Here is a 57,671-nt window from a genome sequence, read left to right on the forward strand (position 1 = left end):
AAATGACAAACAATCAGCTTATGTTCTTGCACAAGAAATTTTGAAGCGGAATGACAGTGTTTATGAACCGAATAATGTTATGGCTAACATTTATTCGGCTGATAATAAATACGGTAAGGCTATAAAGCAAATGGAACTTGTAATTGAAAAAGATCCACGAACTATGCAGCACTACCGTGATTACATTGATTTGCTTGTAAAAGCAAATAAATATTATGAAGAAAGGGGAGAAACAGAAAAATCTAAAAACTGCAAAAACAAAATTGCTTCAGTTGATGATATGATTATGGAGTTGAAAGAGAATACTGCAGCAAGAGGAATTTTGTACGGAAGAAAGCAGAATTTTGAGATTGGAAAAAAGTACAAAAAAATCATAAAACAACAAAGTTAAAGGAGAAAAAATTATGGAAAAATCAACAAAAAAGTTTTTGTCTGTTTTGCTTTCTATTGCAATGCTTTTGAGCTTTCCAATTGCAGTAAATGCTAATCAGGCATATGACGAAACATTCAAGGGAACTTATACAGCCCCTTCACAAGCAAAAAACACACTTATTAGCGGTGATGACGCAAGACTTACCGAATGGTATGGTGACAGAGTAAATGCAGGTTCAAAAACATATTCTGTTCGTCAAAATCAATATGGCTTAAACAAAGACGGCAATATGATTGATGCCAAAGAAGGCGTAAAATATACAGTATGGCTTGCTCAGTACGGTGTGGCTTCATTTAGATTTGAAGCACCCGAAGCCGGTGATTATATTGTCCTTACATCCAGAAACGAAAAGTATACCGATAAAGATGATTTGAGCCTTTGGGAGAATTGGGTTCATATTTTGAATTCTCGTATGAATTTAAGATCTGAACAGTATGAAGGAAGCACTCTTGATAATCTTCAATATAAGGCAAGATATTCTTACTGTGTATATCAAAATCAGTATAAGGGCGGAGTCTTCTATGTAACAGCCGGCGCTGAAACAGATAGAGACTGTGTTTATGATGTTCAAATTTTGAATGTTAATGATCTTAAACAAGATACATGCCCTCATTATATTAGTGATGAGATAGGTAGAGAAGAAAAAGGTTGCACAATTATATATACAAATAAATGTAAAATTTGTGGCAAGGAATATACTGAAGAACGAACTTATCACGATTGGGATGAAGAAGTTCAGGTTGAACCTGAAGACGATGCTGAAAACTATTGTGAGAACGAAGTCTTTTATAAGGAAAAGTGTTCAAAATGTGGTAAACTTGAATCTTATACCTATTCAAGACATGACATCACTAAAAAAACTGTTAAACTCGTAAATAAAGAGTATTTCTATTATGAAATATGTTGTACATATCATTGCGAATTATGTGATGATTATTTTGAAAAATATATTGAATCGCCATGCTACAATAGTGAAATTGATGAAATTGAGCATGATTTTGGTGATGTAGATTTGAACAAGGTTGACTGTGAACATCCGGCAATTTGTAAGAAATGTGGTTATAAAGAAGGCTACCATGATTATGGTGATGTAGATTGGAATAATGTTGACTGTAAACATCCGGCAATTTGTAAGATTTGTGGTTATAAAGAAGGCGACCACGATATGAAGCCGATTAGAGAATATCTCAACCCATCACATTCATGCTACATTGACAGAGGCGAAAAGTGTGAAGTTTGTGGAAAACAAGAGCTTGACGATAAACCAAGTGTTCATCATTCTGCATGGACATTTGTTCAGGTAACTTCTCAAACCGATAAAAAATGTGGTACATATAGAATGTATTGTGAAGATTGCGGAGAATTTATTACAAAAACTGCAACTCTTCATACCGGCGAATGGGTATTTGATGAAAACGAAGGCAAATATGTTATGACTTGCACACGCTGTGGAGATCGTGTTTCTTATGACGAGATGCGTCCTGAAGAGATAATTCCTGGTGGTTCAACAGGCGGCTCAACAGGCGGCGGAGCAATCGGTGGCGGAGGCGGCGGAGGCTTCGTTCCTGCACCGGCTCCTGAAGATACAGACAAAAAGGATGACGACAAGAAGCCTGAAACAAAGCCAAACGAAACAACTCCTGCACCAAGCACAACAAAGAAGCCTGCAACAGTTGTTGCAAGCAAACCACAATCAAAGCAAAAGGCTGTTGTTGTAACATGGAAGCCTGCAAAGAATGTAGACGGATACGAGGTTCAGGTTGCTACAGACAAGAAGTTCAAGAAGAACAAGAAGACTGTAAAGGTTAACAAGAAAAAGGCAAAGAAAAAGACTGTTAAAAATCTTAAGAAGAACAAGAAATATTATGTTCGTGTAAGATCATACAAGATTGTAAACGGAAAACAGGTTTACGGCAAATGGTCAAAGGTTAAGGCAGTTAAGACTAAGTAATTTTTAACCCCTATGATGAATTTCGGTTCACCATAGGGGTTATTTTAATCTTCAAGCATTGTTGTGTTGCGGAACAACAGACTGATGCACCACACAGCCGCAAGGCAAACGAGGGTGTAGATTATTCTCGACATAATTGCACCTTGACCGCCAAATATCCACGCAACGAGGTCAAATTTAAAAATTCCGATTAAACCCCAATTTATTCCGCCGATGATTGTCAAAATCAATGCGATTCTATCCAATATCTTCATAAAAAACAACTCCTTTTGGTTTTAGTATGACCAAAAGGAGCATTGTTATTCTATCTTGTTTTAATTAAATTGTCGTTGATAAAAATTCGATTTCACCGCTGATTTCAAACTTTTCGTGATTTGCGGGGATGAGGAAACTGTCGCCTTTTTTAGCGTTTCTGCCGTCGATTTTTCCGTTGCCCTCAATCACCAAAATGTGCATAAATGAATTGCCGTCGGTTTCAAATTCTGCTTTATTTTTTATTTCGAATCGCTCAACATTGAACAAATTGCATTTTGTGATGAGCTGTTCGTCATATCCGCATTTGTGCTCTGTTTTGCCCATAGGCTTTATATCATGGGTTGGAGGAACAGTCTTTGAAACATCAACCGCCTTTTTGATGTGCAACTCTCTTGGCTTGCCGTCAGAACCGACTCTGCCGTAATCATAAACCCTGTATGTGCAGTTTGAATTTTGCTGAATTTCCGCTATCATTGCACCTTTGCCGATTGCGTGCACAGTGCCTGCTTCGATGAAAAATGTATCGCCCTTTTTAACATTAACAACATTCAATTTGTCAAGGAGTGTGTTGTCCTCAATTGCTTTTTGAAATTCGTCTTTTGTGATTTCGTTCTTAAAGCCGTATATAAGCGTTGCTCCGTCCGTTGCGTCAAGAACATACCACATTTCTGTTTTGCCGAATTCGTTTTCAACCTCTCTTGCGTATTTGTCGTCAGGATGCACCTGAATAGAAAGATTGTCATATGCGTCAATCAACTTTATAAGAATAGGAAAATATGGATATTTTTCCGCATTTTTGCCAAGAACCTCAACAAGTCCAACCTCGTCAAGAACGCTTTGAAGTTCTTTGCCGTCATATTTTCCGCCGTCAATTGTGTTCATTCCGTCTTTGTGGCAGGCAAGCATCCAGCCCTCGGCTGTTTTGTCAAAACCTGTTTCAAATCCGTAATCATCACGCAGTCTGTTTCCGCCCCAAATATAGTCTTTGAATATCGGTTTCAGCTTTAATATTTCCATAGTGATTACCTCTTTATCATAATATAAATAAATAATATCAAAATTAGGCTTCACATTCAACCAGTTTTATTGTAAAATAGTAAATATATTTTTTATGTCGGAGTTATTATGGCAGTTTTAGATGTTCAAAATTTAACATTATCATTTGGTGAAAAAACACTTTTCAGCAATGTTTCCTTTGATATTAAGGAAAAAGAAAAAGTTGGTCTTATCGGTTGCAACGGCGCAGGCAAAACTTCTCTTTTCAAGATTATAACAGGGGAATACACTCCTGATGACGGTGCGTGCTTCATCTCAAAAAATTCACGCCTTGGCTATATGGAACAGCATACTTGCAGTGAAAACAAAACTGTTTGGGATGAACTCGTTTCTGTTTTTGATGAATTGGCTGTTATTGAGAAAAGACTTGAGGAAATTACCGTGCTTCTCACAAACGGTGAGGGTAATCAAGCCGAACTCATTGAAGAGCAGGACAGACTTAACACAATTTTCACCCGTGACGGAGGACTTACATATAAAAGTATGACTCGCTCCGCACTTATCGGTCTTGGCTTTGGCGAGGACGATTTTGCTATGCCTACCGCAAAACTTTCAGGCGGTCAACGCTCAAAACTCATTCTTGCAAAACTTCTTTTGTCAAAAGCTGATTTCCTGCTTCTTGACGAGCCGACAAACCATCTCGACATCAAGGCTGTTGAATGGCTTGAGGGATTTTTAAAGGACTTCAACGGTGCGTGCCTTATCGTGTCGCACGACAGATATTTTCTTGATAAAATCACAACCAAAACGGTTGAAATAGAAAACAAAAAATGCCGTTCGTATATCGGTAATTATTCGGAATTCCTTGTAAAAAAAGCCGCAGAGCAAAAGGCCATTGAGGAAAAGTACGAAAATGATATGAAAGAAATTGCCCGACTTGAGGGAATTATTGAGCAACAAAGACAGTGGAACAGAGAAAAGAATATCAAAACCGCTGAAAGCAAGGAAAAAGTTGTTGAACGAATCAAGGCACAGCTTGTTGTTCCTGACAGCAAAGTTGCTCGAATTCGCTTTGATTTCACGCCAAAATGTGTCAGCGGTGACGATGTCCTTTCGGTTATTAATCTCAAAAAATCGTTTGGCGACAAAACCATCTTTTCAAACACCTCTTTTGAGGTGAAAAAAGGCGAGCGAGTATTCCTCCTTGGTGATAACGGCTGCGGAAAAACAACCCTCTTAAAAGTTTTGATGAAAGATTATGCTCCCGATGACGGCACATTCAAGTTCGGTTCAAATGTCCTTACCGGTTATTTTGACCAGGTTCAGGCAAAACTTGATTTAACCAAAACCGCAATAGAAGAGGTGTGGTCGTCATTCCCGTCTATGAGCGAAACTTCCGTTAGGTCGGCACTTGCGGCTTTCTTGTTCAAAGGTGATGAGGTTTACAAAAATCTTTCCGATTGTTCGGGCGGTGAAAGAGCACGAATTGCACTTCTGAAATTAATGCTTGGCAAGTTCAATTTCTTGCTTCTTGACGAGCCGACAAATCATCTTGACGCTTTTTCAAGAGAAGAACTCGAAAATACGCTTCTTGATTATTCGGGCACTATGCTCATCGTGTCGCACGATAGATATTTCATCAACAAACTTTCTTCCCGTATTCTCGAACTCACTCCGACAGGGGTGAATGAATATCTCGGCAATTATGATGAATATATTGAACGCAAAAATAGAACTGCGTCACAAGAGGTTGTTGAGAAAAAAGAAACCGTAAAAAAGGTGAACGACTATCTTCTAAAAAAGGAGCGTCGCTCACAGATGTTAAAGATGAAAAATCGTCTTGCAAAGGTTGAAGAAGAAATTGAAAAAACCGAACTTGAAATAGACGATATAAACTCAAAACTCACCACTTCCGATTACGAGGAACTTATGGAGCTTACGGCAAAACTTGACCGCAAGACTCAATATAGGGATATTCTCTATACCGAGTGGGAGGAATTGTCTGAAAGATTGACAGAAGCAGAGGAATAATTTATAATCATTTTATGAGAAAAATTATAATTATCGGCGGTGGTGCGGCAGGCTTGATTGCCTCTGCAACAGCCGCAGGTCGTGGCGAGGATGTCACGGTTATAGAAAAGAATTCACGCCCGGCACGCAAGGTTATGATAACCGGCAAGGGCAGATGCAATGTGACAAATGCTTGCTTTGATTTGGATGACTTAATCAACAGCGTTGTCACTAACAAAAGGTTTATGTATTCGGCGTTTTCGTCATTTATGCCGTATGACACTATTGCGTTGATTGAGGAAATGGGCGTGCCTACAAAAATTGAGCGAGGCAATCGTGTCTTTCCCGAATCCGACAAGGCGGTTGATATTGTAGACGCTCTTGTAAAAAATGCAAAGCAAAACGGCGTTAAGTTTGTTGAGGGCACTGTCGCTTCATTTAACACAGAAAACAATGTTATCAAATCGGTTAATCTTGCCGACGGAACTGTTGTTGACGGTGATGCTTTTGCAATTTGTACAGGCGGATTGAGCTATCAGTCAACAGGCTCAACAGGTGACGGATACAGACTTGCCGAAAGTGTCGGACATAGCATTACAGATATTGAACCTGCACTTATATCGCTTATTGCTTCAAACGGCTTTGTTCCAAAACTTCAAGGTTTGTCACTTCGCAATATTTCAATCAAATTGCTTGACGGCGAAAAGGAAATTTATTCCGATTTCGGCGAAATGCTGTTCACTCATTATGGCGTCAGCGGTCCTGTGATTTTGTCCGCTTCGTCACATATGACTCATCCAAAAGAGCATAATTACAAAATCGTTATTGATTTGAAACCGGCACTTGACGAGCAAACGCTTGATAAACGAATTCAGCGAGATTTTGCAGAAAACACAAACAAGGATTTCATCAATTCTTTGTCAAAGCTCTTACCAAACAAGCTTATTCCTGTTATAGTAAAGCTGTCGGGTATCGAGCCGTCAGAAAAGGTAAATCAAATCACTAAAGTACAGCGTCAAAATCTTGTCAGCTTGCTGAAGAACTTTACGGTCAACATCAGCGATTTCAGACCGATTAACGAGGCAATTATCACTTCGGGCGGTGTTGATGTAAAGGAAATTAATCCAAAAACCATGGGTTCAAAAATTGTTGACAACCTTTATTTTGCAGGAGAGGTTATTGATGTTGACGCTTATACAGGCGGATTTAATTTGCAGGTCGCTTTTTCAACCGGCTATCTGTGCGGAATGAATATTTAGTATATTAATGTTTTTATATAAGAGAGGTATTGTATGATAAATGTTGCTATTGACGGACCTGCCGGAGCAGGCAAGAGCACAATTGCAAAGGCCGCAGCCAAGGAACTCGGCTTTATTTATGTAGACACGGGTGCTCTTTATCGTGCTGTTGCATACAACGCAGTTAAAAACGGTGTTATTGATGACGAACAGGGAATAATCTCTATGCTTGATGACACCAAGGTTGAACTGAAATATGTTGAAGGTGTTCAATCTGTTTATCTTAACGGAGAGGATGTGTCGGGTTTTATCCGCACACCGGAAATTTCTATGGGAGCAAGCAAGGTTTCTGCAATACCACAGGTCAGAGAATTTTTGCTTAACCTTCAACGAGAAATTGCAAAAACCAACAATGTCATTATGGATGGCAGAGATATTGCAACTGTTGTTCTTCCTGACGCAGAGGTTAAGATTTTTCTTTTTGCTTCTCCTGAATGTAGAGCAGAAAGAAGATATAAAGAACTTGTGGAAAAGGGTGAGAATGTCAGCTTTGATGATGTTCTCAAAGATGTCAATCAGCGTGACTATCAGGACTCTCACAGAGAGATTGCACCGCTTAAACCAAGCGAAGAATCAATTATGGCAGACACTTCCGAACTTACTTTGCAGGAGTCAATTGATTTAATAGTAAACACAATTAAGGAGAGAATTCAGTGAAAGAATTTGATTACTCAACCGTAAAAGACTATAAACTTTATAATTTCGTAAAAAATGTGTTTAAGCCTCTTATCAAGATGGTGTTTCACACCGAATACAAGGGACTTGAAAACATACCTCCAAAGGGCACAAAGTATATTTTGGCAATCAATCACACTCATGCACTCGACCCTGTGTTTGTTGCCGCACCAAAGGAAGTGCCGACCCTTCACTTTATGGGCAAGGCAGAACTTTTCGAAAATCCGCTTTTGGCTTGGTTTATGACTCATATGCAGACTTTTCCTGTCCACAGAGGCAAGGGCGACAATTCTGCTATTGAATACGGCGAAAAGATTATTCAAGAGGGTCATGTAATGGCTATTTGTCCGGAGGGCAAGAGAATAAGAGGTAAGGGAGGCAGACCTCAAAGAGCAAAGGCCGGCGTTGCCATTATCGCAAAGGCTACCAATGCAGGTGTTCTCCCTGTTGCAATTTGCTGTGACGGAGAAATCAAGGCAGGCAAAAAGGTTACTGTTTCTTACGGCAAACTCATCACTCCGGAAGATATGAATTTTGGCAAGGAAGATTTTGGCAGAAGCGATATTTCAAACGCAGCCAATATGATTATGGATAGAATAACAGAGCTTTGGGAGGCTGAACAAAAGTGAGTAAGCAAATAATACTTGCAAAAACAGCGGGCTTTTGTTTTGGTGTAGACAGAGCTGTTAATCTTGTTTATGAACTTGTCGGTGAGGGCAAAAAAGTTTGCACCCTCGGTCCGATTATTCACAATGCACAGCTTGTTGCAGATTTGGAGAGCAAGGGTGTAAAGATTATTGATGATATTTCACAAGCACCGCAGGGCTATACTGTTGTTGTTCGTACCCACGGTGTAGAAAAAAGTGTTCTTGACGAGCTTGAAACCAAGGGCATTGATTATGTTAATGCGACTTGTCCGTTTGTAACCAAAATTCATAACATTGTCAAAAAACAGGATGAAAATACTGTTGTTTTGATAGCAGGAGATAAGAACCATCCCGAAGTTTTGGGCATAAAATCATACTGCAAAGGTGATTCTTATGTTTTTAAAAACGAGGAAGAACTTACAGAAATTATACAAAAACATAAAATTGCACAAAAAAATGATGTAATTTGTGTCGCCCAAACAACTTTTTCGCTAAATGAACAAAAAAAATGCAAAAAAATATTCAAAAAACTATGTACAAACTGTAAAATATTTGATACAATATGTAATGCAACGTCCGATAGGCAAAATGAGGCGGAGGAACTTTCAAAAAATTCCGATGCTATGATTGTTGTCGGAGGGCGTCATTCATCAAACACTTGCAAATTGCGAGATACAGGCGAGGCTAATTGTCCCACTTTTCTTATAGAAACGGCGGACGAGCTTGCTTCACTTGATTTGAGCAAATACAATGTGATTGGTGTAACTGCGGGGGCTTCGACACCCTCGGTAATAATCAAGGAGGTACTCAAATCCATGTCCGAAGAAATTAAAGAAAAGGAAGTTGAAACAACTTCAGCCGTAACTGAAGAAGTTGTGGAGACAGCAGAAAACGCTGATAAGGCTACAAAGCCTGCTGTCAAAGCATCTGCTGATGGTGAGGCATCCTTTGAAGAATTACTTAACGAATCTTTTAAGGGAAACGAAAACAGCAAGGTAGTTACAGGTACAGTAGTAAGAATCACTCCTACTGAAGTATTTGTAGATGTTCCTGGCAGAAAGCAAACAGGCGTTGTTGCATTTGACGATTTGTCATCAGAAAATATCTCAAAGTGTGAAGATGTAGTTGCAGTTGGCGACGAAATCCAGCTTGTTATTATGAAAACAGATGACCAAGACGGTGTTCTTAAGCTCTCAAAGCGTTTGTTCGACGCTGTAAAGGGTTGGGACGAAATCGTTGCTGCAAAAGAAAACGATGAAATCCTCGAAGGTCAGGTTACCGCTGTAATCCGTGGCGGTGTTCTTGTATCAGCAAAGGGTACAAGAGTATTTGTTCCTGCATCACTCACAGGTGTTCCTCGCAATCAGGAACTCTCTGTTCTCAAAGATGCAACAGTTAAGTTCAAGATTATCGATATTAACCCGGCTCGCAGAAGAGCAGTTGGTTCAATCAAGGTTGTTTCTGATGCTGAAAGAAAAGAAAAGCAGGAAGCACTTTGGGCAACTCTCAAGGAGGGCGACAAGGTTAAGGGTACTGTTAAGTCACTCACATCATACGGTGCGTTTGTTGACCTCGGCGGTATCGACGGTATGGTACATATTTCTGAACTTTCATGGTCAAGAATCAAGCACCCATCAGAGGTTGTTAATGTTGGCGATGTAGTTGAAGTTACTATTAAGTCACTTGACGAAGAAACAAAGAAGATTTCTCTTGGCTTCAAGAACATTGAGGACAATCCATGGGAAATCCTCAAGAGAGATTATCCTGTTGGTTCAGTTGTTGACGCAAAGATTGTTTCATTTGCAACATTCGGCGCATTTGCAAACATCCTTCCAACAGTTGACGGTTTGATTCACATCAGCCAAATCTCTTGGGATAGAATTAAGGCTCCACAGGATGTTCTTAAGATTGGCGATGTTGTTAAGGCAAAGATTATCGAAATCGACTTCGATAAGAAGAGAGTTTCTCTTTCAATGAAGGAACTTCTTGACAAGCCTGAAACAGCAGAGGATGATTCAGCAGAAGTTGAAGAAACAGCTGAAGAAGCAACAGAAGAATAATTGAATTTTACCGCTTCATTTTTGAAGCGGTATTTTTTTGCACAAGAAAACGCCGTAAGTTTTACCTTACAGCGTTGTTTTTATCTTATTTTAATAATTTCATTAAATACGGCGGTCATTTTTTTGCTTATCTGCAAATCAATGTGGAGCGAACCGAAAAACCAATGATTATATTCAACATTTTTCATCAGTTCTTGAAGATAAGTGTTTATCGGCGTTTGCTTCATTGCAGAATTTGTGTGAAGCCTGATGAAGTCTTTTGCCATGGCAGGTGCTTCGTGTGTGATAACATAGTCAACCTGAAAATCCGCACTTTTAAGATTGTCTGCACCGTTTTTCATTTCCTCGGCATTCGGCATTTCATCTTTCCACCAGCTTCTGCCTTCTTGACGCATATCAATGTCGTCGCTTTCGCCACCACCCATACAAAAGAAGGTTTTGCCACAGAATGTGAATATTTCACCCCTCATAAGATGGAAAATGTTAGGGCTGATTTTGTGCGCAGTGCCACCCTTAAATCTGTATGGTCTGTATGCGTTGAGCATATCAAAATTTTCGTGTGCACCGTCAACAAAGCAGATGGTGTATTTCTTTTTTGAAAGGGCTTCAATAGCCTTTTGTTCTTTTTCGCTTCCGTCCCATAAAAAGCCGAAGTCACCGCAAATAATAAGAATGTCGTCATCATTGAGCTTTTTTAATTTTGGGTTTTTGAATAGGCTCAAGTCACCGTGGGTGTCGCCTGTGATATATACCATTTAAGTTTACCTCAAATTAAATTTTAGTCTTTTAATATCGTAAGATATATGTTATTATATTAATAATATAATTTATTTAGTGAGGTGTCAAGTGTATGAAAAAACTACTTTCGGTTTTTATGAGCATTGTTATAATTTCGCTCACTGTTTTTTGCGTTCCTTTTACTGCAAAGGCTGCAACTTATACCCCGAATGTAAAGATTTATGCGGATGCGTATATGCTCATCAGTCTTGATGATGATTCTCATCCTGTTGTTGCAGAAAAAAATGCCGATAAAAGAAAATATCCGGCTTCTCTTACAAAAATTGTTACTACCATGGTAACTCTTAATAAAGTACAAAACCTGTCACAAACAACAACTGTTTCAAAAAGTGCAATTGAGGCTCTGTATGGCACAGGTGCACAGGTTGCAGGGTTGAAAATCGGTCAAACAATTACTATTGAAGAACTTTTATATCTCACGATGGTGCACTCTGCTTGCGATGCTTGCCAGGTCCTTGCAGAGTTTGTCAGCGGAAGTGTTCCGGCATTTGTCGAAGAAATGAATAATTGGGTTAAATCTCTCGGCTGTAAGGATACCAATTTTGTCAATCCTGACGGTTTGCACGACCCAAATCATTATACTACTCCGTCCGATATGGCAAAAATCACTCTTGCCGCAATGAAAAATGAAATTTTCAATAAGATTTCAAGCACCCAGCAATATAAGTTTGGCAAGTTGAATTTTATTCATACAAATTATATGCTTGACAAATTTCATGTCACATATTATTATCCGTACGCACAGGGCATCAAAACAGGCTCAACAGAGCAGGCAGGCTATTGTGTAATCACAAAGGCTTCGAAAGGCGGATATAACTATCTTGCAATTGTTATGGACAGTCCGATTGAAGTACTTGACGGCATCAAAACAAAGTGTTCGTTTATAGATGCAAAGTCGCTTTTCGATTGGGCGTTTGACTCACTAAAGTATACCACGGTTGTTCGTAAAAATGATATTGCATATGAACTTCCGGTAAATAATGGTAAGGATGCCGATACGGTTCAGCTTGTTGTCAAGGATGATGTAACAACCCTCGTTCCGAGTACACTTGACCCGTCAAATGTAATAATTGAGCCTGTTGACCCGCCCGAAAGCCTTGATGCTCCGGTTACAAAGGATGATTTTGTTTGCAAGGCAAATGTCATTTTCGGTGAAAAAACTATTGTCACAGTTGATTTGGTTGCTGCCAAAACAGTTGAACTTTCAACATTTTTGAAAATTCTCAATGCACTCAAAAAGTTCTTTACAAACAAAATTGTTCTTGCAGTGCTTGGTGTGATTGTTTTGCTTGCGATTTTGTATATTGTCACTTTTGTCAGACGACTTCGCCGTGATAAAGAGCGTGTGGCAAAGCGTCGCAGAGAACAAGAAGAACTTGACAAGCAATTGTATGGTGATGACGATTATCTCCCACCACCTCGTCCGAGAAGATAAAATAAACAGCGTTGTTCGTATAAATTGAACAACGCTGTTTTTAATTTTTGGTTCTTAATTCTTCAATCAAATTGTTGATTCTTTCTTTGTCGCTGTCGCTGAGCATACGGTATTTTGCAAGCATAACCTTTTCCTGCTTGGTCAGGTCACTGATAAAAGTGTTGCCACACGGCTTGTCAAATAACGAATTGCCTACCATAAGAGAGTCGTAGTCAATGTAAAAATCATCAATCCTTTTGCCGTAAATTGATGCAAGCTTTGACAATTGAATTGCATTTGGCAACGAGTCACCGCTTTCCCATTTGGTATAGGTTGTTCGGTTTGTTCCCATCAGCAGTGCAACCTGCGTTTGAGTGAAATTGCTCGATTCTCTAAATCGCCTGATGTTAACTTTTAGGTTTTCTTTTGTATAATAATCTTCGTTTATAGTAGAAATTGGGGCTCACCGCCTTTCTTTTTATATTATATCACACCTGTTCGACAAAAAGCAACAAATATCTTTTTGACATTTTATACTTTTGAATAGGATAAAAATGCTGCCTTGCGTTAATAATATTCTTGTACATAAAAACTAAAGGATGATTATGTGCAGTATTATAATAAGGTAGAAATATGCGGAATAAACACGAATGATTTAAAACTTCTTAAAGAAAGTGAAAAAATCGAACTTCTCAAAAAAGCTCAATCAGGCGACCAAAAAGCAAGGGACGAACTTATTAACGGCAATTTGCGTCTCGTTCTTTCTGTCGTTCAACGCTTTGCAAACAGAGGCGAGGGAATGGACGATTTGTTTCAAGTCGGTGTTATCGGCTTGATTAAAGCGATCGATAATTTCAATACCGACCTTAATGTCAGATTTTCGACCTATGCAGTACCTATGATAATCGGGGAAATACGCCGTTTTTTGCGTGATAATAATCCTATTCGAGTAAGTCGTTCACTTCGTGACACTGCCTATAAGGCAATGCAGGTCAAGGAAATGCTTACAAATAAATATAACAAAGAGCCGACCGTTGATGAAATTGCCCAAGAACTTGATATGAAAAAGGCTGATGTCGTGATTGCTCTTGAGGCTATTGTGGATCCTGTGAGCCTTTATGAGCCGGTTTATAATGATGGCGGAGATACGATATTCGTTATGGATCAAATAGGCGATAACAGCACCGATGCCGATTGGGTAGACGAAATTATAATGAGGGATAGGCTCAACAATCTTGACGATAGGGAACATCGCATTTTGTATATGCGTTTTATGCAGGGCAAAACACAAATGGAAACCGCAGAGGAAATCGGCATTTCTCAAGCGCAGGTGTCACGGCTTGAAAAGAACGCACTCAAAAGAATAAAGAGCGAATAAATAAAGACGAGAAGCATTTAGCCTCTCGTCATTTTTCAACAGCCTACTTAACTTATTCTTTTACACCGCTTAATTGTTTCCAGTGAATTTTGCAGTATTCCTTGCCGTCAATAGGCGGATAATCTTTGTCGTCAACTTTCGCTTCGTTCATGCAATCGTATTCACCGACATATGCACATCTGTGAGCGTTTTCGCCACCTTCTGTCATTGCAGGAATGTAGCTCAAACAGAAAATTCCGACTATAACAGCAATGATTGCAACAGGTGCAACCTTTGGATTGACTTTTTTGAAGAGCGGAGTGACATCGATTTTGTCAAGAAACTTAATCTTTGCAATGATGTTGCATGCAAGCACGGCAAGAGCGTAGCCGAGGCAACCTGCAAATGTGCCAACAATGAATCCTGCCAAAACATCACTTGCATAGTGAACCATCAGGTATACACGGCTACCCATTGTGCAAAGTGCGATTACCGGGAACAACCAACAAATTTTTTTGTGGTCTTTTTTGAAGCAGATGAACATTGATGTTGCAATTTCAAATGCTGCGGTTGTGTGACCGGACGGGAATGAATAATCGCTTTCGCTGAGCATTCCTGCGCCCTTGTACCAAGCAAAATATTCCGCAACACCTTGAAGTGTGTTGTATGGTCTAACTCTCAAAAACATAGGCTTAACAATAACATTTGTTATGAGCGTTCCGATAACAATTGAAAAAATCAAAGCTGCACCGTACTTTCTTGTTTTCTTAAAGAAACAGAGTACCAATCCAAAGGCTGCCATAGGAATTACAAACATCTCATCACCAAAGGAGGTGAAAATCTTTGCAACGGCGGTCAAAAATCCGCATTGCATATGGCCGAAGATGCTGAATACCCATAGGTCGAAGTTGTAAAAGATGCTGTCAACTCTTTCGCCGAGTGTGACAGCGGCGAGTAAAAAAGTGTTCATTTTTATTTCCCCTTTAGTTATTTATAGTAATACTATACCAAATTATTGTTTCTATTTCAATAACAATCTTGTCATAATTATCTCTTTGTGATACTATAAAAATGTATCAAAATGAGAGGTTGTGAAAATATGTACATATTAACAGCTGACGAAATCAGAGCAGTTGAAACCGACTGTTTTAAATATTATTCAACCGAAGCCGAATTAATGCTCAAGGCAGGCACAGCTTGTGCCGAAAGTATTATCGAAAAATACGGCGACAGCCTTGTTAACAGTTCTGTTGCTGTGCTGTGCGGAAACGGCAAAAATGCAGGTGACGGCTTTGTTATTGCAAGTCTTCTTTATGCCTACGGTGCAAATGCAAAAATCGTTCTTTGCGATAAAGAGCCTGAAATTGCCGAGCCTCTCAAATATTATAACGAGGCTGTAATGTCGGGTGTTCCCGTGGAATTTTTTAACAACAGCGTTCTTTCTGCCGATTATATCGTTGATTGTATTTTTGGCATTGGTTTTCACGGTGAAGCTCGCAGTCCGTTTGATAAGGTGTTCGAAACAGTCGCTAATAGTTCTGCTACAGTTATTTCTGTCGATACCCCAAGCGGTACAAATGCAACCGACGGTTCGGCTTGCAAAAATGCCGTCAAAGCTGATTTCACTGTCGCAATTTCCACTTTAAAGTTCTGTCATGTTCTTCCGCCGTCAAATGCTCTTTGCGGAGAAATAAAGGTCGTTAATATCGGTATTCCTGATGATTGCTATAACGATGATTATGCAACCGCAATAATGATTGATGATATAAAAAAACTTATTCCACCGCTTGAATATAATTCAAACAAAGGCTCAAACGGTCATCTCCTTTGCCTTTGCGGTTCGTACAAAATGCCGGGAGCGGGTGTTATATGCTGTGAATCCGCAATAAGAAGCGGTGTCGGACTTGTAAAGTTGACCGTTCCGAAATCTGCTTATCCTATTGTTGCGTCGCATCTTGTTCAACCGATTTTCAATCCTGTTGAGGAGTCAAACGGTATGTACAGCGAAAAAGCCATTGATGAAATATCAAACGATATGCAGTGGGCAAGTGCTATTGTTCTCGGTTGCGGTATGGGCGTCAGCGATGATACAAGAAAAATCACCGAATTTGTGCTGAAAAATTCAAAAGTGCCCGTTATTCTGGATGCCGACGGTATAAATTGCATAACTTTGAGCATAGATATATTAAAGGATGTTAAAGTGCCTGTTGTTCTTACGCCACATCCCGGTGAGATGTCAAGGCTCGTGTCAAAATCGGTGGAGGAAGTGCAGTCAAATCGTGTTGAAGTTGCAAAAGATTTTGCAAAGAAATACGGTGTTTTGATTGCATTAAAGGGTGCAAATACCGTAGTTACGGACGGAGAAACGGTGTTTGTGAATATGAGTGGCAATCCTGCAATGGCTATGGGCGGTACGGGTGATATGCTCAGTGGTATTATCGGCTCGTTTGTCGCACAAGGAATAAATCCATATGATGCAACAAAAGCAGGCGTGGTTATTCACGGCTTGTCGGGTGATAATGCCTCAAAAGCCATCAGCCAAAGAGGGATAACCGTTTTTGATATGATAGACCGGCTCGGTGCTTTAATGTCCGAATTTTGATATTCGGGTTGATTTTATGAAAAAATTAATATCATTTTCGATGTGCCTTGTGTTTCTGCTTTTGTGCGGCTGTTCAACCGTCAAAAGTACAGTTGAGTTAAAGCCGAAATATTCTCAAACCGCAACGGTCAAAATGGGCGAATATTCCTATTCTGCCAATGTGAAGTTTGACGGCAAGAGTGTGTACATAACCCCCACTTCAACAAATGCAAGCGGAATGACGATTTCCTGCAATGGCAAAGAGGTTGCTTTTTCAAGGAGAGATATGCTCACAAAGGCGGACAAATCAAAGGTTTCCGCCTATAATCCTGCCGTACTGTTTTATGACGCAATCACAACTGCTTCGGATTGTAAAAAGGTTGATAACGCTTATGTTTTTGACGGTAAAACTTCGGTCGGCAACTTCACTTTGACAGTCAATCAATCATCGGAACTTGTCAGCTTGAACATCCCCGATGCCGATTTCAGCATTGAGTTTGATGTTAACAGTAAATAAAATTAATAAATATATTATATAAATAGCAAAAAAGGCTTGATTTTTCAGGTCTTTTTTGTTATAATGCTAACGCATTCGTAAAAAAGAAAGCGAATTCGCACACAATGAGGTTGAGCCAAAGGTTACAAAATCGGCTCTTGCCATACTTCATTGTGGAGGATTAACCTTAAAGGAGGAAATGAAAATGGCAAATGTAGTTTCTATGAAACAGCTTTTAGAAGCAGGTGTACACTTTGGTCACCAAACAAGAAGATGGAACCCTAAAATGGCTGAATACATCTTCACAGAGAGAAATGGTATTTATATCATCGATCTTCAAAAGACAGTAAAGAAGTTGGACGAGGCTTATATGTTCGTTCGTGATCTCGCAGCAGAAGGCGGAAGCATTATCTTTGTCGGTACAAAGAAGCAGGCTCAGGAGAGCGTTAAGGAAGAGGCTATCCGTTGCTCAATGCCATATGTAAATGCAAGATGGCTTGGCGGTATGCTCACAAACTTCAAGACAATCCGTGGTCGTGTTGCTCGTCTTGCTCAGCTCAAGAAGATGCAAGAGGACGGCACATTCGATCTTCTTCCAAAGAAGGAAGTTGCAGGTCTTGAGCTTGAAATCGAAAAGCTTGAGAAGTACCTCGGCGGTATCACAGAAATGAAGAAGATTCCTGATGCAATGTTCATCGTTGACCCACGCAAGGAAAGAATCGCTGTATCAGAAGCAACAAAGCTCGGTCTTCCAATCGTTGCTATCGTTGACACAAACTGCGATCCTGATGAAATCGACTATGTAATTCCTGGTAACGACGACGCTATCCGTGCAGTAAAGCTTATTGCAGGTGCTATGGCTAACGCTGTTATTGAGGGTAGAGACGGTGCTGATGCAGTTGCTCCTGAAGAAGCTCCTGCAGCAGAAGAAGCAGCTGAATAATTAATTATAACTTAATTTTACTTTATTATATTGGAGGATATTATTATGGCATTTACAGCACAAGATGTAAAGGCTCTTCGTGAGAAGACCGGCGTTGGTATGATGGAGTGCAAAAAGGCTCTCGTTGAAGCTGACGGCGATATGGATAAGGCTATCGATTTCCTTCGTGAAAGAGGCCTTGCAGCTGCACAAAAGAAGGCATCAAGAATTGCCGCTGAAGGTGTGGTTCTCCCTTACTATGACGAAACTGCAAAGAAGGGTGTTGTCCTTGAGGTAAATTCAGAAACAGACTTCGTTGCAAAGAATGAAAAGTTTATGTCTTTCGTAGAAGGCGTTGCAAAGACAATCCTTGCAACAAATCCTGCCGATGTTGAAGCTCTTAAGGAAGAGAAGTTCAACGGCACAGACAGAACTGTTACAGAAACACTTAATGACCTCGTTCTTGCAATCGGTGAAAATATGAAGGTTCGCCGTTTTGAAAGAATGGACGGTATCGTTTCAACATACATCCATGCCGGCGGCAGCGTTGGTGTTATGGTTGGTTTTGATGTTGCAGACGAATCAAAGGCAGCTGATCCTGAATTTGTAGCTATGGGCAAGAATGTTGCTATGCAAATCGCAGCTATGAATCCTGAATATTTGAGCAGCGACGACATCTCTGCTGAAGAATCAGAGAAGATGCACTCAATCACTGTTGACAGTGCTCTCAACAAGCCTGATTCACTTCCTATTCCAATCCTCAGCAAGCTTATCGACGAAGCTATCAACGATAAGAAGTGGACTGATGAAGACATCACAATTTATCAGGGCCTTGACAATAAGCAAAGAAAGAACTTCACAAACTTCATTTCAAAGGAAGCTCTTGAAATCCTTGCAGGCATCGCAGTTTCACACAAGGACGAAATCGTTGATAACAAGATTTTCACAGGCCTTGTAAAGGGCAGACTCCAGAAGCAAATCAAGGAAGTTTGTCTTCTTGAGCAAGACTTCGTTCGTTCAGATCTCTTCCAGGGTTCAGTTGCAGGCTACATTGAAAGCGTTGCAAAGACTCTCGGCACAGAAATCAAGGCAACAAACTTCATCCGTATGATGAAGGGCGACGGCCTCGAAAAGAGAGAAGAAAACTTCGCAGAAGAAATTGCAAAGCAAATCAACGGCTAATTAACCGTAAATTTAATAAAAAATCATCGCTTGAAACTCTCTGCTTTAGGGGCTTTCAGGCGATTTTTTATGCTATTTTCCGACTACACAAAAATTTATAAATGGTTGAAATATGTTTGTTTCAAAAAAATAGATTTGTAAATCGGACTGATTTAAAAATATAAATTTAAATTTATATTTTTACGCCAACATTTTTTTCAATAGTGTTGTAAAAACAGTAAAATTATGGTATAATTTGCATATATTTTGGTTGTTTTAAAATTTTTGCGGACTGAAAATATTATATAGGGGTGTTTTTATGAAAAAAGTTATCAGCCTATTATTATCACTTTCTTTGATTTTCTCTGTCGGCTTGCCCGGTACTCTGGTTAATGCCGCAGAAAGCATCACTATTTATTATAATGATGCGGAACTTACTGAAACCTTGCACATCACCGAATACGATTCTGCACAGTTGGTCGCTCATTCGGAGTCGGAACTTCCGGCAGGCTCTACTGTTGAGTGGGAAAGCAATATGCCTTTGCTTGCGGATGTTGATGAAACAGGCGAGGTAACTGCGTACGATTACTCAAAAGCTGCCGTCATCAAATATTGGCTTGATAATGAGGTCCGCCCAACTCCACTCATCGGTAATGTAACCGCAGACGCTATTGAAAAGGCTTTTGCAAACGCGGGGATCGACCTTAATGACAGTAACCTCAATACAGAATTGGTTGTTGCTATTGTAAAGGGCATTAACCAAACCATGGGTGAATCTCTCGAAAAAATGCTGAATAATATGACAATCACAATCACTGCAAGACTTGTCAACGAAAGCGGAAAAGTTCTTGCTTCCGACAAGGCAGAGATTGCTGTTGATCAAAGTTTAGCAGGTAATATATGGCCTACGGGTGTACATATCACAAACAAAAAGACTGTTCCGAAAACTGTTGCTGTCGGCAAGCAGGTGCAAATGTACGGTGCCGTAACTCCTGTTCGACTTAAGCAAAGTGTTAAATGGAGCGTCGGCAAGGCTCTTGATACCGAGTCAAGGAAGCACGCAACAATTACCTCCGACGGTCTTGTAACCTTTACTTCTCCGGGTACTGTTTATATTCGTGCAAATCCCGACAACGCTCTTTATTCTGCGGTTACAGATACTGTTGAATTTAAGGTTGTTTCTCGTGAAGAACTTCCTGTTACCGATTTTTCAATCGGCGGAACTCTTGATATAAAAGAGGGCGAAACTTCACAGCTTACTATCGAAAATGCTTCTCCTGCCGGTGCATACACAGGCGATGTAAAGTGGGAATGTTCGGATTCGTCAGCCGCTGTCATTACTCAAGACGGTGTTGTTACTGCTCTTGATGCAGGTCAGGGCTTGCAGTTATCAAAAACTGTAACCATCACGGCGACAATTGACGGCGTTTCAAAAACAGCTTCGCTAAAAATTAACAGAAATATTATCGGCGACAAAATCAACAGCGTTGAAATCAACGGATATGAAAATATTGCACTTAACGAAACAAATAAGTATACTGCCGATGTGACCCCTGTAAGACTTAACACAAATACAGGCGTTGTGCGTCAGTGGGGATTATATGATTCACAGTCGGGCGAGCTTGTGCTTGCAACGGCAGACACTCCTGCCGATAACGGTTTTGCTTCGATTGATTCCAACGGCAATCTTGTTGCAAGAGAAGTCGGAATAATCAAAATCTATGTTAAGGTGTCTTATAATGACACTTCGCTTGAAGCCGAAAAAACCGTTTCATCGGGTGTTCCGATTACAAGTTTTTCTTTGTCAAAAGGCAACGGCTTTACTACAAATATTTTGACAGGCAGTAGGGACTCGTTCCTTGAAGAGGGTAAGACAGGTCAGCTTAATATCACAAACATTTTGCCGGAAGGTTATGACCCTGATTTGCTCAAGAATGTTGTTTGGAAAAGCTCCGATCCGTCTGTTGCATCTGTTGATGAAAATGGTAAGGTTTTTGGTCTTGATTCAGGCGGACTTACAATTTATAATGCTAAATCGGTTACAATTACTGCGATTATCGGCGGTGTGTCCTCATCTGTGACATTTAATGTCAGAGGTGCTTCTGTCAATAATCTTGTAAGTGCCTCAATTTCGGGAAATGATGTTGTTGTAAAAGACTTTCCGAGAGAGTATTCTGCAATTTTTTCTCCGTCAAGAATTAACGTCAAACATACTCATTGGGGACTTACATATGACGATGGTACTCGTCCGTGGAATTCGAGCTGGAACAGTACATCCGGCAACACAGAAAACAGCGTTGCAACAGTTGATTCAAACGGTAAGGTGTACGGAAAATCGGCAGGCACAACAACTCTTTGGGTCTTTGGCAGAGAGGGCGCAACCTCATTAAGCGGTTCTTATGTTGAGGCTTCAAAACAAATTCAAGTTGTTGAAATTCAGCCAAAAAATATAGCCGTAACCGCACCTGAAAAATATGATTATATCGAGGGCGAAACAGAACTTGATTTGACAGGCTTAAAGGTTTCTGCAACATATGACCGCAACGAATTGGCCAATTATTATTCGGATGCAGAAAGCTATGGCGATTCTATTTTAAGTGTTGATGTTGACGATTATGAAATAAGCGGATTTGACCCAACCTTGATTGATAGAGAGCAATATGTACTCGTAACTCTCGTCAGAGCAGGGGAGCAGTTCCGTGCTGTTTTTCCTGTAAAGGTTAATTCAAAAGCTGTTGAGTCAATTGACATTACTGCCCCAAAATATGCTTATGTTGAGGGTGTAAAACAGCTTGATTTGAGTGGATTAAAGGTATATGCAAATTACAGCAACTCACCTCGTGAAGAAGTTTTTGACTACACGGTTGACGACTCCGCTGTTGATTATTCAAAACTTGATGTGGAGCAAACGGTCAAGGTTGTTTATAAGCATTACGGTCGTTCGGCAACAGCCGAGTTTCCGATTATCATTTACGGAAAACCTGTTGTTTCTGTTGACACGGCAGATTATGACGGCTCGTGGACAGGCAAAGATGTTGCGTTCACTTTGAGCAGCACACATCAATTAGACGGCACTAAATATTATTATAATGTTGACGGTGGCGAGTGGAATGAAATTAACGGCAATTCTTTGACTGTTACTGAAAACACAGACAGCGTATATACATTCAAAGCGATTAACAGCGCAAAGATTGAAAGCGAAATTACACAGCCGTATACTGTTAAAATTGACAAAATTGTTCCGTCATTTACTCTTGTTCAGGATAATACAAACCTCACAAATCAGTCGTATTCTGTGAGAATTACAGATTTGAATATTGGTGCTTCAGGTGTCAAAGCGGTTTATCTCAATGGCAATGAGATTGACAGTCAAACGGAATTTACCGTTACTGAAAACGGAAATTATATTGTAAAAATCGTGTCAAACAGTTTGCTTGAAAGTGAGCAGAGTATCTCTGTAAACAATATTGATACCCAAAAACCGATTGTTACAGAAATTTCAATTGCTCACAAAGACACAAACGATTTTGCAAGACTGATAAACAAAATTTCCTTTGGTCTGTTTTTCAATAAAACTACCGAGCTGACTATCAGCGCCGAGGATGTTGGCGTTGCAGGTGTTGACAGAATTGAATATCGTTTTATAGATGAAAACGGCACACCGCTCAACGATTGGGCAGTGTATGATGACAGCAACAAACCGTTACAGGACAGCGATTTTAAAGGCTATGCCGAAGCGAGAGCAATAGACAAGGCGGGCAATGTATCCGACAGTAAGTCGACAGTTGGATATATCCTTGATGTTGAAGCTCCTACCGAGATTGTTGTCACGGCAGATGCTGACGGTGAAAATTACGAAAGCGACAGTTGGACATCAAATGATGTTACAATCAAACTTTCATCAACCGCTTTTTCGGGCATTTTCAGATATTATTATAGTCTTAACGGTTCAGACTGGGTTGAAATGGACAGCGACACACTTGTTGTAAAAGAGCAAGGCGAATGGAATTATAGATTCAAAGCGGTGTCTTATTCAAATAACGAAACTGTAACCGAAAATGACTTTGTTGTAAAGATTGACAAGACCGAGCCTGTTGTTCGTGTCGATTTTGAGGGTACATTTGGCAGATGGACTGCCGATGCCGTCAAGTTCAGTATGAGCATACTCAATCAGGCAATTTCAGGCGTTCATTATTATTTCAGCACCGACAACGGCAACAGCTGGATTCCTGCCGAGGAAGGTTCCGTAATCACTATTGATGAGGATGTTGACGCTTCGTACATATTCAAGGCTGTAAACGGTGCCGGGGTAGAGAGCAACTATTCCGACAGCTATCACATTATGATTGACACCGTTGCTCCAACTCTTGAATATACACTTGATGAAAACGAAAACAATGCTTCTTCGTATAAGGCATATTACAGGGTTAATACAGGTCTTTCAGGCTTGAAATCAGTCAGTGTAAACGGCAAGGATATAACCAATTCTGATTATTTTGAAGTAACGGATAACGGCAGATATGTCGTTGTAATGACTGCAAATAATGGGCTTACAACCACCGAAGTTATAAATGTCAACAATATTCCGGTTTCAGAAAAGCCTGTGCTTTATGTCACGCCTTCCGGAACTATCGGCAGTGAAACATCACAAACGGTTACATTTACGCTTTCTTCACCTAATTGCAATAACGCTGTTTATTATTATAATAACGGTGACTGTTGGATACAGATTGATGGTGATACCTTTGTTATTTCAAAAGCGGGTGATTATAATTTGACCTTCAAAGCTGTTTGCGGAGAACTTGAAAGTTATCCAAGTCCGACATATAGCGTTAAATTGACGGCTGATTATTACACCGCTGTGTTCAAAACTACTGTACTCGAAAGTAAGGATTCTGATACAGGAAGCGTTGCTCTTGGTGGAGTAAAGGTCTATGTTGATGACAAATTTGTCGGAACAACAGATGATGACGGCAAGGTTAGTTGCTTGCTCAAACAAGGTGAGCATAGCGTTTTGCTTGACAACGAAACTTTTAATAGAACGATGAAAGTTGATGTAACCGAAGATGTAGAATTTAATGCTCCTATGGTGGCACTTGACCTCAACAAGGACGGTTGTATCAACGCAAAGGATTATGTGATGATTAGAGAAATTGCTGATTCACAGCTCACTACACTCTATTCTGAAATCTTTATAAATTTCTATAACGAGTTCGACAGCACATTTTCTTATCAAAATTAATAATATAAAATTTATGCTTCCTCTTAATTTAGGGGAAGCATTTAAATTTATACATCTATATAAATTTCGGTTGACTTTGCATATCTTTAAAGGTAAAATAAAAGTAATAAAGCCAAGGGAGATAAAATATGCACGAACTCGGAGTAGTATTTTATGTTATTGATGATGTTGAGAGGGTAGCAAAAGAAAATGATGTTGAGCACATTCATTCTGTAACTCTTGAAATCGGCGAGGTTTCAAGCGTCATTCCCGAATATCTTTTGGATTGCTGGAAATGGGCGATTAAAAAGCACGATATTCTTATTGATTGTGAGCTGAAATTTGAACCGATTGAAGCCGTGACTTATTGCGAAGATTGTCAAAGTAATTATTCTACTGTTGAGTTTGGGAAAATTTGTCCTCGTTGTGGCAGCGAAAACACTTATTTAATCAAAGGAAATGAATTTAATATTAAAGAAATTGAGGTTTATTAACGGAGATAAGCTATGAGATAAGTTTTTAAAAATTGTACGCTTCTTGACGGTACAAAAGATATGAAGCCACATCCTAATACAGATGTCGCTGTTGAAAATGGAGTTGATTCCATCGAGCACGGTTCAAGCCTTACTCAAAAGGAAATTGACACCTTTAAGAAATACAATGCAGTTTTGGTTTGCACTCTTTCTCCTGCAATGCCTATGGCAAAGTTTAAGCGAGAAACTCTCGGTATCAGCGAGGCTGTTCAGTAAAATTCAAATATTGTTTTTAATAATATGATTATCGGTACAAAAACAGCGCTTGAAAACGGTATTACCGTTGGTCTTGGCACGGACACAGGCTGCCCTTAAACAACACACTACAATATGTGGCGTGAACTTCATTATTTTGAAAGAAATGTCGGAGTTTCACCTGAATATGCACTCTACACAGCAACACCCAACAATGCTCAAATCCTTGGAATTGCCGATGAAACAGGCAGTATTGAGGTTGGCAAATGTGCCGATATGCTCATTTCAAACGACAATCCGTTTGAGGATTTCAGAGCACTCAGCGAGCCGTATATGGTTGTTTGCCGTGGTAAGATCTTCAAAGAACAAAAAATCAAGAAGTATCCAAAATGTGATGAAGAACTTGATAAATTTTATGATTGTTGAGCTGAAAAAATATGATAAAAATAGATGATAACAGCCGAATTCTGTTTTTCGGCGATAGTGTGACCGACATAGATTTTAATCGTCAGTATGACCATTTGCTTCACGGCAAGCAGGTTTATGCCATTAATATCGGCGAGAAAATCAAGAAAAAGTTTCCTAACGCCGAGGTGTTTTACAAGGGAATTGTTGATGACAGAACCTACAATCTTTGCAATAGAATGGACGATGATTGCATTGCGCTGAAACCGAATGTTGTGATTATGCTTGTTGGTGGAAATGATGCTTGGGAGGAGTATTCTCCGGAATTGTGCCCACCGCCAAATCAAACTTTGGAATCAAATATGGATGAGCTCTTCGGTAGAATGAAAAATGAACTTGATGATGCTCAAATTCTCTATGTTCTTCCGTTTTTGGTTGACACGCTCGAGGAGTTTCACCCGTTTATCAAAACGCTAAATCGGTTTAGAGAACGACTTAAATTGTCGGCACAGGCAAACGGAATAGAAGTTCTTGATTTGCAACCTCTGCTTGATGAAGCACAAAAAACATTTTCTCCGCAGGAACTTTCAGCCGATTCGTTTCATCCAACCGACCTTTGCCACAAAATTATTTCCGATGAAATATTGAAGCAATTATCTCTTGACACGGAATAATCTGTGTATTATAATATTTTTTGGAAAAAAGGGAGTAGTTAGCATTTGCATCGCAAATGTTGCACAGTCCGTCAGTACGGGAAAACCCGGATTGTGCAGTTCCGTTTTGGTAGTAACAAGACTTTTGCCATTTTTATGGCAGAAGTCTGTTTTTTATTTTAATACAAAAGGAGAATTTTATGGAAGCATTACTATTAAGAACATCTGTTTTGCAGGAATTTGCCAATTTGTTCTCTAATGTCGGAGAGATAAAATGGCAAATGGTTTTGATGTGGGCAGTCGGCGGATTGCTTGTTTATCTTGCAATTGCAAAAGAGATGGAACCAACACTTTTGTTGCCGATGGGCTTCGGAACAATTCTTGTCAACTTGCCGTGGTCAGGCGCAATCACTCAACCCGGCGCAGAAGAAGGACCGATTGACACCCTATTCAATGCAGGTATTGCCAATGAACTTTTCCCGCTGTTGCTGTTTATCGGTATCGGCGCAATGATAGACTTCGGTCCGTTGCTTAAAAATCCATGGTTGATGCTTTTCGGCGCTGCCGCACAGTTTGGCATATTCTTTACATTCTTTCTTGCAAGTTTCTTCTTTGATGTCAACGACGCTGCCTCAATCGCAATTATCGGTGCAGCTGACGGCCCGACATCGATCTTCGTTGCAAATGAGCTTAACTCCAAGTATCTCGGCGCAATTATGGTCGCAGCGTATTCGTATATGGCTCTTGTGCCGATTGTTCAGCCTCCGGTTATCAAGGCTGTCACAACCAAGAAAGAACGCCAAATCCGTATGAAATACTCTGCAGGCGAGGTGTCAAAAACAACCAAGATTTTGTTCCCGATTGTTGTAACCGTTATTGCGGGTCTTGTTGCTCCAAAATCGGTTGCTCTTGTCGGCTTCTTGATGTTCGGCAACCTCATCAGAGAATGTGGCGTGCTTAATAATCTTTCAGAAACCGCACAGAATTCTTTTGCAAATATCATCACAATTCTTTTGGGTATTACAGTTGCAGGCAGAATGAACTATAAGTCTTTCGTTCAGTGGGACACAATTTTGATTCTTGCTCTCGGTTTGGTTGCGTTTGTATTCGACACAATCGGCGGTGTTATGTTTGCAAAGTTCCTCAATTTGTTCTTGCCAAAGGATAAAAAAATCAACCCTATGATTGGTGCTGCAGGTATTTCTGCATTCCCAATGAGCGGTAGAGTTGTCAACCAAATGGGACTTAAAGAGGACAATCAAAACTTCTTGCTTATGCAGTCAATCAGCGTAAATGTTTCGGGTCAAATCGCCTCGGTTATCGCAGGTGGCTTGATTTTAACACTTGTTTCTTAATTTATAAAAAGGAAAAATATTATGCAGAATTTATTGATTTCGGTTTTAACCGTGTTTACAATGGCAATCCACGCAAACAGCTGGAAAACCTCACTTCCTGTTGTTTTGTACGGAATGCTCGGTATTTTTATTGTCATCGGAGTAATCGTTCTTGTGACTTATTTGCTCAACAAACTTACTTCCAAGAAAAAAGGTGATTCCGATAAATACGAATAACAAAATGTGCTTATCCGCTTTTGCATAAGTGGATAGTTCAACATCATCATACAAGAAAAACAGCTTAAACATTATGCTTAAGCTGTTCATCTTGTCTGTTGCGAGATTTACTTTTTTGTAAATCTCGTCTTTTTTATTGTGTGGTTGCTACATTATTTTAAAAGACCTATTCAAAAAGTATTGACACATATATAAACTTATGACAGAATAAGTGTAATGAATAAGCAGAGGAGTTTTGTTATGATAAAGTTAAAAAATGCTGTTGGCTATATTAGAATTAATTCTAATGAACTATCTGATGTTGAATTCGGTATAGAAGAACAAAAACAGGCTATATTGAAATATGCCAATGATAATGGCTATGGCATAGTAGAATGGAAAATAGATACCGTTAACGGTGCAAATGATTCTTGTCCCGAATTAAATGAAATATTATATGGCGATGTTTCAAATCCTCCGTTTGAGGCAGTTATTATTTTTGAAAATGATGTATTTGCTCATGATATAAAACTGTTCTTTTATTATTTTTATGTTCTTGATAAAAAGAACATAAAACTTCTTTGTACGCAACAGAATTTTGCCGAAGGAGATAAAGTGGCAAATGCTTGTCATGATTTAATTTGTTATGTGGCTGAACAAGAGAGAAGAAATATAGCTTTAAGGACAGGCAGGGCCAGAAGTATAAAAGCCTCTTGCGGTGGCTACAGTGGTGGCAGATGTCCTTATGGATACAAAGTTAAGGCAGGCAGGTTGGTTATAAACGAAGATGAACGACCGATAGTAGAATATGTATTTAAAAGATACGATGAACACATACCGATGCTGACGATAGCAGATGAACTTAATGATTTAGGCTATCGTACTCGAAAAGGAACAAAGTTACACGATACAAGCGTTAGAAGTATTGTCAACAACCGACCTTTGTATGAGGGAATGTATAAGTATGGCAAAACTATGAATTGGGTAAAAGGGGTTCATGAACCTATATTAAATAAAAATAATACGGATGAAAATTTATAATTGGAAAAGAATTGAAGAACGCTTTTTCAAAGTGTTTTAGTAATTTTATTATTTGAAATTAACAATAAAAAAGAGAGAACAAGGGGCACATTACATAAAGAATAAATGCTCAAAAAATCAAATAAACAGCGAAATACTGCGTTAAATTTACAGTGAAGGCGGCAAGCCTGCCCTGTAAATTATGCCTTGTCTTTCATTTGTTTCTTTGATTTTTGAGTGCAAAGCAGTTTAAGCAAACTGATTTTGTTCAGTGTGCATTAATAAAATCCCGTTAATACTTGCGTATTAACGGGATTTTTTAATAGTGCAATGGGCAAAATTCAGAAAGCTTAAACCAATTACTTCCTTATGCAGTGTGCCCCAATGTCCCTCTTTTTATTTATGCCATTTTGGATTATTGCATTTTTGCTTCACGCTTTGCTTCAAGTTCCTTTTGTGCTTGCTCTTTCACCTTGCCGGTGTAGTCGTTGAAGAACATAGGAATGATTGTAAGCAAGAAACCGATTGCCGGAACAATTGTTACAAGAGCAACAAGCATTTTTTGTGTGCTCTCTGATTGCTGGAAGAAAATCTGTCTGCCTGCGATGTCAACAAGTGATTTGTCAACAGGCTTAAAGTCTGTTCTGTCAAGGATTTGACCAAATACAAATGTTGCAACAGCAGCGTTAACTTTTGAAAGGAAGGTCTGGAATGCAAAGCATACACCCTCTTGACGCTCGCCTGTTTTCCATTCAAGATAGTCAACTGCGTCTGCAATGAGTGCATATGTGATTACATTGTAAATGCCGAGTGGGAGACCCATAAGGAAGAGGAATACCCACAAAACGTAGATGTTAACCTTTGTTACATCCTGTGCCATAACTACATAGCAAAGTGCGTGAACAACCATACCGAAGAGTGCTGAACCGATGTAGATTTGCTTGAGTGAAAGCTTCTTTCTGAGAACAGGGAAGAGAGCCATAGCAGGCACCATACCAACACCGATTGCAACTGTAAGAGTTGTTACGATAGTTCCACGAGGAATCCAGAAATCGTATGCAGCGGCAGCGTCAACATTGTCGATGAGCAACTTCTGCGCACCAGGGAGGAAATCTTGGAAAATCTGTGTAAAGTCTGTGTAGTTTTGGATGATAATATAGTTGCCGATGTAGTCTGCGCACTGGTTAGCAGTAACCATTGTTGAGCCGAGAACAGCAGCAAAAATAACGATGATGAGGAGCTTGTTTTTGCCAAGAACAACAAATGTTTCCTTGAATGACGGAGTGTGGTCCATCTTTGGAACTCTTTCCTTTGAAACAAAGAAAATGAGAATAGAAAGTGCACATCCGAGAACTGCAAAGATTACACCTGAAAGGAAGAAGCCCTTTGTGTAGCCCATATTGCTCTGATAAAGAATCGGAACAAGAAGTGCCGGCAAGATACCGCCGAATGTTGAACCAAGTCTTGCAGTTGAGATGAATGATGTTCTTTCGCTTTCAAGCGGAGTGATTACAGATGAAAGTCCCCAGAACGGAACATCCTGTACTGTAAATGCAACACCCCAAAGGATGTATGTAACAAGTGCCCATACAAATGCTGCCGTTGAACCTTCTTCAAAAGGTGCAGAGAACAATGCAATTGTTGTCAATGCAATCGGCACAGGGGATAACAAAAGATATGGACGCATCTTGCCCCATTTCGACTTTGTTCTGTCAACAATCATACCCATTACAGGGTCGTTGAGTGCGTCAAAAATTCTGCCGATAAGAATAATTGTTGTGCCTTGTTTAAGTGTCAAGCCTGCTCCGTTTTGGAAAAATACGAGAGTAAACATTGACATAAGTGTATATATGCCTGAACGGCCGAACGCACCGACTGTAAAGCAAATGCGCTCTTTCATTGTTAAATATTTTTTCTGCTCCATTAAATCTTCCTCGCTTTAATTGCTGGCATAATAATAGGTTTTTCCTCACCGGCATTCATCATTTCGTCGATAAGCTGTTGCTTCAATTCTTCACGAACTTCTGCATAAGCCTTGTTTTTGATAAGATTATACTTTTCAATCGGGTCTTTTTCCAAATCGTAAAGATAATCTTCAAAGTAAACCTTTGCCTTTGCGTGAATGTATCCGCAAGGACTTGCGTCTCTAATTGAATATTTGTATTTGTCGGTTCTGATAGCTCTTGAGTTTGAAGCCTCGCTGACCTGAATAAATACATTCTTTCGTGGTGGCTCTTCACCGCTTACTTGCTTTGCAAGGTCGATACCCATATACTGCTTTGGAATATCAATGCCCGCCATAGCCATAAGTGTCGGCGGAATGTCAATGAGTGATGAAAGCCTTGTTTCTCTTTTGCCACCCACAAATTCGCCACCCTTGATGATGAGCGGTGTATGTGTTGCACTTTCGTGGCAAGAACGCTTGTATTCAAGGTTTCTTGTTTTGAAGTGACTGCCGTGGTCGGAGGTATAAATAATGATTGTGTCATCATAAATTCCTTCGTCCTTGAGCTTTTGCACAAGTCTGCCGACATTGTAGTCAAGTCGGTTGATGGCTGACATATAGTCAGGGTACATTTCTTTGTAGTCGCCCTTCATAAATGTCAAATCATCAGGAAGCGGATAGTTCTTGTAGTCGTCTATTGTTTCTTTGAATCCCTCATAGCAATGGTGGTCGTTTTGATGATGAGGTTCAAGCTGACTGATGAACATAAAGAAAGGTTTATCCTTATCCCTGTTTTCTATGTATTCTGTTGCATAGTCGTTTATGCAGTCTGCTCTGTATCCGGTAAAATTGATTTTTGTACCGTTTTCATCAAATATAAATCCGTCATATCCGTGTGACGTAAATTCCAAAACATCGGCACCACGGAAGTATTGATATTCACCGAGTCGCTCTTTTGGAATTGCTGTTGCTTCGCAGTGCATACCGATGCCCGGTAATCTGTCCGATGCCAAATGCCATTTTCCGATGTACGCCGTTTGATAGCCTGCATTGTTGAAGTAATGTGCAAGGCTCGGAGTACCGTCAGGAAGCGGAATACCGTTCCAATAACAACCGATTTGTGTTGCATAAAGTCCTGATTGCAGGCATGCTCTCGCAGGTCCGCAAACAGGCTGGCAGGTGAAGTTGTTTTCAAACATAACACCCTCGTTTGCCAACTGCATCAAATTAGGAGTTACTTGGCTGTTAACCGTGTCCCAACGCTGTTGATCGGAAAAATAGAATATAATGTTTTTTTGCTTCATAATTTCCCCCTTTATTTTTGTTTACCGTGCAATAAATCCTGCTATTGCATTGTAGAAGTTAACAAGTGCAACGGATGTTACGATAACGGTAAATATTTTTTGTATAACTTTCTCATTAACCTTTTTGTTCATTTTTGCACCCACGATACCGCCGAGAGCCGCACACAAAATTGCAACAATAAGTGTAACAACATCAAACTTTGGTATTGTATGTGTAACCCCAAGGGTAATGAGCTTTGAAAGCTGACTGAAAAAGATTGTGCCAACGCTGTAAACGGCAGCTTCTTTTACGGTCATAGAGAAGAATAGCACCAAAAATGCAACATTGATAGGGCCACCGCCTACTCCCAAAAACGATGCGATAAATCCGAGAGTTAAGCCAACAATAATGATAGGCACAGGCCTTGTGAGTTTGAAACTCTTTGCATTTTTTGTGTTTACATATATAACGGATACCACGAGCAATATGCCCAAAACAAGACCTTGAATACTCTTTAACAGTGAGTTGTTGAACAAGGTCAGGAAGTAATCAAACAGTTTTGAACCGCAAATACCGCCGGCAACAGCACCTATTGAAAGATAAATGATTATGCCAAATTCGATTTTTGTCTTTGCTTTAATGTGCTTAATAGTTGAGGTTATGCTCATACTGAACACCGCACAAGCAGAGATGAAGTTAACCACTGCAATTGTGTCGTGACCGATTAAATCAAGAAGTGGCTTGATGATTACACCACCGCCAAGACCAACGAATGCCCCGAAAAATGTGGCGGCAAAAATAACAACCGCATATATTAAACAAAAAACCATTTTATCTCCAATTCTATTTGTTTTAATTCGTTGACATAAATCCGTCCGATTGATATAATCAAATTAAGGATGGTTGATTTTATGCCTATTTCAGTTATGATAAAGCCGTCATCATCGGCTTGTAATTTAAAATGTGAATACTGCTTTTATACCTCTCTTGCAGAAAAACGAGATGAGGCGTTCAAAGGGTATATGAACGAAAAAACAGCTCAAAATGTTATCAAAAGTGCTCTTGAATATGCCAATTCAACAGAAGTGATTTTTACCTTTCAGGGTGGCGAACCTTTGCTTTCGGGCATAGAATTTTTTAGGATGTTCATAAAAAAAGAACAAGAACTTAATACAAAAGGTTCAAAGATAACAAATTGTATTCAAACAAACGCAACTCTAATTGATGAGCAGTGGTGCGAATTTTTCAAATCAAACGGTATCTTGGTCGGTGTGTCGCTTGATGGTGACCGTGAACTCAATTCCTACCGAATTTATAAAGACGGCAGGGAATCGTTTGACGATGTTATGTCTGCAATCGAACTTTTGAAAAAATACAATGTACAGTTCAATATTTTGAGCGTGTTGACTTCTCGACTTGCTCAAAATTTCAGAAAATCTTATCGCTTTTTTAAAAGTAATGACTTGCACTTTTTGCAATATATCCCGTGCCTAAAGGAATTTGGCGAGGAAAACAGCGAATATGCAATGTCTGTTGACGATTATGCAAGCTATTTGAAATCGGGGTATAAACTTTATTTCAACGATATAAGCCGAGGTACGCAGATGTCAATCCGACAGTTTGACAACTATCGACTTCTTATGCAGGGCAGACCTGCCGAGCAATGCGGAATGAACGGTTTTTGCTCCGAACAATTCGTTGTTGAAGGTGACGGCTCAACTTATCCGTGCGATTTTTATTGCATAAATGAATGTTACCTAGGTAATATAAATGAGGTTTCATTCTTAAAAATGCGAGAAAGCGAAATCTTCAAATCTTTTGTAAAATCATCATATGCCATTGATGAAAAGTGCAAAGAATGTTGCTATTTTCGTCTTTGCAGGGGTGGCGGATGCAAGCGAAACAGAGTTTCTGCCGACTACTGCGAGGCATATAAAATGTTTTTTGAAAATATAATCTGTTTTTAAAGCTAATAAACATTATACATTTTTTTATATATAAAGTCAACGTCAACGAATATAAAAATTTGTACACACCGATACAATATGTTGATAATTTACAGTTTATTTGTGCTTATACAAGTGTATAATTATCTATTTTGCATATTGACACTGATATTACATATTGTTATAATACATTATACAAATTGTTAATTTGAGGATAATTCATTATGAGCAGAAAGATGAAGCACAGCGAAAAGCTTGCTTATAAATACAAATTCCTGCGTGAAAAGATTATTGAATCATATCGCAGGGGATGTAAAATTCTTAATATCGTAAAAATCGTATTTTCTGTTATATTTGTGATTTTTAGTTTGATTGTGGCATCTGCCATCAGAGATTCAAGCGACAAAACCGTTTGGCTTATTTGGTGGGTTGTTATTATATTTGTTGCTGTTACGGTGTTCACAATAACTGATTATTGCAAGTATCTTGTAAAAGATAAGGTCATACCGTATTTGCTTGATGATGACCAGCTTGAATTTGGCGAATATGACATTTTTAAGGACGATGATGACGAAGAAGAGGAGGACAGCGACGAATGAAAAATATATTCAAGATTTTCAAAAGAGATGTAAAAAAGATATTTACCAACTCAATGGCTATCATTCTTGCTGTCGGTGTTGCTCTTTTGCCAAGCCTTTATGCGTGGTTCAATATTTATGCAAACTGGGACCCGTATGGCAAGACAGGCGCTATGAAGGTTGCCGTTTGTAACGAAGATGAGGGCGCAACATACAAAAAACTTGAAATTGCCATAGGTGACCAAATTTGCGATAACTTAAAGGGTAATGATTCTATTGATTGGCAGTTCGTTTCAAAAAAAGATGCCGTAAAAGGCGTTGAAGCAGGCAAATATTATGCCGCTATTGAGATTCCGAGCGGATTCAGTAAAAACCTTGCGTCTATTGTTACCGATGATTATGAACGACCGCAAATTGTTTATTATGCAAACGAAAAGAAAAATGCTATTGCAACAAAAATCACCGACAAGGTTGTGCAGACTGTTCAAACAACGGTAAATGAATCGTTTGTAACTACTGTTGTTGATGTGCTCAGTGCTGTTATCGGCTCTGCAATGGAAGCCGACCCGGTATCGGGTGAGGATACTTTTGATCATCTCAAAAATCAAGTTGGCAATGCAAGAGAAACGATTGATACTATTTCAGATTCCCTCACAAGCCTTGAAAAACTTTTGAATATGACCAAAAATATGAATATTGACACCAAGGAACTTAATTCATTTCTCAAAGACACCGATTCGATGATTAATGATACCTCCGATGCCGTAAGGCTCACTCAAGAGGCAATGGGTTCAATGACCGATTCAATCGGCAATATTCTTGACAGCACTTGCGAAACACTTGATGAAGCTGCAAAAACAATTGATAAGGTGGCAAACAAGGATTTGTCAAGTGTTACTGCAACTACAAAGCAGGTCGCAGCACAACTTGACGGCGTAAAAGATGAACTTGATGAAATTTGCAAGATCCTTACAAAAATTAATTCTGCTTTGCCAAAGCCTATATCTGAAATTAACGCTCTTACAGTAAGACTTACCAATGTCAGCAAGTCGCTTCAAATCATTTCTTCGGGACTTGTTAAGGCGTCTAATGTTGATTATGATAAAAACGCTTATAATAATGCCAAAAAGCTCCGCAAGGTTTCCGCTTCGCTCAGAAGTGCTGCGGATAATTATGACGACAATGTAGCACCTGCATTGACCCAGACTATTGACAGCCTTGTTATAACTCTAGGTGATTTGTCGGATATGCTCGATAATTTCCAGGATAAAGCACCTGAAATCAGCTCTTTTGCGGCAACTTTAAAGGATTGTGCGGATACAGGCGACAGCCTTGTTATCTCTATGAATAAGGTGCTCAAAAACACCGATAAAAAGCTTAAAAGTCTTATTGATTTGATAGATAATATCAGGGACAGCGAAATGGTGAATGCCGTTGTGAACCTTACGACCAAAAACGGCGGCGACCTCGGAGAGTTCCTTGCTTGCCCTGTTGAAGTAAAAACAGATAAGGTTTACGGAATCGAAAACTACGGTTCTGCTATGGCACCTTTCTATTCAACTCTTGCAATTTGGGTTGGCGCAATTATGCTTGTTGCCCTTGTAAACACAAATGTCAAGAAGAAAAAAGAGATTTCACCGTTGCTGAAACCTCATGAAGAATTCTTCGGCAGAAGTCTTTTGTTCCTGTGTATTGCGATTGTTCAGGGCTTGATTATCTGCCTTGGTGACCTCTATTTCTTGAAGATACAGTGCTATCACCCTGTCAAATTCCTGTTTGCAGGTGTGCTTGCCTCGATAGTTTATTCGTTCTTTATATATTCGATTGTATATACCTTTGGCGATATAGGCAAGGCAATAGGTGTTATTATGCTTGTTGTTCAGATTGGTGGTTCAGGCGGTACTTTCCCGATAGATGTAACACCTCGATTCTTCGTGTCAATCAATCCGTATATCCCGTTCACCTTTGTAATTGAAGCTATGCGTGAATGTATTTGCGGAACATATGGTAATGACTATTGGATTGATCTGCTTAAACTTCTTGCTTATGCAGTCGCAGGACTTATTATCGGATTGCCGGTTAAGGCGATTGTCAAAAAGCCTGTCAAGTTCTTTGAAAAGAAGATTGAAGAAACAGGATTGTTCTAACTTTTCAGCTCCCTTTGTGCACACAAGGGGAGTTTGTTGTTATAAATTTTTAACTTATTGTGTACATTTTCTCTTTTGGATTGTAAAAGTAGCATTTTGTGATATAATGTGTTGGGTGATAAAATGGCAAAGATTACAAAAATTGCAATAACCGGAGCACCATGCTCGGGGAAAACATCTGCTGTGGAAAGACTTGCGGCAGATTTATATTCAGCTAGCAGAGATGTCTTTATTTGTCCCGAGTCGGCATATGAGGTTATCGCAAGTGGCGCAAGCAGGGAGAATTACCTTGCTTTTGAAACTCTTGTTGCAAAAAAACAGCTTGAAAATGAAGCGGAAATACTGAAAAAAGCAGAGCAAAGCGATAAAAATGAGGTTGTTATTATTTATGACCGTGGCATTACCGATTGTTTCAGCTATGTTGAAGACAAGGATGCCCTTGCTGAAAATATCGGCATTAACATTGTTGATTCGTGGGCAAGATATGACGCTTTGATTGTTATGGAAACTGCACCCGAAAGCGAGTATTTTTCAACTTTTGCACGAATTGAAACCTATGAAGAAGCACTTGAATATCAAAAGAAATTGCTTGCCGTAACTGTTGGACACTCACATTTGCGCTTTATAAAAAACGAAAGCACTTTTGAAGAAAAATATATTTATTGCAAGGCAGAATTTGAGTCCGTTTTGAGCGGATATGAGATTGAAAAAAAGTTCCTTGTTGAATATCCTGATTTTGCTTCTCTTGAAAAATATAATCCGTTTAAGGCGGAGATTTCACAAACCTATTTGCTTTGTGCAGTCGGCTCTCACAGAATCAGAAAAAGAGGTTCAAACGGCACATTCACCTATTTTGAAACTCTAAAAATTCGTGTAACAGACTCTTGTTCCGAAGAAATTGAAAACATTATTTCGGAGCAAAAATATAACGAACTTATGGAAAGCGCCGACCCCGATAAAAACACAATAATAAAGGACAGATATTGCTTTTTGTATGAAGGTCAATATTTTGAACTTGATGTTTTTCGTTTTTGGGATGACCGTGCATTCCTCGAACTCGAACTGAAAAGCGAAAATCAAGAATATAAGCTACCGCCTGAAATCAAAGTAATTGAGGATGTTTCGGACGATTATCACTATAAAAACAGTTATTTGGCAGGATTGAAATTATGAAAATAGTAAAACCGACATTCTATAAGAATTTTAAATGTATTGCAGGTGCTTGCCCTGACTCCTGTTGTCAGGGATGGGAGGTAGACGCAGACATTGAGTCCCTTGAATATTACAAAACCCTTGACCCGTCACTCGAAATCAAGCAGAGAATTGACCGTGTTCTTTCAAAAGACGAATTTGACAACACGATTTTTACCCTTGCACCAAAAAAGCGTTGCCCTTTTTTGAATGACGAAAATCTTTGCGATATGCACATAGCAATCGGCGGGGAACACACTCCGTATACTTGCCGTACTTTTCCAAGATTTATTTATGATTTTGGCGGAACAAGGGAAATAGGCATTTCGTTTTCTTGCCCTGTTGCTTCTGATATGATGTACGATTTGCCGTCATTTGAGTTTGAGGAAGAAATGACAGATGAACTTCCGTCACTCAATGATATTGACGGTATGCTGTATTATACCCTTGTAAAAGCAAGGAAAGAGGCATATGCAAAAGTAAAAGATAAGTCAAAACCTATCAGTCAACGACTTTCAAATCTCCTTGATTTTGCACAGGATTTGCAGTCGCAACTTGACGATTATCCTGACGGAAATGATGAAAGTATAGACTTTTTTGAGGTCTTTGAAAATCCCGAATTAATCAATCCGGAGTGGGAAATCAAGGTTGAAAACAGGGAAGTTAAGCCTATTTCAAATGTTCAGGCAAACGAAAATATTGCGATGTATTTTTTGTATAAATATTTCTTGCAAGCTGTTTATGACAGAGATGTTTTGAGCAAGGCAAAAATGGCTGTTGTGGGCGTTCTTGTTAATACATATTTTGGCGAGGATAGCTGGACAATTCACCTTTGGAGCAAAGAAACAGAACATTCACAGTATAATATGGACAGATATAAAAAACTCCTTAAAACCGCTAAATGCCTGTCCGTAGAAGAACTTAAAAAACGTCTTATTAAATAACAAAAAATCCCGATTTTGTATCGGGATTTTTTATGTTAATTATTAAATATTGCATCAATAAGTGTTTCGTACACAGCAGCAGGGTCAGATATGAATTTGTCTTTTATCAATTCTGCCTGTGTATCTGTAACTGCAAAAAGTTCAAGATTCATAAAGTCTGTTGTGTTGTCGCTGACTTTGAGATGAACCTTGTATCCTCCGTCAACCTGTTCGCAAATAACCTTGTTCTCACGCTTGTATGATTCTCTTGCAATAACCTTTTGACAAGCCTTTATGCTTCTTTGTCTGATAGTCAACGGCAAGTCTTTTTCAATAAGTGCAATTTCCTTGACATCCTGCTCGTCCATATAGAGCATTTTGTCATCACCCTCGTTGATTGTGCCTGCTTTTATGAGCTTGTTCACCGCATCTGAAATCTCAAAATAATTGGCAATCATTGCATCGTTTACAGCCTCAATTATTGTTGCGGCACTTACTCTTTTGTTCATATTTGCAACTATGTAGCAAACAAGCATATATATTGAGCTTACACTGCGAAGACCGCCGTCTTTGACATTTGCCATAAAAGCGTCAAATCGCATTTTCGGCTCTATAATTTTTTCTGTATTTTCGTTCATTTTATTACCTCTTTTTGCTTTTCTGCTCTATATATTAGCACATATTTTTTCATCTTGCAAACATTACTTGCAAATATGTACAATATATATTATAATATAGTATATTTATATTATGGAGTATTATGGTAATTGATGGTTAAATTGACAAAACGCTTGCAGGCAATAGCCGATATGGTTCAAAAGGGAAGTGTCCCTGTTGATGTGGGCACAGACCACGGCTACATTCCTGTGTTTCTTGTTGAAAATCAAATATGCCAAAGAGCAGTTGCCTGCGATATAAACGAAGCACCGCTTAATTCCTGTCGTTTTCTTGTTTTTCAATCGGGACTTGATGACAAAATAAAATGTGTTTTGTCAAACGGATTGCAGGAAGTTAGCGAAGATTTCGACACCGTTATTATTGCAGGAATGGGCGGAGAACTGATTGCGGATATTCTTTCAAGAGCGGATGATATTCATTCAAAGAATATTATTCTCAATCCAATGACCCATCCTGAAATTGCAAGAAAGTGGCTATATGATAACGGCTTTGAAATAGCCAAAGACATTATTGTTGCTGATGGCAAGCATCACTACAGCGTTCTTTCTGCCGAGTTTTCAGGCAATGTTGCAGAAAAATCACAGATTGATTATTACTTGGGAGCAATTACAGATTTCAGCGATAAAGAATACTTTGAGCATTTGCTCGTTTATTTGAAGAATAAGCAAAAATCAGGGCTATGCCTTGATGATTTGATAAAAGCTATTGAGGAAAAAATATGACTACCGTAAAAAATATTTATGATTATATCAATTCCGTTGCACCTTATGAGTCACAAGAGGAGTGGGACAATTCCGGTCATCTTGTCGGCGATTTCAGAAAAGAAGTAAAAAAGGTTGTTATGTCGCTTGATTGCACAAAGGCAGTTGTCAACTTCGCAAAGGATATCAATGCCGATTTGGTGCTCACCCATCATCCGTTGATTTTTGGCGGATTGAAAAATGTAATGAGTGACACGGCGGTGTATAATCTTATAAATTCAAACATTGCATATCTTTGTGCTCACACAAATTTTGACAAGGCTGAATGTGGTATAAACACCAATCTTGCAAAATTGTTGGGTTTGAATGATACCTACACAATGTGTGATGGTTTTGTTCTTGTCGGCTCGCTTGATTCTCCGATGAGTATGGATGATTTTGCGGAATATATTGAGCAACAGCTCGGCACGGCAGGTATCAGATATATCGATACCGACAAACTTATCAAAACTGTTGCAGTCGGTGGAGGTGCGTGCAGTGAATTTATGTTTGACGCACTTCAAAAGGCAGATTGCTTTGTGACAGGTGATTTGAAGTATCACGAAATGCTTGATGCATCAGAAGCAGGCTTTGCGGTTGTGTCAGCCGGCCATTTTGAAACGGAGAACTTGCCGTTTCTTATGTTTAAAGAAAATTTAGAACAGATTTTCACAGATGTTGAATTTGTTGTTGCACCTCGTGAAAATCCTGTAAAAACAATTTAGAATAGAGATGTACTATGGCATTTGACGGAATATTCCTTCATTTAATAAAAAACGAAATAGCATCAAAGGTTGTCGGCTTCAGGGTTGATAAAATCTATCAGCCGTCAAAAGAGGAGATACTTTTCACTTTTAGGACTTATGACGGAAGTGAAAAACTTCTTTTGTCTGCAAAGGCCGACAGCTCAAGAATACAGCTTACAAATCAATATATCGAAAATCCAAAAAAACCGCCTATGTTCACAATGCTTCTTCGCAAGCTCCTTTGCGGTGCGATTCTTCGGGAAATCAAGCAGGAAGGTTTTGAGAGAATACTCACACTTGTGTTTGATGCAAAAAACGATTTGGGTGACCCTGTTGAGTACAGACTTATTATTGAGATAATGGGCAAGTACAGCAACATTATTCTTGTTGATAAGAAATATAAAATCATTGAATGCGTAAAGCGAATTGACGAAACAAAGTCGTCTGTCAGAGAAATTTTGCCGGGATTAACTTATAAACTTCCTCCGACACAGGATAAAATGAATATCTTGACCGACAGTATCCCTGATATTGAAGCGAAAATGAAGTCGCTTGATACCACTCGTGGCAAGGCAGCAGGCAAGGTTATTCAGGGTATATCGCCGATTGTTGCCAACGAAATTGAGTTTGATTTGAGCCTTTCGGGATTGAAAGAGCATATCAATCATCCCGAACCGACTGTTGTCATTCTTGACAAGCCAAAAGATTTCACATATTTTATGCCACATCAATTTGGCGATTTGTGCACATATAAAACCTTTGATACACTTTCAGATTTGGTTGATTATTTCTATTATGAGCAGGTCAGAATTGAGAGAATAAGACAGCGTTCAAATGATTTGTTCCACCGTCTTAATACCCTTAAAGAGCGTGCCGTAAGAAAGTCAATTAACCGAAAGAGAGAACTCGATGAATGTGCGGATAAAGAAAGATTGAAAATCTGCGGTGACTTGATTAATGCAAATCTCCACCGTCTTGAAAAAGGTGCAATGTTCTACGATTTGGAGAATTATTATGACAATATGGCTCCAATCAGAATTCCTGTTGACCCAACTCTTTCTCCGGCACAGAATGCACAGAAATATTATAAGAATTATCGTAAAAAGCAGATTGCCGAAAACAAACTTCTTGATTTTATTAAAGAAGCGGATGAGGAGGCAAACTATCTTGAGACTGTAATTGATGAACTTTCAAGAGCCGAAACCGACAGTGAAATAACCGCTATCAGAGATGAGTTGCGTTCTGTCGGCTTGCTTTCAAGGGCAGGAACTAAAAATCAAAAGCAGAAAAAGCTCCCGCCAAAGAAGTATCTTTCTTCGGAGGGATACACAATTTTTGTCGGCAGAAATAATGTCCAAAACGATAAGTTGACGCTTAAAACAGCAAAGAATTATGATTTGTGGTTCCATGTTAAGGACACACCGGGCAGCCATGTCATTGTTGAAGCAGTAAAGGAAAAGCCGTTTACCGACAAATTGATTCGTGAGGCGGCAATGCTTGCCTGTGTCAATTCAAAAGCAGGCTCATCATCAAATGTTGCAGTTGATTACACTATTGTAAAAAATGTTCACAAGCCAAACGGTGCAAAGCCCGGTATGGTTATTTATGATGACTACAAAACGGAATATGTCACTCCAAACGAGGAGGAACTTTCGGAGGTGAAAGAGATTGAGTAATGTTGCGGTTATTCTCGGTGCGGGAAACGGTACAAGAATGAAGTGCGAGCAAAGCAAACTTTTGCTGAAAATAAAAGGTAAAACCGTGATTGAAAGAAGTGTTGAGGCTTTTCTCGGCATTTCCGATATTGATGAGGTTATTGTTGTTGCTCGTGAGCAGGATATAGAAACATTTGTCTCTCTTTTTCCTGACGAAAGGGTATCGTTTGCTATCGGCGGAGATACAAGACAGCAAAGTGTATACAATGCTGTTCAAACTATTGATGAAGCCGAACTTATTGCAATTCACGACGGTGCACGACCTCTCATTAGGGTAGAGGATATTGAGAACACTATCCGCCAAGCAAAAGAAAACAAAGCGGCGGCTGTCGGAATTCCGGTTAAAGATACAATAAAAATTATTGATAAGGATTCGTTTGTTGTTGAAACTCCGGAGCGTTCATCTCTTTTTGCCGTTCAAACTCCGCAAATTTTTGATTTCAAGATGTACAGCGAATTACTCGAAAAAGCGGTTGCAGACGGCAAGGATTTCACAGATGATTGTCAGCTTGCCGAATACAGCGGTGTAAAGGTTAAAATGGTCGAGGGCAGTTATTCTAATATAAAGATTACAACTCCTGATGACATTCCTGTTGCCGAAAGTTTGCTTGAAAAGGAAGAGGTGTGATTATGCGTATTGGTCACGGTTATGATGTTCATAAACTCGTTGAGGGCAGGAAGCTAATTGTCGGCGGAGTAGATATTCCGTATGAATTTGGACTTTTGGGTCATAGTGATGCCGATGTTTTGCTTCATGCAATTTCCGATGCGATATTGGGAGCGGCTGCTTTGGGCGATATCGGCGGAATGTTTCCCGATACAGATGAAAAGTGGAAGGGTGCAGATTCGCTTGTGCTTCTTGAAGCTGTTGTAAAAAGAGTGAATGATGAGGGATATTTTATTGAAAATATCGACTCAACTCTTATTGCACAGCAACCAAAAATGAAGCCACACATTTTGTCTATGAGAGAAAATATTGCAAAAGCTTGCGGAATTGATGTTTCACAGGTAAGCGTAAAGGCAACAACCGAGGAACAACTTGGATTTACAGGTAGAAAAGAGGGAATTTCAGCTCACGCTGTTGTCCTATTAAATAATGAGTAAAAGGGTAGAAAATATGGAAGAATTCACTTCAATTAAAGAAATACTTGATAAAACAGGCAAGTACACAGGCCTTACAAGAGGAACTTCAATGATGCCTATTATTCATCAAAATAGGGATAATATCATTGTTGTTAAACCGACAGGCAGATTGAAAAAATATGATGTCCCGGTTTATCAGCTTAAATCCGGCAGATATGTTATGCACAGAATTATTGAGGTTCATGATGATCATTATGTGATTGTCGGCGATAATCTTAAGGACAAAGAATATGTGACAGATGATATGATTTGCGGTGTGCTTGTTGGATATTTTCGCAAGGGTAAAAAATATGTAGATTGCAACAAAACAAAATGGTATAAGCTTTACTCTCGAATTTGGGTTGCTTTGTTTCCTATCAGACCGGTTTTTATGTTTGTTAATCGTTGTGTTAGTTTTGTCGAAAGAAGAATTTTAAAGAGGTACTGATATATTGGAACAGAATCGTAAATTTTCAAAATCAGATTTTGAAACTGTAAAATGGATGTGGCATACTTTTCATAAGGAGCGTTGGCATGTATTCATTTTGATTTTCTCAAATGCTATAAATGCCATTCTTTCAATTGTATATGCCGATTTTTCAAAAAATATTGTAAACGCTGCCACAAAAGAACATTCGTTTGACAGAGTTATATATTTTGCTGTTTGCTTTTTGGTGCTTACAATGGTTCAACTTCTGTTGACCCTTGTTTCAAGAAGTTTTACAGAACGCTGTAAGGCTCGAATAGAGGTTACACTCAGAAAGCATATTCTTGATGTCGTTTTAAAAAAAGATTATCAGGGTGTAACAAAGTATCACACCGGTGAAATTCAAAACAGAATGACAAGCGATGTCACAACAATTTCAGATGGCTTTACAACGATTTTACCAAATATAGTTAATTTTGTTGTAAGATTGGTGTGTGCATTTATTTATCTTGTTGCATTGGATAAGGTGTTCACGCTTGTATTTTTAGTCGGCGGTATTCTTGTTTTTGCGTTTAGCTTTTTATTCAGAAAAATATTAAAAAAACTTCACAAAAATGTACAAGAATCGGAAGGCAGAGTTCGTTCGTTTATTCAGGAAATTCTCACTTCATTGCTTGTTGTTAAATCATTTAATGTTGAGGAAAAAGTGTCAGGTGAAGCTGATGAACTTATGGAAATCAACTATAAAACAAAGATGAAGCGTCGTATGTTTGGTATTTTTGCAAATGCCGGTATTAATACAACTTTCAATTTGGGTTATGTATTTGCACTTGCTTATGGTTCATATAGATTACTTAATGGTTTGGATTATGGCAACCTTGTTGCTATGCTTCAACTTGTAAATCAAATTCAGTATCCGTTTTCATCTCTTTCAGGTATGCTTCCAAAATATTTTGCTCTTCTTGCATCTGCAGAGAGAATTATTGAACTTGATAATATTAAAGATGAGTTTGAAAAGAATAATCAGGACATTGATGTTAAGAGTACATACGAAAATCTTAATTCCATTGAATTTAAAGATATAACCTTTGGCTATGACAGAGATGTAATTCTTGACGATACTTCTTTAACCGTGAATAAGGGCGATTTCGTTGCTATTATGGGTATTTCAGGTATCGGCAAATCAACTCTTTTGAAGCTCCTTTTGGGCGTGTTCAATGTTGATAACGGTACGATAACGCTTGATGTCAATGGCAAAGAAATTCCTGTTGACTGCCATACAAGAAAGCTGTTTTCATATGTTCCGCAGGGTAATTTCCTTTTGTCAGGTACAATTAAGGACAACCTTAAGTTCATTAATTCAAATGCAACCGATGAAGAAATTGAAAAGGCTGTTAAGATTTCTTGTTCCGATCAGTTTGTGTATGATTTGCCTGACGGACTTGAAACCGTTATCGGTGAAAGGGGAATAGGACTTTCGGAAGGTCAGCTTCAGCGACTTGCTATTGCTCGTTCTATTCTTTCAAAATCGCCAATTATGCTCCTTGATGAGGCAACTTCTGCTCTTGACGAAGCAACTGAACTTCGCTTCTTAAAGAATTTAAAAGAAATGCAGGACAAAACCTGTATCATTGTTTCTCATAAGACTGCCGCCCTTGAAATTTGCAACAAGCATATTCAAATTGTTGACGGCAAGATTGTTGTGGAGGAAAAATAATGTTGATGACAAAATGGGGAGAGGACTTGAATAAAAATTGTCCTCTTTCGGAATATCCCCGTCCGCAGTTTAAGCGTGACAGCTATTTGAACCTTAATGGCATTTGGCAGTGCGAATTTTGTGAAAGCGAGGAAATCCCGTCAAAGTTTTCATATGATATAGTTGTTCCGTTTTCTCCTGAAACACCACTTTCGGGCGTTAACAGAATGCTCAAATCAAATGAATATCTGATTTATAATAAAAAATTTGACTTGCCTGACGATTTTAATAAAGGCAAAGTGTTCGTTCATTTTGGTGCTGTCGACCAAATTGCCAAGGTGTATTTAAACGGTAGATTTGTCGGCGTTCATCATGGTGGCTATACTCCGTTTAGTTTTGAAGTTTCTCATCTTATTCAAGAGCATAATACTTTGAATGTTGTTGTTCGTGATTTAACAGAAAAAAACGAGTATTCAAGAGGAAAGCAAAAAACTAACAGAGGCGGTATTTGGTATTCTGCACAAAGCGGAATTTGGCAAACTGTTTGGCTTGAAAGTACACCGGATGAATATATCCCCAATGTTCGTATAACTCCTGATTTGGATAATCAAACTGTCATGTTTGAAGCGGATGGGAATATCACTGTTCAAAAGCTCATCTATGACGGCGACAAGTTGATTGCCGACACAACAGATACCGTTGTTAAACTTGAAAATGTAAAAGAATGGTCACCCGAAAATCCGTTTCTTTATGATGTTGTGTTTAAGTATAAGAATGACGAGGTTCGCTCATATTTCGGTATGCGCAAATTCTCTGTCGGAACTGACGACAACGGTATGCCTCGACTTATGCTTAATAATAAGCCGTATTTTATGAACGGCTTGCTTGACCAGGGTTATTATCCTGACGGATTGCTTACTCCTCCGTCAAATGAAGCTATGAAGTTTGATGTGAAATCAATCAAAAATCTTGGGTTCAATATGCTCCGCAAACATATAAAAATCGAGCCGATGCTTTGGTATCACTACTGTGATGTAAACGGTATTATCGTTTGGCAGGATATGATTAACGGTGGCGGAAATTACGGACTTGAAGTCAGTGCCATTCCGTTTGTCGGCATCAATCTTGATGATTCAAATTATAAGACCTTTAAGCGCACAAGCCTTGAAGCACGCAAACTTTATTATAAAGAACTTGAAGAAATGATTGCCGTTCTTTATAATTGTCCGTGCATTGCTATGTGGGTTCCTTTCAACGAAGGATGGGGACAGTTCGACAGCAATTATGCTTATACTCTCGTCAAAGCTATGGACAGCACTCGAATTGTAGATTCTGCATCAGGTTGGCACGATAGGGGTCAAACCGATGTTATTTCAAAGCATATTTATTTCACTCCGATTAAAGTTCATTCGGGCAATAAACCGTGGTGCTTAACGGAGTTCGGTGGATTGAGCACCAGAGTTAAGGGTCATACCTTTAATAATAAGATGTTTGGTTATAAGATATTTAATTCGAAACAAGGGATTACAAAAGCATATAAAAACTTGTTTGAAAAAACGATTATTCCTCAAATCAAAGACGGCTTGTCTGCAACTGTATATACACAGGTCACAGATGTTGAGGATGAACTCAACGGTCTTTTCACTTATGACAGAAAGGTGCAAAAGATTGACACCGAAGTACTAAAATCAATTAACGAAAGGGTTAAATTATAATGAAAGCAATTATCAAAACAAACAAAGGTGATATGTCGTTCGACCTTATGCCTGAGGTAGCACCAAAGACAGTAGAAAACTTTGCTACTCATGCAAAGAACGGCTATTATGACGGACTTATTTTCCACAGAGTAATCAAAGACTTTATGATTCAGGGCGGTGACCCAACCGGTACAGGTATGGGCGGTGAATCAATCTGGGGCAAGAACTTTGAAGATGAATTTTCACTTGATGCACGCAATTATTACGGCGCACTTTCAATGGCCAATGCAGGTCCAAATACAAACGGCTCACAATTCTTTATCGTTCAGGCAAAGAATGTTGACCCTCAACTTCTTGCTCAAATGGAAGATTTGCAGGATAACGGCTTCCCTCGTGAGGTTATCGACACTTATAAAGAAAAGGGCGGTACTCCTTGGCTCGACTTCCATCACACAGTTTTCGGTATGATTACTGACGGCGAGGATGTTCTTGAGGACATTGCAGCAACCAAAACAGGAATGAACGACAAGCCTGTATTTGATGTTGTGATTGACACAATCGAAATTATCGACTAATCATATTTTGACAAATTATACTCTCTTTGCATTTTATAATGTATGCAAAGGGGGTATTTTTATTGTTGTTTATGTTGATATACTTTTAGCACTGAACTTTTTTGTGTCGTTCTTCCTTTTGCAAATCACCTGTCTGTTCTCAAAACGCAAGCCGAAATTAATTAGAATAATTATTGCTTCCGCAATCGGTGCTGTTTATTCGTTGATTATATTTTGCGATGATGTGCCTGCGTTAGTCCTTGCAATTACAAAACTGCTTGTATCTTTTGTAATGGTGTTTGTGTCCTTTGGATATAAAGGCGTTGTTGTTTTTTTGAAGCAAGTTGCAGTGTTCTATTTTGGTAACTTTTTGCTGTTAGGCATCGTGATGTGTGCCTGTTATTTGTTCAAACTTAAATTTATTGCAGTCAATAATGATGTTTTGTATTTTGATGTTTCATCGTCAACAATTATTGTTTGCACAGCATTTGCGTATGTTGTTTCAAGTGTGATTATCAGATTGTATAATCGTACACTGTCAAAAAAAGAAATCTATTTTTTAACAATAGAAAACAACGGAACATCGACCGATTTGCTCGCTTTTTTAGATACAGGCAACAAACTCCGTGAACCTTTCTCAAATGCTCCCGTGATTATTGTTGATTCTTCAAAAATTTCCGCAGACGGAAAAAATACAAGGCTCGTTCCTGTCACAACAGTTAACGGCGTTGGATTTTTGACCGCTTTTAAGCCTGACAAAATCATTCTCAAATCAACCAAAGGGGAGGAAGTAATTGAAAATGCATATATAGCCTTGAGCAATGATGTAAAAGATGAGAATTACTCCGCAATTTTAAATTATGATATTCTTTCAATTTGAGGTGCTTTTATGAAAAATATTTTTTTGCGTTTGCTTTTGAGATTTTTTCCAAAGCAGTTTTGTCATTATATAAACGGTCCCGATGTTTTACCGCCTCCGCTGAAAAGGGAAGAAGAGCAAAAAATTATGCTTGAACTTGCCGACGGAAATGACGAACACAAGGATTTGTTGGTTGTGCACAATCTTCGACTTGTGGTGTATATTGCACGCAAGTACGAGTGTCCAACTGCCACAACCGAAGATTTGGTTTCTATCGGAACAATCGGTTTGATGAAAGCGGTCAACACTTTTGATTACACAAAAAATATCAAACTTGCTACCTATGCTTCTCGCTGTATCGAAAACGAAATTCTTATGTATCTGCGAAAAACAGGAAATTCAAAAATCGAATTGTCGTTTGATGAACCGTTGAGCACGGACTGGGACGGCAATGAGATGACACTTCGTGATGTACTCGGCACAGAACCTGACGAAATCAGCCAAAACATTGAGTACGAGGACGAAAAGAAATTGCTCCGCAAAATCGTTTCAAACCTGCCCGAAAAAGAAAAAGACATAATGAACAGGCGATTTGGTTTGAACGGCTACAAAGCCCTCACTCAAAAGCAATTGGCGGATGAACTTTCAATCTCTCAATCATACATATCCCGCCTTGAAAAACGCATAATTTCAAATCTCCGCAAGGAGTTTGACAAGGCACAAAAAATCAGTTGAGCGAACAAATATGTCCTTGACTTTTGTTACCTTGCGTGTTATTATATTCGGGCAGTTGCACCTGTGGCGGAACTGGCAGACGCGCTAGATTTAGGATCTAGTATCGAGAGATGTGCAGGTTCGATTCCTGTCAGGTGCACCAATAAAAACCCACTCATTCGAGTGGGCTTTATTTTAACTTGTTTTTGAACAAGCTATTCTTATTTTGTTATTCATCTTTCAGTGCTTGATTTATTGTGTTGAGCACTGTTTTTTTATCTGCTGACCAGAGGGGGGCAATCAGGTCTTTTTTTGCTCCGTCACCTGTCAGGCGGTGGATAACCACATTTTCAGGGATGATTTGTACACATTCCTTTATTATCTCTGTGTACTGTTCCAATGTCAGCACCTCAAATTTGCCTTGCTCATAATATTTTGCAAGGTCTGTGCCTTTGAGAATGTGAAGCAGTTGAAGCTTTATTCCGTCAGTGACCTTGCACGCATATTTAACGCTATTCAGCATATCTTCCTTGCTTTCGTTTGGTAAGCCTAAAATGATGTGAGTAACCACATTTATGCCGATTTTGTGCAAGTCTGCAACTGCTTTGTCGTAAACTTCAAGTGTGTAGCCTCTACGGATGTATTTTGCTGTATCTTCGTTGATTGTTTGTAGCCCAAGTTCAACAAATATCGGTTTGATTTTGTTGAGTTCATCAAGCAATGCGAGAACATCATCTCCAAGGCAATCGGGTCTTGTACCGATTGAAAGTGCAACAATGTCGGGGTTATTGATTGCTTCTTCGTATATCGTCCTTAATCGTTCAACAGAAGCGTAGGTATTGGTGAATGCCTGAAAATATGCAATATATTTGCCGTTTTTGATTTTCTTTTCAAGTCGCTTTTTGCCATTCTCAATTTGCTCTGTAATTGTCAGGTCGGGACTTTCGGCAAAATCACCGCTTCCGCCTTTTGAACAAAATATACATCCTCTTGTGTCGATTGAACCGTTACGATTCGGACAGGTGAAACCTCCGTTTAGTGCGATTTTATATACCTTTTCGCCAAATCGTTCTTTGAGATAATTATTGAGCGTTGTATATTTCATAAAATTCTTTCAGGTTCTTTTCGTTTCCGCAAACATAGGATGTAATCTTGTTAAGGCTTAATTCGTCACCGTTCACCTGTGTGCAAATTCCGCCTGCTTCGTGCAAAATCAGAGTTGCACCCGCCCAATCCCAAGGGCGAATAATAAGCTCATAATACAAATCGGCTTTTCCCGCTGCAATATAGCAGATGTCAAGTGCTGCCGAACCGCCTCGTCTGACTTCAATAGCTTTATAAAATACATCTTCTGTAAGTTTGAATGTTTTGTGTGCAAGTTCGTGTTCGTATGGGCAAGTTCCGAAAAGTACAAGACTTTTTTCAATATTACAATCGCTGACATGGATTGGCTTGCCGTTGAGAAATGCACCTTTGCCTTTTTCGGCATAGTAGAGGTTATTCAAATCAGGGTCGAGTACAACGCCGATGATCAACTCTTTGTCCTTTGCAAGACCAACGCTGATTGCACTGTGCTGAAAGCCTTTTATAAAATTTGTTGTGCCGTCAATAGGGTCAATGATGAAACAGTAGCCGTCAGTAAGTTCCTTGTTTCCGTCACCTTCCTCACCAAAAAGCTGTGCATCGGGAAGAACCTTTTTGAGTTCTGTATATAAAAAGTCCTGAATTTTTTTGTCATATTTTGTAACGAGGTCAACGCTTGAACTTTTTTCACAAATACCAAGGTCGTCGCCTGCACTGCGGTATATTTCTCCTGCTTTTTTAACTATTTCAATAATTTGATTTAACATAATATCATCTCCGTGTTGAATATAAATTGATTATATCATATTTAATTTTTATTTCAATATAATTTAGTATGTTCATTATACTTTTGCTGTCCAAGATTTTAATAAAAATATTGAATATAACAGGCAAGGGAGCTACCTCTCTACCCGGAAAATTAGCACTTAAACTAAAGCCCGGAATACTTTTTCATCTTTCAAGAGGTGTTTACTGCATTTGCGTTACGGGAACAAACGGAAAAACAACAACCTGTGCAATGATTGAACACGGAATGAAAAACAATAATATTCCGTGTTTTATCAACAAAAGCGGTGCCAATATGCTCGGCGGTGTTGCAACTGCATTTATTAAAAATTCAAATTTATTCGGCAAACCAAAATGCAGATATGCGGTTCTTGAATGTGATGAAAACAGCCTGCCGTTAATTACAAATTCTATCAATGCCAAGATAATTGTTGTAACAAATATTTTTCGTGACCAGCTCGACAGATACGCCGAGGTTAACACGACTTTTGATAAAATCAAGCAGGGAATAGAAAATTCGCCAAATGCAACTATTGTTCTTAATGCGGATTGTCCGCTTACATATTCGCTTAAATTCCATTGCAAAAATGATGTTGTGTCTTTTGGTGTAAACGGTAACGGCAAAGGCAATGTTCCGTCTGATTCGCCGTTTTGTCCGTGTTGCAGTTCAAGACTAAAATACAATAGCGTTATGTATGCACAGCTTGGTGATTTTTGTTGCCCGAATTGTAAGTATAAAAGGGTCACTCCCGATTTGTGCGCAACCGATGTGCACGGCTCTTCGTTTATTCTTGATGGAAAAAGTATAACTCTTGCACTCGGTGGTATATATAATGTATATAATTTTTTGTCCGCTTCGTCTGTGCTTAATTTATTACATCTTAATTATTTACCGCTTCAATCGTTTGGCGGTTCGTTTGGCAGAATGGAGAACTTTTATTGTGATAACAGAAAAATCACGGTTATGCTTGTGAAAAATCCTGTTGGCTTTTCAAATTGCATAAACTATGCTTTTGGTCGTTTTGGTGAATTTGAAAGCGTGTTTGCGCTCAATGATAATGATGCAGACGGCAAGGATGTCAGCTGGATATGGGATGTTGATTTTTCAGCTGTGAAATCAAGAAAAAATTATACTGTCGGCAAGCGGGCATATGATATGGCACTTCGCCTAAAATATGACGGAATTGTACCGACTGTAATTGATGGCGAGGACTATTCAAAACTGATTGCTTTAATCAAAAACGGAAACACGGATTTTGTGATTTTTTCAACCTATACAGCTATGATGAATTTGAGGCATTTGTTGATAGAAAATTTTGGCGGTGATGAATTTTGGCAGTAAAGATTCTTCACTTGTATCCTGAAGAAATGAATTTGTACGGCGACAAGGGCAATGTGATTTGCCTAAAAAAACGGCTCGAAGCACGCAATTACAAGGTTGATGTCATCAATGTTGGGATGGGAGAGCGAATACCCGATTTTGATATTTTGTTCATTGGCGGTGGGCAGGACAAGGAAATGTCAATTGTCAGACGAGATGTTCGCAGAAAAGCGGAGGAACTGTCCTATTATATTCATTCGGGAAAAACCGTTCTTGCAATTTGCGGTGGCTATCAGCTGTTGGGTGAATATTACAAAACAGCCTCTGCACAGGTTATTGAACTGTCGGGAGCTTTGCCGTTTTTTACAGAGGGTGCAAAGCAAAGACTGATTGGCAATGTTGTGTTTGAGTCGCCGTTTGGCAAAATTGTTGGATTTGAAAATCATAGCGGAAAAACATATATTGCAAATGAACTTTGTCCGCTTGGTCGTGTGATTTCAGGCTTTGGAAATAATGGCGAGGACAGTACGGAGGGAGTACTATATAAAAACACTTTTGGTACTTATGCACACGGTCCTGTTTTGCCTAAAAATCCTATGCTTGCCGATGAAATAATAAAAAGAGCATTGCAGGTAAACGAATTACCCAACATTGATGACGAACTTGAGAATTTGTGTCATAATTCTCTTGTTTCAAGATTTACATAGCACTTGACAAAATGCCTCGCTTTTGGTAAGATACTATCAATATTGAAAGGCAGTGATTAAGAGGAGTAACACCCGATTGTTTTTCAGAGAGTTGACGGTTGGTGCAAGTCAGCAGGCAGACGGTGTGAAGGTAGCTTATGAGCCGATAGGATGAAGTAGCAGTAGTTCTATCCGTATTTCTGCGTTAAGGAAATGAGTGGCACAGTCGCTACACTGTGCAATTTGAGTGGTACCACGGATTTATTCGCCTCATATTTTGAGGCGTTTTTTATTTTTTATAGGAGATGAAAAAATGGCAAAAGAACTTGCAAAGCAGTATAATCCTTCTGAAGTTGAGGATCGCACCTATGACTTTTGGTGCAAAAACAAATACTTCCATGCAAAAAGAGAAGAAGGCAAGAAAACTTACACAATAGTAATTCCGCCTCCAAATATCACAGGTCAGCTCCATATGGGACATGCCCTTGATAACACACTTCAAGATATTCTTATTCGTTATCACAGAATGGCAGGCTACGACACCCTTTGGCTTCCGGGCACAGACCACGCTTCAATCGCAACAGAAGCAAAGATTGTTGAAAAAATGCGTGAAGAGGGCATCACCAAAGAGGATTTGGGCAGAGATAAGTTCCTTGAGCGTGCTTGGGATTGGAAAAAGCAATACGGTGGCAGAATCATTGAACAGCTCAAGAAAATGGGCTCATCTTGCGACTGGGACAGAGAGCGTTTCACTCTTGACGAGGGTTGCTCAAAGGCTGTTCGTGAGGTTTTCGTTGGCCTTTATGACAAAGATTTGATTTATCGTGGCAACAGAATGGTAAACTGGTGTCCTCATTGCAACACTTCGATTTCGGATGCCGAGGTTGAATATGAGGAAAAAGAGGGTAATTTCTGGCATCTTCTTTACACAGTTAAGGAAACAGGCGAAAAACTTGAACTTGCTACCACAAGACCCGAAACTATGCTTGGCGATACAGCTGTAGCTATCAACGGTGACGACCCACGATACGCACATCTTCACGGTTGCCATGTTATTCTTCCGCTTCTTAATAAGGAAATTCCTATCGTATGCGATGAACATGCGGATATGACAAAAGGTACAGGTGTTGTAAAGATTACTCCTGCTCACGACCCTAACGACTTTGAAGTAGGTCTTCGTCATAATCTCCCTATCGTTCGTACTTTCACATATGACGGACATATGACAGGCGCAAAAGACAAGGCTGTTGCCGATGAAATCTTTGCTTCAGGCAGAGCAACACAGAATGAACCTGAAGTTCTTGATTGTGGCAAATATGCAGGTATGACAACTCTTGAAGCAAGAAAGGCAATTATTGCCGATCTTGAAGCAGGCGGTTATATCAAGGAAATTGAGCCACTCAAGCACGATGTCGGCACTTGCTATCGTTGCCATTCAACAATTGAGCCGATGGTTTCAAAGCAGTGGTTTGTAAAGATGGACCCTCTCGCAGGTCCTGCAATTGATGCTGTTGAAAACGGCGACATCAAGTTCGTTCCTGAAAGATTTAAGAAAAACTATATGAGCTGGATGCGTGGCACAAGAGATTGGTGCATTTCCCGTCAGCTTTGGTGGGGTCACAGAATTCCTGCGTGGTACTGCGATGATTGTGGTGCTACTATGGTTTCAAAGGAAGATCTTTGCGAATGTACAAAGTGCGGCAGCAAGAATATTAAACAAGACCCTGACACACTTGATACTTGGTTCTCATCAGCATTGTGGCCGTTTTCAACTCTTGGCTGGCCTGATGAAACAGAGGATTTGAAGCATTATTATCCAACAAACACTCTTGTTACAGGTTATGACATTATCGGTTTCTGGGTTTCAAGAATGATTTTCTCCGGACTTGCATACACAGATAAAGCACCGTTTGACACAGTTCTCATCCATGGTCTTGTTCGTGATGCACAGGGCAGAAAGATGTCAAAATCACTCGGAAACGGTATTGACCCACTCGAAATTATTGATAAGTACGGTGCAGATGCACTCCGCTTCACTCTTGCAACAGGCAACTCACCGGGAAATGATATGCGTTTCTCCGATGACAAGGTTATGGCTTCCCGTAACTTTGCAAACAAGCTTTGGAACGCAGCAAGATTTGTTCTTATGTATCTTGGTGATGATTTCAAGTACAACGGACTTCCTCAAAATCTTCTTATTGAGGATAAGTGGATTGTTTCAAAGGCTAATTCTCTTGCAAAAGAGGTTACAGAAAATCTTGATAAGTACGAGCTTGGTATTGCAGTTCAAAAGCTCTATGATTTTATTTGGGATGTTTTCTGCGATTGGTATATCGAAATTGCAAAGATTAGACTTCAGGGCGATGACGAAAGTGCAAAGGATGACGTAAAGGCTGTATTGGTGTTTGTTCTTACCTATATCTTGAAGCTTCTCCATCCGTTTATGCCGTTTATTACAGAGGAAATTTATCAGGCTATTCCACATGATGCAGAGTCTATTATGGTATCGGAGTGGTGCAAGTTTGATGAGTCGCTTACATTTGAGGCTGACGAAACAGAAATGGAAAAGATTATGGCTTCCATTCGTGCAATTCGTAACCGCAGAGCAGAGATGAACATTCCTCCTTCAAAGAAGTCAAAGGTGTTTATTGAAACTTCAAATATTGCCACATTCTCAAACGGTGTTGACTTTGTAAAGCGCCTTGCATATGCAAACGAGGTTGAAGTTAACGAATCATTCGGAGATCTCGGCAATGTTGTAACTATCATCACCGATGATGCAAGAGTTTACATTCCTCTCGGTGATTTGGTAGACTTTGAAGCAGAAAAGAAGCGCCTTGAAAAAGAACTTGCAACAGCAGAAGATAAACTTGAGTTCATAAACAAGAAGCTCAACAACCCCGGATTTGTAAACAAAGCACCTGAAAAGGTAGTTCAGCAAAACAAGGATGACGCTGCAAAACTTGAAGAAAAGATTGCACAGATTAAAAAGTCAATCGAGGAAATCGCACAGCAATGATTTATAACGAAGCACTAAACTTCATATTGGGTAAACAAAGCCTCGGCATTATGCCGGGGCTTACTCGTATTATAAATTTGCTTGAAACTATGGGTAATCCGCAAAACGATATAAAGATTATTCACATTGCAGGCACAAACGGCAAGGGCACTGTTGCCAAAACAATCAATAATGCTTTGATTGATTCAGGCCACAAAGTTGGGCTTTTTTCATCTCCTTGGATTGATGATTATCGAGAACAAATCCAAATCAATAACGAATTTATTTCCGAGGAAGAATTTGCTTCTTATGTAGATAAATACAAGGACAACAATTGCACGGAATTTGAATTCTTGACTGCAATTATGTACAAATATTTTGCCGACATCAAGGTGGATTATGCGGTTGTCGAATGCGGAATGGGCGGCAAGGGAGACAGCACAAATGTTGAACAGTCGAATATTTCCGTTATAACTTCAATTTCGCTCGACCACACTGCGTTTTTGGGCGATACTGTTGAGCAGATTGCAGAAGAAAAAAGCGGAATTCTTCGCAAAAATTCCACTTGTTTTTTGTATCCTAACCCAAATGTTGAACATGTTTTTGATGGCAAATGCAAAAAACTTGTTAAGATTAAAGAACAGGGCAATTTCAAGAAAAATAACCTTGCAACCGCAAATGCTGTGCTTGAGTTATTAGGTGTTCCAACCGTGGAACAATGTGCTCAGTTGCCTGCAAGACAGGAATATATCGGCAATGTTATGCTTGACGGAGCTCATAATAAAAACGGCGCACAGGCTCTTGAACCGTATCTTCCAAACGGCAAAGTCACAGCTGTTATCGGTATGATGAAAGACAAGGATGTTGACGGATATTTGTCAATCATTGCTCCGCATTTGAACAGAATTATCACAACAACACCCGGCAATCCTCGTTCAATGCCTGCCGAGAAGTTGAAGCATCTTGCTCAAAAATATTGCAAAGATGTTGTTGCCGTTGACAGTTCAAATGAAGCCGTTGCACTCGCAAAGCAGGACGAAAACTTCAAACTCGTTTGTGGTTCGTTTTATCTTGCAAGAGAAGTCAGAAATTTAATTTAACCGCTTCTATATTTTTACAAAATATGCTATACCGATCTGTTACTATGTTAACGGATTGGTATTTTTTTATTTTAGATTTGGGGGATAAGTATGAATGTAACAAT

The 57,671-nt window shown here is 39.2% G+C and carries 53 protein-coding genes, 1 tRNA gene and 1 other annotated feature (1 of these 55 running past the window's edge); of the genes, 43 read left to right on the forward strand and 11 right to left on the reverse strand.

The window, feature by feature from the left end; genetic code table 11:
* Both B5D29_RS08670 and B5D29_RS02880 read left to right on the forward strand, forming a co-directional pair.
* A partial coding sequence (locus tag B5D29_RS08670; RefSeq protein WP_159443382.1) for a tetratricopeptide repeat protein occupies positions 1-391 on the forward strand: 391 nt, incomplete at its 5' end.
* 13 nt (positions 392-404) lie between these two features.
* Positions 405-2,384 (forward strand): fibronectin type III domain-containing protein, encoded by a 1,980-nt coding sequence (locus B5D29_RS02880; protein WP_078768076.1) that lies wholly within the window; start codon positions 405-407, stop codon positions 2,382-2,384.
* A 44-nt stretch (positions 2,385-2,428) separates the two neighbouring features.
* On the opposite strand, the gene B5D29_RS02885 is transcribed toward B5D29_RS02880, so the two are convergent.
* A complete protein-coding gene (locus B5D29_RS02885) occupies positions 2,429-2,632 on the reverse strand; it encodes a DUF378 domain-containing protein (protein ID WP_078768183.1) in 204 nt (67 codons plus the stop codon).
* Between the two features lie 70 nt (positions 2,633-2,702).
* Positions 2,703-3,656, reverse strand: a complete 954-nt coding sequence (locus tag B5D29_RS02890; protein WP_078768077.1) for a type I phosphomannose isomerase catalytic subunit — start codon at positions 3,654-3,656, stop codon at positions 2,703-2,705.
* Positions 3,657-3,764: 108 nt separating this feature from the next.
* On the opposite strand from B5D29_RS02890, the gene B5D29_RS02895 reads away from it, so the two are divergent.
* Genes B5D29_RS02895 through B5D29_RS02915 form a run of 5 tightly spaced genes read left to right on the forward strand, consistent with a single transcriptional unit; the run spans position 3,765 to position 10,325 of the window.
* Positions 3,765-5,666: an ABC-F family ATP-binding cassette domain-containing protein gene (locus B5D29_RS02895; protein ID WP_078768078.1), complete on the forward strand. Its 1,902-nt coding sequence runs from the start codon at positions 3,765-3,767 to the stop codon at positions 5,664-5,666.
* A 14-nt stretch (positions 5,667-5,680) separates the two neighbouring features.
* Positions 5,681-6,904: a BaiN/RdsA family NAD(P)/FAD-dependent oxidoreductase gene (locus B5D29_RS02900; RefSeq protein WP_078768079.1), complete on the forward strand. Its 1,224-nt coding sequence runs from the start codon at positions 5,681-5,683 to the stop codon at positions 6,902-6,904.
* 33 nt (positions 6,905-6,937) lie between these two features.
* Entirely contained in the window at positions 6,938-7,600 is a 663-nt protein-coding gene (cmk, locus tag B5D29_RS02905; RefSeq protein ID WP_078768080.1) for a (d)CMP kinase, read from the forward strand.
* Positions 7,597-8,247, forward strand: a complete 651-nt coding sequence (locus tag B5D29_RS02910; protein ID WP_078768081.1) for a lysophospholipid acyltransferase family protein — start codon at positions 7,597-7,599, stop codon at positions 8,245-8,247. The genes cmk and B5D29_RS02910 overlap by 4 nt, the downstream gene beginning before the upstream one ends.
* A complete protein-coding gene (locus B5D29_RS02915; RefSeq protein WP_078768082.1) occupies positions 8,244-10,325 on the forward strand; it encodes a bifunctional 4-hydroxy-3-methylbut-2-enyl diphosphate reductase/30S ribosomal protein S1 in 2,082 nt (693 codons plus the stop codon). The genes B5D29_RS02910 and B5D29_RS02915 overlap by 4 nt, the downstream gene beginning before the upstream one ends.
* A gap of 80 nt (positions 10,326-10,405) precedes the next feature.
* Here B5D29_RS02915 and B5D29_RS02920 read toward each other — a convergent pair whose 3' ends face one another.
* On the reverse strand, positions 10,406-11,080 hold the full coding sequence (locus B5D29_RS02920) for a metallophosphoesterase family protein (protein ID WP_078768083.1): 675 nt from the start codon (positions 11,078-11,080) through the stop codon (positions 10,406-10,408).
* A 95-nt stretch (positions 11,081-11,175) separates the two neighbouring features.
* On the opposite strand from B5D29_RS02920, the gene B5D29_RS02925 reads away from it, so the two are divergent.
* Positions 11,176-12,558, forward strand: a complete 1,383-nt coding sequence (locus B5D29_RS02925) for a D-alanyl-D-alanine carboxypeptidase family protein (RefSeq protein WP_078768084.1) — start codon at positions 11,176-11,178, stop codon at positions 12,556-12,558.
* A gap of 40 nt (positions 12,559-12,598) precedes the next feature.
* Here the strand turns inward: B5D29_RS02925 and B5D29_RS02930 are convergent, their stop codons facing one another.
* Positions 12,599-12,994, reverse strand: coding sequence for a helix-turn-helix domain-containing protein (locus B5D29_RS02930; protein ID WP_078768085.1), 396 nt, complete (start codon positions 12,992-12,994; stop codon positions 12,599-12,601).
* A 150-nt stretch (positions 12,995-13,144) separates the two neighbouring features.
* Here B5D29_RS02930 and sigG point away from each other — a divergent pair, with 150 nt between their 5' ends.
* The gene (gene sigG, locus B5D29_RS02935; RefSeq protein ID WP_078768086.1) at positions 13,145-13,915 is read left to right on the forward strand and encodes an RNA polymerase sporulation sigma factor SigG; all 771 of its coding nucleotides are present in this window, start codon (positions 13,145-13,147) and stop codon (positions 13,913-13,915) included.
* Between the two features lie 52 nt (positions 13,916-13,967).
* On the opposite strand, the gene B5D29_RS02940 is transcribed toward sigG, so the two are convergent.
* Positions 13,968-14,864, reverse strand: a complete 897-nt coding sequence (locus B5D29_RS02940; protein WP_078768087.1) for a phosphatase PAP2 family protein — start codon at positions 14,862-14,864, stop codon at positions 13,968-13,970.
* Between the two features lie 129 nt (positions 14,865-14,993).
* Here B5D29_RS02940 and B5D29_RS02945 point away from each other — a divergent pair, with 129 nt between their 5' ends.
* The 12 genes from B5D29_RS02945 (at position 14,994) to B5D29_RS03000 (ending at position 28,652) form a co-directional block, all read left to right on the forward strand.
* Entirely contained in the window at positions 14,994-16,496 is a 1,503-nt protein-coding gene (locus B5D29_RS02945; protein WP_159443383.1) for an NAD(P)H-hydrate dehydratase, read from the forward strand.
* A 16-nt stretch (positions 16,497-16,512) separates the two neighbouring features.
* Complete coding sequence (locus B5D29_RS02950) at positions 16,513-16,992, forward strand: hypothetical protein (protein ID WP_078768089.1); 480 nt, start codon at positions 16,513-16,515, stop codon at positions 16,990-16,992.
* 184 nt (positions 16,993-17,176) lie between these two features.
* Positions 17,177-17,914, forward strand: coding sequence for a 30S ribosomal protein S2 (gene rpsB, locus B5D29_RS02955; RefSeq protein ID WP_078768090.1), 738 nt, complete (start codon positions 17,177-17,179; stop codon positions 17,912-17,914).
* 45 nt (positions 17,915-17,959) lie between these two features.
* Positions 17,960-19,075 carry a translation elongation factor Ts gene (tsf, locus tag B5D29_RS02960; RefSeq protein WP_078768091.1) on the forward strand — a complete coding sequence of 372 codons (1,116 nt, stop codon included), beginning with the start codon at positions 17,960-17,962 and terminating at the stop codon, positions 19,073-19,075.
* A gap of 298 nt (positions 19,076-19,373) precedes the next feature.
* Positions 19,374-24,296 carry an Ig-like domain-containing protein gene (locus tag B5D29_RS02965; protein WP_078768092.1) on the forward strand — a complete coding sequence of 1,641 codons (4,923 nt, stop codon included), beginning with the start codon at positions 19,374-19,376 and terminating at the stop codon, positions 24,294-24,296.
* 128 nt (positions 24,297-24,424) lie between these two features.
* On the forward strand, positions 24,425-24,769 hold the full coding sequence (locus B5D29_RS02970; protein ID WP_078768093.1) for a hydrogenase maturation nickel metallochaperone HypA: 345 nt from the start codon (positions 24,425-24,427) through the stop codon (positions 24,767-24,769).
* A 60-nt stretch (positions 24,770-24,829) separates the two neighbouring features.
* Positions 24,830-25,024, forward strand: a complete 195-nt coding sequence (locus B5D29_RS02975; protein WP_078768094.1) for a hypothetical protein — start codon at positions 24,830-24,832, stop codon at positions 25,022-25,024.
* 114 nt (positions 25,025-25,138) lie between these two features.
* Positions 25,139-25,429 (forward strand): amidohydrolase family protein, encoded by a 291-nt coding sequence (locus tag B5D29_RS02980; protein WP_078768095.1) that lies wholly within the window; start codon positions 25,139-25,141, stop codon positions 25,427-25,429.
* Between the two features lie 11 nt (positions 25,430-25,440).
* The gene (locus tag B5D29_RS02985) at positions 25,441-26,082 is read left to right on the forward strand and encodes a GDSL-type esterase/lipase family protein (protein ID WP_078768096.1); all 642 of its coding nucleotides are present in this window, start codon (positions 25,441-25,443) and stop codon (positions 26,080-26,082) included.
* A gap of 179 nt (positions 26,083-26,261) precedes the next feature.
* The gene (locus tag B5D29_RS02990; protein ID WP_078768097.1) at positions 26,262-27,416 is read left to right on the forward strand and encodes a sodium ion-translocating decarboxylase subunit beta; all 1,155 of its coding nucleotides are present in this window, start codon (positions 26,262-26,264) and stop codon (positions 27,414-27,416) included.
* Positions 27,417-27,437: 21 nt separating this feature from the next.
* On the forward strand, positions 27,438-27,632 hold the full coding sequence (locus B5D29_RS02995; protein ID WP_242941731.1) for a hypothetical protein: 195 nt from the start codon (positions 27,438-27,440) through the stop codon (positions 27,630-27,632).
* 240 nt (positions 27,633-27,872) lie between these two features.
* Positions 27,873-28,652, forward strand: coding sequence for a recombinase family protein (locus tag B5D29_RS03000; protein ID WP_078768098.1), 780 nt, complete (start codon positions 27,873-27,875; stop codon positions 28,650-28,652).
* Positions 28,653-29,046: 394 nt separating this feature from the next.
* Here the strand turns inward: B5D29_RS03000 and B5D29_RS03005 are convergent, their stop codons facing one another.
* From B5D29_RS03005 to B5D29_RS03015, 3 genes are read right to left on the reverse strand one after another with little or no spacing between them, the layout of a single operon-like run.
* On the reverse strand, positions 29,047-30,555 hold the full coding sequence (locus tag B5D29_RS03005) for an MFS transporter (RefSeq protein ID WP_078768099.1): 1,509 nt from the start codon (positions 30,553-30,555) through the stop codon (positions 29,047-29,049).
* Positions 30,555-31,880 (reverse strand): sulfatase-like hydrolase/transferase, encoded by a 1,326-nt coding sequence (locus tag B5D29_RS03010; protein ID WP_078768100.1) that lies wholly within the window; start codon positions 31,878-31,880, stop codon positions 30,555-30,557. Before B5D29_RS03010 ends, B5D29_RS03005 begins: the two co-directional genes overlap by 1 nt.
* A 21-nt stretch (positions 31,881-31,901) precedes the next feature.
* Positions 31,902-32,690 (reverse strand): sulfite exporter TauE/SafE family protein, encoded by a 789-nt coding sequence (locus tag B5D29_RS03015; RefSeq protein ID WP_078768101.1) that lies wholly within the window; start codon positions 32,688-32,690, stop codon positions 31,902-31,904.
* A gap of 81 nt (positions 32,691-32,771) precedes the next feature.
* Here B5D29_RS03015 and B5D29_RS03020 point away from each other — a divergent pair, with 81 nt between their 5' ends.
* From B5D29_RS03020 to fliB, 5 genes are all read left to right on the forward strand, one after another.
* A complete protein-coding gene (locus B5D29_RS03020; RefSeq protein ID WP_159443384.1) occupies positions 32,772-33,827 on the forward strand; it encodes a radical SAM/SPASM domain-containing protein in 1,056 nt (351 codons plus the stop codon).
* A gap of 203 nt (positions 33,828-34,030) precedes the next feature.
* Positions 34,031-34,405 carry a hypothetical protein gene (locus B5D29_RS03025; RefSeq protein WP_078768103.1) on the forward strand — a complete coding sequence of 125 codons (375 nt, stop codon included), beginning with the start codon at positions 34,031-34,033 and terminating at the stop codon, positions 34,403-34,405.
* Positions 34,402-36,531, forward strand: coding sequence for a YhgE/Pip domain-containing protein (locus B5D29_RS03030; RefSeq protein WP_078768104.1), 2,130 nt, complete (start codon positions 34,402-34,404; stop codon positions 36,529-36,531). The genes B5D29_RS03025 and B5D29_RS03030 overlap by 4 nt, the downstream gene beginning before the upstream one ends.
* 123 nt (positions 36,532-36,654) lie before the next feature.
* Entirely contained in the window at positions 36,655-37,704 is a 1,050-nt protein-coding gene (locus B5D29_RS03035; protein ID WP_078768105.1) for an AAA family ATPase, read from the forward strand.
* The gene (fliB, locus tag B5D29_RS03040; RefSeq protein WP_078768106.1) at positions 37,701-38,666 is read left to right on the forward strand and encodes a flagellin lysine-N-methylase; all 966 of its coding nucleotides are present in this window, start codon (positions 37,701-37,703) and stop codon (positions 38,664-38,666) included. The genes B5D29_RS03035 and fliB overlap by 4 nt, the downstream gene beginning before the upstream one ends.
* Positions 38,667-38,701: 35 nt before the next feature.
* On the opposite strand, the gene B5D29_RS03045 is transcribed toward fliB, so the two are convergent.
* Complete coding sequence (locus B5D29_RS03045) at positions 38,702-39,283, reverse strand: DUF4364 family protein (protein ID WP_078768107.1); 582 nt, start codon at positions 39,281-39,283, stop codon at positions 38,702-38,704.
* 132 nt (positions 39,284-39,415) lie between these two features.
* Between B5D29_RS03045 and B5D29_RS03050 the strand changes: the two genes are divergently transcribed.
* From B5D29_RS03050 to B5D29_RS03105, 12 genes are all read left to right on the forward strand, one after another.
* Positions 39,416-40,045, forward strand: a complete 630-nt coding sequence (locus tag B5D29_RS03050; protein WP_078768108.1) for a class I SAM-dependent methyltransferase — start codon at positions 39,416-39,418, stop codon at positions 40,043-40,045.
* Complete coding sequence (locus B5D29_RS03055) at positions 40,042-40,788, forward strand: Nif3-like dinuclear metal center hexameric protein (protein ID WP_078768109.1); 747 nt, start codon at positions 40,042-40,044, stop codon at positions 40,786-40,788. Before B5D29_RS03050 ends, B5D29_RS03055 begins: the two co-directional genes overlap by 4 nt.
* 14 nt (positions 40,789-40,802) lie before the next feature.
* On the forward strand, positions 40,803-42,485 hold the full coding sequence (locus B5D29_RS03060) for an Rqc2 family fibronectin-binding protein (protein WP_078768110.1): 1,683 nt from the start codon (positions 40,803-40,805) through the stop codon (positions 42,483-42,485).
* The gene (gene ispD, locus B5D29_RS03065) at positions 42,478-43,152 is read left to right on the forward strand and encodes a 2-C-methyl-D-erythritol 4-phosphate cytidylyltransferase (RefSeq protein ID WP_078768111.1); all 675 of its coding nucleotides are present in this window, start codon (positions 42,478-42,480) and stop codon (positions 43,150-43,152) included. Before B5D29_RS03060 ends, ispD begins: the two co-directional genes overlap by 8 nt.
* 2 nt (positions 43,153-43,154) lie before the next feature.
* Positions 43,155-43,628 carry a 2-C-methyl-D-erythritol 2,4-cyclodiphosphate synthase gene (gene ispF / locus B5D29_RS03070; protein ID WP_078768112.1) on the forward strand — a complete coding sequence of 158 codons (474 nt, stop codon included), beginning with the start codon at positions 43,155-43,157 and terminating at the stop codon, positions 43,626-43,628.
* 13 nt (positions 43,629-43,641) lie between these two features.
* Entirely contained in the window at positions 43,642-44,094 is a 453-nt protein-coding gene (locus B5D29_RS03075) for a S24/S26 family peptidase (RefSeq protein ID WP_159443385.1), read from the forward strand.
* Positions 44,095-44,098: 4 nt separating this feature from the next.
* Positions 44,099-45,790, forward strand: a complete 1,692-nt coding sequence (locus tag B5D29_RS03080; RefSeq protein ID WP_078768114.1) for an ABC transporter ATP-binding protein — start codon at positions 44,099-44,101, stop codon at positions 45,788-45,790.
* A complete protein-coding gene (locus B5D29_RS03085; RefSeq protein WP_078768115.1) occupies positions 45,790-47,484 on the forward strand; it encodes a glycoside hydrolase family 2 protein in 1,695 nt (564 codons plus the stop codon). Before B5D29_RS03080 ends, B5D29_RS03085 begins: the two co-directional genes overlap by 1 nt.
* Complete coding sequence (locus B5D29_RS03090; protein WP_078768116.1) at positions 47,484-48,041, forward strand: peptidylprolyl isomerase; 558 nt, start codon at positions 47,484-47,486, stop codon at positions 48,039-48,041. The genes B5D29_RS03085 and B5D29_RS03090 overlap by 1 nt, the downstream gene beginning before the upstream one ends.
* Before the next feature lie 7 nt (positions 48,042-48,048).
* Positions 48,049-48,900 (forward strand): sigma-E processing peptidase SpoIIGA, encoded by an 852-nt coding sequence (locus B5D29_RS03095; RefSeq protein WP_278286412.1) that lies wholly within the window; start codon positions 48,049-48,051, stop codon positions 48,898-48,900.
* Between the two features lie 9 nt (positions 48,901-48,909).
* Complete coding sequence (locus B5D29_RS03100) at positions 48,910-49,614, forward strand: sigma-70 family RNA polymerase sigma factor (RefSeq protein WP_078768118.1); 705 nt, start codon at positions 48,910-48,912, stop codon at positions 49,612-49,614.
* Positions 49,615-49,671: 57 nt separating this feature from the next.
* Positions 49,672-49,756 (forward strand) — tRNA-Leu (locus B5D29_RS03105).
* Between the two features lie 66 nt (positions 49,757-49,822).
* On the opposite strand, the gene mnmL is transcribed toward B5D29_RS03105, so the two are convergent.
* Both mnmL and B5D29_RS03115 read right to left on the reverse strand, forming a co-directional pair.
* A complete protein-coding gene (gene mnmL, locus B5D29_RS03110; RefSeq protein ID WP_078768119.1) occupies positions 49,823-50,698 on the reverse strand; it encodes a tRNA modification radical SAM protein MnmL/YtqA in 876 nt (291 codons plus the stop codon).
* Positions 50,676-51,443 (reverse strand): inositol monophosphatase family protein, encoded by a 768-nt coding sequence (locus tag B5D29_RS03115; protein WP_078768120.1) that lies wholly within the window; start codon positions 51,441-51,443, stop codon positions 50,676-50,678. The genes mnmL and B5D29_RS03115 overlap by 23 nt, the downstream gene beginning before the upstream one ends.
* 68 nt (positions 51,444-51,511) lie before the next feature.
* Here B5D29_RS03115 and B5D29_RS03120 point away from each other — a divergent pair, with 68 nt between their 5' ends.
* From B5D29_RS03120 to B5D29_RS03140, 5 genes are all read left to right on the forward strand, one after another.
* The gene (locus B5D29_RS03120) at positions 51,512-52,804 is read left to right on the forward strand and encodes a MurT ligase domain-containing protein (RefSeq protein ID WP_078768121.1); all 1,293 of its coding nucleotides are present in this window, start codon (positions 51,512-51,514) and stop codon (positions 52,802-52,804) included.
* A complete protein-coding gene (locus B5D29_RS03125; RefSeq protein WP_078768122.1) occupies positions 52,795-53,490 on the forward strand; it encodes a type 1 glutamine amidotransferase in 696 nt (231 codons plus the stop codon). Before B5D29_RS03120 ends, B5D29_RS03125 begins: the two co-directional genes overlap by 10 nt.
* Positions 53,491-53,533: 43 nt before the next feature.
* Positions 53,534-53,745, forward strand: a binding site (T-box leader).
* A 37-nt stretch (positions 53,746-53,782) separates the two neighbouring features.
* A complete protein-coding gene (locus B5D29_RS03130) occupies positions 53,783-56,488 on the forward strand; it encodes a valine--tRNA ligase (RefSeq protein ID WP_078768123.1) in 2,706 nt (901 codons plus the stop codon).
* A complete protein-coding gene (locus B5D29_RS03135) occupies positions 56,485-57,567 on the forward strand; it encodes a bifunctional folylpolyglutamate synthase/dihydrofolate synthase (protein WP_078768124.1) in 1,083 nt (360 codons plus the stop codon). The genes B5D29_RS03130 and B5D29_RS03135 overlap by 4 nt, the downstream gene beginning before the upstream one ends.
* 90 nt (positions 57,568-57,657) lie before the next feature.
* A protein-coding gene (locus tag B5D29_RS03140) for an STAS domain-containing protein (protein ID WP_078768125.1) crosses the window boundary here: on the forward strand, positions 57,658-57,671 show its beginning. The gene runs 298 nt beyond the window's last position; 14 of the gene's 312 nt are visible here — the first part of the coding sequence; its start codon is at positions 57,658-57,660; its stop codon lies beyond the right edge, outside the window.

It is taken from the genome of Eubacterium coprostanoligenes (genome assembly GCF_900167205.1).
Lineage (GTDB): Bacteria > Bacillota > Clostridia > Oscillospirales > Acutalibacteraceae > Eubacterium_R > Eubacterium_R coprostanoligenes.

Excerpts from the sequence above, each read along its gene's own strand:
- ispF (WP_078768112.1), top strand. The coding sequence starts at position 43,155 with ATGCGTATTGGTCACGGTTATGATGTTCATAAACTCGTTGAGGGCAGG.
- B5D29_RS02880 (WP_078768076.1), top strand. The coding sequence starts at position 405 with ATGGAAAAATCAACAAAAAAGTTTTTGTCTGTTTTGCTTTCTATTGCA.
- B5D29_RS02985 (WP_078768096.1), top strand. The coding sequence starts at position 25,441 with ATGATAAAAATAGATGATAACAGCCGAATTCTGTTTTTCGGCGATAGT.
- B5D29_RS02920 (WP_078768083.1), bottom strand. The coding sequence starts at position 11,080 with ATGGTATATATCACAGGCGACACCCACGGTGACTTGAGCCTATTCAAA.
- B5D29_RS03060 (WP_078768110.1), top strand. The coding sequence starts at position 40,803 with ATGGCATTTGACGGAATATTCCTTCATTTAATAAAAAACGAAATAGCA.
- B5D29_RS02940 (WP_078768087.1), bottom strand. The coding sequence starts at position 14,864 with ATGAACACTTTTTTACTCGCCGCTGTCACACTCGGCGAAAGAGTTGAC.
- B5D29_RS02975 (WP_078768094.1), top strand. The coding sequence starts at position 24,830 with ATGAAGCCACATCCTAATACAGATGTCGCTGTTGAAAATGGAGTTGAT.
- B5D29_RS02945 (WP_159443383.1), top strand. The coding sequence starts at position 14,994 with ATGTACATATTAACAGCTGACGAAATCAGAGCAGTTGAAACCGACTGT.
- B5D29_RS03005 (WP_078768099.1), bottom strand. The coding sequence starts at position 30,555 with ATGGAGCAGAAAAAATATTTAACAATGAAAGAGCGCATTTGCTTTACA.
- rpsB (WP_078768090.1), top strand. The coding sequence starts at position 17,177 with ATGGCAAATGTAGTTTCTATGAAACAGCTTTTAGAAGCAGGTGTACAC.
- B5D29_RS03000 (WP_078768098.1), top strand. The coding sequence starts at position 27,873 with ATGATAAAGTTAAAAAATGCTGTTGGCTATATTAGAATTAATTCTAAT.
- B5D29_RS03045 (WP_078768107.1), bottom strand. The coding sequence starts at position 39,283 with ATGAACGAAAATACAGAAAAAATTATAGAGCCGAAAATGCGATTTGAC.
- B5D29_RS03090 (WP_078768116.1), top strand. The coding sequence starts at position 47,484 with ATGAAAGCAATTATCAAAACAAACAAAGGTGATATGTCGTTCGACCTT.
- fliB (WP_078768106.1), top strand. The coding sequence starts at position 37,701 with ATGAAAATAGTAAAACCGACATTCTATAAGAATTTTAAATGTATTGCA.
- B5D29_RS03010 (WP_078768100.1), bottom strand. The coding sequence starts at position 31,880 with ATGAAGCAAAAAAACATTATATTCTATTTTTCCGATCAACAGCGTTGG.
- B5D29_RS03085 (WP_078768115.1), top strand. The coding sequence starts at position 45,790 with ATGTTGATGACAAAATGGGGAGAGGACTTGAATAAAAATTGTCCTCTT.
- B5D29_RS03020 (WP_159443384.1), top strand. The coding sequence starts at position 32,772 with ATGCCTATTTCAGTTATGATAAAGCCGTCATCATCGGCTTGTAATTTA.
- B5D29_RS03115 (WP_078768120.1), bottom strand. The coding sequence starts at position 51,443 with ATGTTAAATCAAATTATTGAAATAGTTAAAAAAGCAGGAGAAATATAC.
- B5D29_RS02995 (WP_242941731.1), top strand. The coding sequence starts at position 27,438 with ATGCAGAATTTATTGATTTCGGTTTTAACCGTGTTTACAATGGCAATC.
- B5D29_RS02970 (WP_078768093.1), top strand. The coding sequence starts at position 24,425 with ATGCACGAACTCGGAGTAGTATTTTATGTTATTGATGATGTTGAGAGG.
- B5D29_RS02925 (WP_078768084.1), top strand. The coding sequence starts at position 11,176 with ATGAAAAAACTACTTTCGGTTTTTATGAGCATTGTTATAATTTCGCTC.
- B5D29_RS03030 (WP_078768104.1), top strand. The coding sequence starts at position 34,402 with ATGAAAAATATATTCAAGATTTTCAAAAGAGATGTAAAAAAGATATTT.
- tsf (WP_078768091.1), top strand. The coding sequence starts at position 17,960 with ATGGCATTTACAGCACAAGATGTAAAGGCTCTTCGTGAGAAGACCGGC.
- B5D29_RS03130 (WP_078768123.1), top strand. The coding sequence starts at position 53,783 with ATGGCAAAAGAACTTGCAAAGCAGTATAATCCTTCTGAAGTTGAGGAT.
- B5D29_RS02950 (WP_078768089.1), top strand. The coding sequence starts at position 16,513 with ATGAAAAAATTAATATCATTTTCGATGTGCCTTGTGTTTCTGCTTTTG.
- B5D29_RS03135 (WP_078768124.1), top strand. The coding sequence starts at position 56,485 with ATGATTTATAACGAAGCACTAAACTTCATATTGGGTAAACAAAGCCTC.
- B5D29_RS03025 (WP_078768103.1), top strand. The coding sequence starts at position 34,031 with ATGAGCAGAAAGATGAAGCACAGCGAAAAGCTTGCTTATAAATACAAA.
- B5D29_RS03055 (WP_078768109.1), top strand. The coding sequence starts at position 40,042 with ATGACTACCGTAAAAAATATTTATGATTATATCAATTCCGTTGCACCT.
- B5D29_RS03035 (WP_078768105.1), top strand. The coding sequence starts at position 36,655 with ATGGCAAAGATTACAAAAATTGCAATAACCGGAGCACCATGCTCGGGG.
- B5D29_RS03050 (WP_078768108.1), top strand. The coding sequence starts at position 39,416 with ATGGTTAAATTGACAAAACGCTTGCAGGCAATAGCCGATATGGTTCAA.
- B5D29_RS03120 (WP_078768121.1), top strand. The coding sequence starts at position 51,512 with ATGTTCATTATACTTTTGCTGTCCAAGATTTTAATAAAAATATTGAAT.
- cmk (WP_078768080.1), top strand. The coding sequence starts at position 6,938 with ATGATAAATGTTGCTATTGACGGACCTGCCGGAGCAGGCAAGAGCACA.
- B5D29_RS02895 (WP_078768078.1), top strand. The coding sequence starts at position 3,765 with ATGGCAGTTTTAGATGTTCAAAATTTAACATTATCATTTGGTGAAAAA.
- mnmL (WP_078768119.1), bottom strand. The coding sequence starts at position 50,698 with ATGAAATATACAACGCTCAATAATTATCTCAAAGAACGATTTGGCGAA.
- B5D29_RS02900 (WP_078768079.1), top strand. The coding sequence starts at position 5,681 with ATGAGAAAAATTATAATTATCGGCGGTGGTGCGGCAGGCTTGATTGCC.
- B5D29_RS03100 (WP_078768118.1), top strand. The coding sequence starts at position 48,910 with ATGAAAAATATTTTTTTGCGTTTGCTTTTGAGATTTTTTCCAAAGCAG.
- B5D29_RS02965 (WP_078768092.1), top strand. The coding sequence starts at position 19,374 with ATGAAAAAAGTTATCAGCCTATTATTATCACTTTCTTTGATTTTCTCT.
- B5D29_RS02980 (WP_078768095.1), top strand. The coding sequence starts at position 25,139 with ATGTGGCGTGAACTTCATTATTTTGAAAGAAATGTCGGAGTTTCACCT.
- B5D29_RS02890 (WP_078768077.1), bottom strand. The coding sequence starts at position 3,656 with ATGGAAATATTAAAGCTGAAACCGATATTCAAAGACTATATTTGGGGC.
- B5D29_RS02990 (WP_078768097.1), top strand. The coding sequence starts at position 26,262 with ATGGAAGCATTACTATTAAGAACATCTGTTTTGCAGGAATTTGCCAAT.
- B5D29_RS03015 (WP_078768101.1), bottom strand. The coding sequence starts at position 32,690 with ATGGTTTTTTGTTTAATATATGCGGTTGTTATTTTTGCCGCCACATTT.
- B5D29_RS03075 (WP_159443385.1), top strand. The coding sequence starts at position 43,642 with ATGGAAGAATTCACTTCAATTAAAGAAATACTTGATAAAACAGGCAAG.